This is a genomic window from Micromonospora endophytica (assembly GCF_003236305.1).
Taxonomy (GTDB): Bacteria; Actinomycetota; Actinomycetes; order Mycobacteriales; family Micromonosporaceae; genus Micromonospora; species Micromonospora endophytica.
This window is the reverse complement of record NZ_POTX01000016.1, coordinates 1-47,883: the sequence shown is the minus strand read 5'-3', so window position 1 is coordinate 47,883 and position 47,883 is coordinate 1. Positions and strand designations below refer to the sequence as shown.

General features: G+C 71.0%; 43 protein-coding genes and 5 pseudogenes. 29 read left to right on the top strand and 19 right to left on the bottom strand.

The genetic code is table 11. The features are described 5' to 3' along the window. Positions 1–1,218: glycoside hydrolase family 27 protein (locus C1I93_RS04355; RefSeq protein ID WP_258378260.1), on the bottom strand; the 1,218-nt coding region annotated here is incomplete at its 3' end. Positions 1,219–1,706: 488 nt separating this feature from the next. Here C1I93_RS04355 and C1I93_RS04350 point away from each other — a divergent pair. Next, positions 1,707–2,828: a ricin-type beta-trefoil lectin domain protein gene (locus C1I93_RS04350; protein ID WP_111241900.1), complete on the top strand. Its 1,122-nt coding sequence runs from the start codon at positions 1,707–1,709 to the stop codon at positions 2,826–2,828. 23 nt (positions 2,829–2,851) lie between these two features. On the opposite strand, the gene C1I93_RS04345 is transcribed toward C1I93_RS04350, so the two are convergent. Next, complete coding sequence (locus C1I93_RS04345) at positions 2,852–4,747, bottom strand: alkaline phosphatase family protein (protein ID WP_438819576.1); 1,896 nt, start codon at positions 4,745–4,747, stop codon at positions 2,852–2,854. Positions 4,748–4,854: 107 nt separating this feature from the next. Continuing rightward, positions 4,855–5,226: pseudogene (locus C1I93_RS33185) on the bottom strand (CDP-alcohol phosphatidyltransferase family protein); the annotation flags it as partial. Positions 5,227–5,522: 296 nt separating this feature from the next. Between C1I93_RS33185 and C1I93_RS04335 the strand changes: the two are divergent. The 7 genes from C1I93_RS04335 (at position 5,523) to C1I93_RS04305 (ending at position 11,192) form a co-directional block, all read left to right on the top strand. After that, positions 5,523–6,503 (top strand): zinc-dependent alcohol dehydrogenase, encoded by a 981-nt coding sequence (locus tag C1I93_RS04335; protein WP_111241897.1) that lies wholly within the window; start codon positions 5,523–5,525, stop codon positions 6,501–6,503. 3 nt (positions 6,504–6,506) lie between these two features. Then, positions 6,507–6,926 (top strand): 6-pyruvoyl trahydropterin synthase family protein, encoded by a 420-nt coding sequence (locus C1I93_RS04330; RefSeq protein WP_111241896.1) that lies wholly within the window; start codon positions 6,507–6,509, stop codon positions 6,924–6,926. A 1-nt stretch (position 6,927) separates the two neighbouring features. Next, positions 6,928–7,974 carry a glycosyltransferase family 4 protein gene (locus C1I93_RS04325; RefSeq protein ID WP_223256222.1) on the top strand — a complete coding sequence of 349 codons (1,047 nt, stop codon included), beginning with the start codon at positions 6,928–6,930 and terminating at the stop codon, positions 7,972–7,974. Next, the gene (locus tag C1I93_RS04320; protein ID WP_111241895.1) at positions 7,959–8,801 is read left to right on the top strand and encodes a small ribosomal subunit Rsm22 family protein; all 843 of its coding nucleotides are present in this window, start codon (positions 7,959–7,961) and stop codon (positions 8,799–8,801) included. Before C1I93_RS04325 ends, C1I93_RS04320 begins: the two co-directional genes overlap by 16 nt. Positions 8,802–8,935: 134 nt before the next feature. After that, complete coding sequence (locus tag C1I93_RS04315; protein ID WP_223256235.1) at positions 8,936–9,844, top strand: lysylphosphatidylglycerol synthase domain-containing protein; 909 nt, start codon at positions 8,936–8,938, stop codon at positions 9,842–9,844. Positions 9,845–9,861: 17 nt separating this feature from the next. Beyond that, positions 9,862–10,491 carry a GTP cyclohydrolase II gene (locus C1I93_RS04310; RefSeq protein WP_111241893.1) on the top strand — a complete coding sequence of 210 codons (630 nt, stop codon included), beginning with the start codon at positions 9,862–9,864 and terminating at the stop codon, positions 10,489–10,491. After that, on the top strand, positions 10,488–11,192 hold the full coding sequence (locus C1I93_RS04305; protein WP_111241892.1) for a RibD family protein: 705 nt from the start codon (positions 10,488–10,490) through the stop codon (positions 11,190–11,192). The genes C1I93_RS04310 and C1I93_RS04305 overlap by 4 nt, the downstream gene beginning before the upstream one ends. On the opposite strand, the gene C1I93_RS04300 is transcribed toward C1I93_RS04305, so the two are convergent. The 5 genes and pseudogenes from C1I93_RS04300 to C1I93_RS04280 all read right to left on the bottom strand — a co-directional run bounded on the left by C1I93_RS04300 (position 11,159) and on the right by C1I93_RS04280 (position 16,759). Further along, positions 11,159–11,734 (bottom strand): GNAT family N-acetyltransferase, encoded by a 576-nt coding sequence (locus C1I93_RS04300; protein WP_111241891.1) that lies wholly within the window; start codon positions 11,732–11,734, stop codon positions 11,159–11,161. The two genes, C1I93_RS04305 and C1I93_RS04300, sit on opposite strands and share 34 nt — an antisense overlap. Then, complete coding sequence (locus C1I93_RS04295; protein WP_111241890.1) at positions 11,727–13,796, bottom strand: penicillin acylase family protein; 2,070 nt, start codon at positions 13,794–13,796, stop codon at positions 11,727–11,729. Before C1I93_RS04295 ends, C1I93_RS04300 begins: the two co-directional genes overlap by 8 nt. Next, a complete protein-coding gene (locus tag C1I93_RS04290) occupies positions 13,793–14,602 on the bottom strand; it encodes an ABC transporter ATP-binding protein (protein ID WP_111241908.1) in 810 nt (269 codons plus the stop codon). Before C1I93_RS04290 ends, C1I93_RS04295 begins: the two co-directional genes overlap by 4 nt. Positions 14,603–14,652: 50 nt before the next feature. After that, complete coding sequence (locus tag C1I93_RS04285; protein WP_111241889.1) at positions 14,653–15,675, bottom strand: FecCD family ABC transporter permease; 1,023 nt, start codon at positions 15,673–15,675, stop codon at positions 14,653–14,655. After that, positions 15,672–16,759: pseudogene (locus tag C1I93_RS04280) on the bottom strand (FecCD family ABC transporter permease). The gene C1I93_RS04285 and the pseudogene C1I93_RS04280 overlap by 4 nt, the downstream one beginning before the upstream one ends. Positions 16,760–16,828: 69 nt before the next feature. Here C1I93_RS04280 and C1I93_RS04275 point away from each other — a divergent pair. The 5 genes from C1I93_RS04275 to C1I93_RS04255 all read left to right on the top strand — a co-directional run bounded on the left by C1I93_RS04275 (position 16,829) and on the right by C1I93_RS04255 (position 23,259). After that, positions 16,829–17,860: an ABC transporter substrate-binding protein gene (locus tag C1I93_RS04275; protein ID WP_111241887.1), complete on the top strand. Its 1,032-nt coding sequence runs from the start codon at positions 16,829–16,831 to the stop codon at positions 17,858–17,860. 137 nt (positions 17,861–17,997) lie between these two features. Then, a complete protein-coding gene (locus C1I93_RS04270; protein ID WP_111241886.1) occupies positions 17,998–19,530 on the top strand; it encodes a pyridoxal phosphate-dependent decarboxylase family protein in 1,533 nt (510 codons plus the stop codon). A 36-nt stretch (positions 19,531–19,566) separates the two neighbouring features. After that, a complete protein-coding gene (locus tag C1I93_RS04265) occupies positions 19,567–20,847 on the top strand; it encodes a lysine N(6)-hydroxylase/L-ornithine N(5)-oxygenase family protein (protein WP_111241885.1) in 1,281 nt (426 codons plus the stop codon). Continuing rightward, positions 20,844–21,470: a GNAT family N-acetyltransferase gene (locus tag C1I93_RS04260; RefSeq protein ID WP_111241884.1), complete on the top strand. Its 627-nt coding sequence runs from the start codon at positions 20,844–20,846 to the stop codon at positions 21,468–21,470. Before C1I93_RS04265 ends, C1I93_RS04260 begins: the two co-directional genes overlap by 4 nt. After that, the gene (locus C1I93_RS04255) at positions 21,463–23,259 is read left to right on the top strand and encodes an IucA/IucC family protein (protein WP_420811704.1); all 1,797 of its coding nucleotides are present in this window, start codon (positions 21,463–21,465) and stop codon (positions 23,257–23,259) included. The genes C1I93_RS04260 and C1I93_RS04255 overlap by 8 nt, the downstream gene beginning before the upstream one ends. An 85-nt stretch (positions 23,260–23,344) precedes the next feature. On the opposite strand, the gene C1I93_RS04250 is transcribed toward C1I93_RS04255, so the two are convergent. Continuing rightward, positions 23,345–24,349 (bottom strand): phosphotransferase family protein, encoded by a 1,005-nt coding sequence (locus C1I93_RS04250; protein ID WP_111241882.1) that lies wholly within the window; start codon positions 24,347–24,349, stop codon positions 23,345–23,347. Between the two features lie 132 nt (positions 24,350–24,481). On the opposite strand from C1I93_RS04250, the gene C1I93_RS04245 reads away from it, so the two are divergent. Then, positions 24,482–25,132 (top strand): Atu4866 domain-containing protein, encoded by a 651-nt coding sequence (locus C1I93_RS04245; RefSeq protein WP_258378258.1) that lies wholly within the window; start codon positions 24,482–24,484, stop codon positions 25,130–25,132. Positions 25,133–25,166: 34 nt separating this feature from the next. Here the strand turns inward: C1I93_RS04245 and C1I93_RS04240 are convergent, their stop codons facing one another. Beyond that, positions 25,167–26,189, bottom strand: a complete 1,023-nt coding sequence (locus C1I93_RS04240) for a LacI family DNA-binding transcriptional regulator (protein WP_111241881.1) — start codon at positions 26,187–26,189, stop codon at positions 25,167–25,169. A 362-nt stretch (positions 26,190–26,551) separates the two neighbouring features. On the opposite strand from C1I93_RS04240, the gene C1I93_RS04235 reads away from it, so the two are divergent. The 4 genes from C1I93_RS04235 to C1I93_RS04220 all read left to right on the top strand — a co-directional run bounded on the left by C1I93_RS04235 (position 26,552) and on the right by C1I93_RS04220 (position 30,481). Next, positions 26,552–27,703, top strand: a complete 1,152-nt coding sequence (locus C1I93_RS04235) for a Gfo/Idh/MocA family protein (protein WP_111241880.1) — start codon at positions 26,552–26,554, stop codon at positions 27,701–27,703. Beyond that, positions 27,700–28,854 (top strand): dihydrodipicolinate synthase family protein, encoded by a 1,155-nt coding sequence (locus C1I93_RS04230; protein WP_111241879.1) that lies wholly within the window; start codon positions 27,700–27,702, stop codon positions 28,852–28,854. Before C1I93_RS04235 ends, C1I93_RS04230 begins: the two co-directional genes overlap by 4 nt. Then, positions 28,851–29,663, top strand: a complete 813-nt coding sequence (locus C1I93_RS04225; protein WP_111241878.1) for a sugar phosphate isomerase/epimerase family protein — start codon at positions 28,851–28,853, stop codon at positions 29,661–29,663. Before C1I93_RS04230 ends, C1I93_RS04225 begins: the two co-directional genes overlap by 4 nt. Positions 29,664–29,803: 140 nt before the next feature. Continuing rightward, on the top strand, positions 29,804–30,481 hold the full coding sequence (locus C1I93_RS04220) for a hypothetical protein (RefSeq protein WP_223256223.1): 678 nt from the start codon (positions 29,804–29,806) through the stop codon (positions 30,479–30,481). Here C1I93_RS04220 and C1I93_RS04215 read toward each other — a convergent pair. Further along, the gene (locus tag C1I93_RS04215) at positions 30,478–31,377 is read right to left on the bottom strand and encodes a 5'-3' exonuclease (protein ID WP_111241877.1); all 900 of its coding nucleotides are present in this window, start codon (positions 31,375–31,377) and stop codon (positions 30,478–30,480) included. The two genes, C1I93_RS04220 and C1I93_RS04215, sit on opposite strands and share 4 nt — an antisense overlap. An 82-nt stretch (positions 31,378–31,459) precedes the next feature. Between C1I93_RS04215 and C1I93_RS04210 the strand changes: the two genes are divergently transcribed. Further along, the gene (locus C1I93_RS04210) at positions 31,460–31,840 is read left to right on the top strand and encodes a VOC family protein (protein ID WP_111241905.1); all 381 of its coding nucleotides are present in this window, start codon (positions 31,460–31,462) and stop codon (positions 31,838–31,840) included. 318 nt (positions 31,841–32,158) lie between these two features. Here the strand turns inward: C1I93_RS04210 and C1I93_RS04205 are convergent. The 3 genes and pseudogenes from C1I93_RS04205 to C1I93_RS32245 form a co-directional block, all read right to left on the bottom strand. Then, a pseudogene (locus tag C1I93_RS04205) lies at positions 32,159–32,761 on the bottom strand (DUF4291 domain-containing protein). A 243-nt stretch (positions 32,762–33,004) separates the two neighbouring features. Next, positions 33,005–33,149 (bottom strand): annotated as a pseudogene (locus C1I93_RS04200) (cell division protein DivIVA); the annotation flags it as partial. 441 nt (positions 33,150–33,590) lie between these two features. Next, positions 33,591–33,893, bottom strand: coding sequence for a S1 domain-containing protein (locus C1I93_RS32245; protein ID WP_223256225.1), 303 nt, complete (start codon positions 33,891–33,893; stop codon positions 33,591–33,593). Between the two features lie 809 nt (positions 33,894–34,702). On the opposite strand from C1I93_RS32245, the gene C1I93_RS04190 reads away from it, so the two are divergent. Continuing rightward, positions 34,703–35,095, top strand: a complete 393-nt coding sequence (locus C1I93_RS04190) for an HflX GTPase family protein (protein WP_212808471.1) — start codon at positions 34,703–34,705, stop codon at positions 35,093–35,095. 126 nt (positions 35,096–35,221) lie between these two features. Beyond that, complete coding sequence (locus tag C1I93_RS04185) at positions 35,222–35,977, top strand: hypothetical protein (RefSeq protein WP_223256226.1); 756 nt, start codon at positions 35,222–35,224, stop codon at positions 35,975–35,977. A 162-nt stretch (positions 35,978–36,139) separates the two neighbouring features. Here C1I93_RS04185 and C1I93_RS04180 read toward each other — a convergent pair whose 3' ends face one another. Beyond that, positions 36,140–36,328, bottom strand: coding sequence for a DUF397 domain-containing protein (locus C1I93_RS04180; protein ID WP_111241875.1), 189 nt, complete (start codon positions 36,326–36,328; stop codon positions 36,140–36,142). Continuing rightward, positions 36,318–37,166, bottom strand: a complete 849-nt coding sequence (locus C1I93_RS04175; RefSeq protein WP_146603424.1) for a helix-turn-helix domain-containing protein — start codon at positions 37,164–37,166, stop codon at positions 36,318–36,320. The genes C1I93_RS04180 and C1I93_RS04175 overlap by 11 nt, the downstream gene beginning before the upstream one ends. 176 nt (positions 37,167–37,342) lie before the next feature. Between C1I93_RS04175 and C1I93_RS31365 the strand changes: the two genes are divergently transcribed. From C1I93_RS31365 to C1I93_RS04165, 3 genes and pseudogenes are all read left to right on the top strand, one after another. Beyond that, a complete protein-coding gene (locus tag C1I93_RS31365) occupies positions 37,343–37,501 on the top strand; it encodes a hypothetical protein (protein ID WP_181445007.1) in 159 nt (52 codons plus the stop codon). Beyond that, positions 37,498–37,659 (top strand): annotated as a pseudogene (locus C1I93_RS33180) (helix-turn-helix domain-containing protein); the annotation flags it as partial. The gene C1I93_RS31365 and the pseudogene C1I93_RS33180, both read left to right, overlap by 4 nt. A gap of 1,016 nt (positions 37,660–38,675) precedes the next feature. Then, positions 38,676–39,764: a hypothetical protein gene (locus C1I93_RS04165; protein ID WP_111241902.1), complete on the top strand. Its 1,089-nt coding sequence runs from the start codon at positions 38,676–38,678 to the stop codon at positions 39,762–39,764. Between the two features lie 76 nt (positions 39,765–39,840). On the opposite strand, the gene C1I93_RS04160 is transcribed toward C1I93_RS04165, so the two are convergent. Next, on the bottom strand, positions 39,841–40,056 hold the full coding sequence (locus tag C1I93_RS04160) for a hypothetical protein (RefSeq protein WP_111241901.1): 216 nt from the start codon (positions 40,054–40,056) through the stop codon (positions 39,841–39,843). 268 nt (positions 40,057–40,324) lie between these two features. On the opposite strand from C1I93_RS04160, the gene C1I93_RS04155 reads away from it, so the two are divergent. The 4 genes from C1I93_RS04155 (at position 40,325) to C1I93_RS04140 (ending at position 45,410) form a co-directional block, all read left to right on the top strand. After that, complete coding sequence (locus C1I93_RS04155; RefSeq protein WP_111241872.1) at positions 40,325–41,467, top strand: acyl-CoA dehydrogenase family protein; 1,143 nt, start codon at positions 40,325–40,327, stop codon at positions 41,465–41,467. Positions 41,468–41,553: 86 nt separating this feature from the next. Then, positions 41,554–42,048: an Lrp/AsnC family transcriptional regulator gene (locus C1I93_RS04150; protein WP_111241871.1), complete on the top strand. Its 495-nt coding sequence runs from the start codon at positions 41,554–41,556 to the stop codon at positions 42,046–42,048. 228 nt (positions 42,049–42,276) lie between these two features. Continuing rightward, the gene (locus C1I93_RS04145) at positions 42,277–43,731 is read left to right on the top strand and encodes a polysaccharide pyruvyl transferase family protein (protein WP_111241870.1); all 1,455 of its coding nucleotides are present in this window, start codon (positions 42,277–42,279) and stop codon (positions 43,729–43,731) included. Further along, entirely contained in the window at positions 43,728–45,410 is a 1,683-nt protein-coding gene (locus C1I93_RS04140) for a CDP-glycerol glycerophosphotransferase family protein (RefSeq protein WP_111241869.1), read from the top strand. Before C1I93_RS04145 ends, C1I93_RS04140 begins: the two co-directional genes overlap by 4 nt. 118 nt (positions 45,411–45,528) lie before the next feature. Here C1I93_RS04140 and C1I93_RS04135 read toward each other — a convergent pair whose 3' ends face one another. Beyond that, positions 45,529–46,113: a histidine phosphatase family protein gene (locus tag C1I93_RS04135; protein WP_111241868.1), complete on the bottom strand. Its 585-nt coding sequence runs from the start codon at positions 46,111–46,113 to the stop codon at positions 45,529–45,531. Between the two features lie 168 nt (positions 46,114–46,281). Here C1I93_RS04135 and C1I93_RS04130 point away from each other — a divergent pair, with 168 nt between their 5' ends. Further along, positions 46,282–46,476 carry a CsbD family protein gene (locus tag C1I93_RS04130; RefSeq protein WP_111241867.1) on the top strand — a complete coding sequence of 65 codons (195 nt, stop codon included), beginning with the start codon at positions 46,282–46,284 and terminating at the stop codon, positions 46,474–46,476. A gap of 63 nt (positions 46,477–46,539) precedes the next feature. Here the strand turns inward: C1I93_RS04130 and C1I93_RS04125 are convergent. After that, positions 46,540–47,883 (bottom strand): KamA family radical SAM protein (locus tag C1I93_RS04125; protein ID WP_111241866.1); only part of this gene is annotated, 1,344 nt, incomplete at its 5' end.

Below are 47,883 nucleotides of genomic sequence, written 5' to 3'. Positions count from 1 at the left end.
CGTCGGGGTGGCGGTGGGACTCGTGGACGAGCCGCTGACCCGGTACACGACGGTGCCGTGGGCGGGGACGCTGGCGGAGATCGCGCCGGTGGTGGTGGAGGTCGCGTTCGTCCAGGCGTCGCGGAGGGTGAACGAGCTTCCGGACTTGCCGATCGCGGCGGCGGTGGTGGAGATCGTGGTGGTGGAACCGCCCTGGTTGAACAGGGCGACCGCGACGTCGCCGTTGGCGAGCGGTTTGGCGAGAATCCGGCGGGTGCCGTCGAAGGAGACCTGGGTGGCTTGCCGGCCGAGGGTGTCCTGGTTGATCGCGATGAGATTCTGGTTCTTCAGGATGGTCTGGGTGGCCGCGTCCATGTTGCGGATGTCGTTACCGGCGATCAACGGCGATGCCATGATCGCCCACATCGCGAAGTGGCTGCGCATCTCGGTGTCGTTCATGCCGCCCCGGCCGACTTCCATCATGTCCGGGTCGTTGAAGGAGCCCGGCGCGGCGTAGCCGGCCAGCGGCACGTTGACGTTGATGATGTTCTGGATGCCCATCGGGTAGCCGTTGGTCTGGCCGGTGTTCCAGGCGTTGGTGATGTCCTCGGTGGTGCGCCAGATGTTGGCGACATCGCCCCAGTTGCGCTGCGGCCCGGTCTTGGCGTGGATGCTGTTGGAGTTGATGCTGTAGACGATGGGCCGGCCGGTGGCGGCGAGGGCGTCGCGCATGATGGCGAACCGGGCCACCTGGTCGTTGATGGTGCCGCTGGGGGAGCACCAGTCGTACTTCAGGTAGTCGACGCCCCAGGCGGCGAACTGGCGGGCATCCTGCACCTCGTGCCCCTGCGCGCCGGTGGCGCCCGGGTAGCTGCCGAAGTACTGGGCGCAGGTGCGGTCCAGGGGCGCCTGGTAGATGCCGAAGAGCAGGCCGCGGGCGTGCAGGTAGTCGCCGAGCGCCTTCATGCCGCTGGGAAACCGGCTGGGGTTGGCCTGCAGGTTGCCCTGGGCGTCGCGGGTGGAGTTCATCCAGCAGTCGTCGACGACGACGTACTTGTAGCCGAGGTCACGCATGCCACTGTTGACGATGGCGTCGGCCATCTGCCGGATCAGTGTCTCGTTGATGTTGCAGCCGAAGGTGTTCCAGCTGTTCCAGCCCATCGGCGGGGTGCGGGCCACACCGTTGTTGAGCGCCTGCGCGGGGGAGACCGGCAGCACGATGGCGGCACCCGCCGCCATCAGCAGTCCGGCCGCCAGCGCGGCTGCCGATCGGCGACCGCGAGCGAAACATCTCATGGAGTTGCCGTCCTTTTCTCAAGGAGGGCCCCGGGGAAGCCGAGCGAGACGGCTTTGGTCAGGGCCGGGGCCAGAGTCGTACGAACTGGGGTGGCCGCCGCCGGTGCCCAGCGGGAGCGAGTCCCGCTTCCGGCGCATCACCATCGGGCCCGACTCCGAGATGGATCGCCAATCGTCGATGACTTTAGCGTTCACACAGAAGTCGGTCAATGTCCGGTCGCTGCCGTGGTGGCCGCTGTCTCCAGCCGGCCGCCAGTGGGTCGCGGCGCAGGGGTTGGCGACGGTGCAGGGTGGAGGTTGACGGGCGTTAGCCTGGCGATAACAATCGATAAACTTCTCTGTTAACGCTCACGCGACCCGCCGCGTTCGTCCGGCAGCACCCGCATGCCGGGCTGGCCGAAGCGGGGGACCCGGCTGGTAGGAGTGGATTTATGCGGACGAGAGCACGCTGGCTCACGTTGGTCGCCGCACTCGGTCTCGGCGCCGCCGCGGTGCTGGCGCCGGCCGGCACCGCCAGTGCGGAGTCCAACGGTGGGGTACGGGTGATGCCGCTGGGTGACTCGATCACCGAGGGCACCCAGATTCCGGGCGGCTACCGGATCGGTCTCTGGCAGCGCCTGGTCAACGGCAGATACACTGTGGACTTCGTCGGGTCGCAGTTCAACGGCCCGACCAGCCTCGGTGACCGCGACCATCAGGGGCATCCCGGCTGGCGTATCGACCAGATCGACGCCAACATCGTCGGCTGGTTGAACACCCAGCGACCCAAGACCGTCCTGCTGCACATCGGCACCAACGACATCTTGCAGAACTACAACGTCAGCACCGCGCCGAACCGGCTCTCCAGCCTGATCGACCGGATCACCACCACCGCGCCCGACGCGGAGGTGTTCGTCGCGCAGATCATCACGCTGACGAACACCAACCAGGCGGCGGCCGTACGCACCTTCAACGCGGCGATCCCCGGCATCGTGCAGAGCAAGGTCAACGCCGGCAAGCGGGTGCACCTGGTGAACATGCACAGCGCGCTGACCACCGCCGACCTGATCGACGGCATCCACCCGACCGCCGCCGGCTACGACAAGATGGCCGCGGTCTGGTACAGCGCGTTGCAGTCGGTGCCCGGCAGCATCGGCACCCCGGGCAACCCTGGTACCCCAGGCCAGACCACCACGATCGTCGGCGTCGGATCGGGCCGGTGCGTCGACGTGCCGGGCTTCAGCACCACCAACGGCACCCAGCTCCAGTTGTGGGACTGCCACGGCGGCACCAACCAGCAGTGGACCTACACCTCCGGCCGGACCCTGTCCGGGCAGGGCAGCAACAAGTGCCTCGACGCCGAGGGGTACGGCACCTCGCCGGGCACCCGGGTCCAGATCTACGACTGCCACGGCGGGTCCAACCAGCAGTGGCAGCTGAACGCCGACGGCACCATCACCGGCGTGCAGTCGGGCCTCTGCCTGGACGCCAACGCCGCGGGCACCGCCAACGGCACCAGACTCGTCCTCTGGAGCTGCAACGGCCAGGCCAACCAGCGGTGGAACCGGCAGTAGCCGAAGCTACCGCCGGTCGACCGTCAGCGGCCCTGGCCCTGGGCCTGGGGCCGCTCGGGGGTGGATCCGAAGGCGGTGAGGAACCGGTCCCGGAAGGAGTCCATCGGCCAGACCGGGGCGTTGGCGTCGGGGGTCAGACCCTCCTGCCAGTTCCAGTCGGCGATCTGGTCCAACACGGCCGGGTCCTTGGCGAGCAGGTGGATCGGCACGTCGGGGCTGGCGTTGTCGCCGGTGACCACCGGTGCGGGCTGGTGGTCACCGACCACGACCAGCACCGTGTCCTCGTCGCCGTACGTTTCCACGTAGGAGATCAGGGTACGCAGCGTGTAGTTGATCGAATGCCGGTAACCGGTGCGGGCCTGCGCCGTCGGGGTGCCGATGATGCCCTGCCGAAACACTTCCCCGTCGTCGATGTCGTCCCAGTCGACGACCGAGGGCACCTTGGTCCACGGTGAGTGGCTGGAGACCAGCGCCAACTCGGCCATCACCGGCCGGTCCCGCGGCCCGACGAGTTCGCGCTCGTGGAACTGGTGGATGGCGAACTGGTCGGGCATCGGCGCGAAGGCGAACTTCGGCCCCCGGTAGCCCAGGTCGGGTCCGCTGTAGAACTGTTCGTAGCCGTAGAACTCCCCCTCCGGCCACGCCTGGTTGACCGCCGGCATCACCCCGACCGTGCGCCATTCGGCGCGACTGAAGGCGTCACCGAGGGTGAACCGGTCGCTGGCGAGCAGGCTCTTGTGGCGTTGGTTGTTGTCGATCCACAGGCCGGAGAGCAGGGTGGCGTGGGCCAGCCAGCTGCCGCCACCGATGGTCGGCGAGGTGAGGAACCCGCTGCGGCTGGCGAAGCCGGCGGCGGCCAGCCGCTGGCTGCCCTCGTCGAGCACCCGCTGCACCGAGGCGAACTCGGGGTCGGAGACGGCGTCGCGGCCGTAGCTCTCCACGAAGGCGATCAGCACGTTCTTGCCGCGCAACCCGGTGAGCAACTGGTCAGCGGGCACGTCGCGGAACGGATCGGTGCCGACCTCGGTGGCGAACGCCTTCCGGTCGGCCAGCCGTTCCCGCACCTCGGACGCGTGTTCGTAGACAAGCGTGCTGGCGTTGCTGTCGGCCACCAGCACGCCGGTCACGATCCGGGCCTGGAAGGTGGCGAGCAGCGCCCAGACCACCACCAGCGAGGCGACCACCCGGGTGGTGGCCGTGCGGTGCCGCACCAGCACCCCGGACAGCCGCACCGTGGAGAGCGCGGTCAGCACCGGTACGGCCAGCAGCACCAGCCCGAGGCCGACCGCGATGGCGATCGCGCCGGGGCGGCCGATCGACTCGGCCACGAAGTCGAAGGCCGGGCCGAGCAGCGACCAGTCCAGCACCAGGTCGAACGGTCGACCCAGCGAGGAGTAGAAACCGATGTCACCGACCTTCACCACGGCCACCAGGCCGACCAGCAGCCCGGAGACCGCGGCCACCACGCGACGGGGTCGGCCGGGCAGGGCGAGCAGCAGCGCGACCACCAGCAGCGCTTCCAGCGGGATGCGCAGGAAGGTGCCGGGTTCGAGCTGCCAGGGCCGGTTGGGCAGGGTGAGCGCGCCGAGCACCAGGGCGGCGGCCAGCACGGTGACCACCCGGGTCAGCACCGCCCGCCGTCGGCGCGGCGCCGGATCCGGGAGGTGATCACCCGACGGCTCCGGGCCGGAGTTGCTCTCGGCCGGTGCGTCGGGCGGTTCGGCGATGGTGGTGGTCTGGTCGGTGCCCGCCACGATCGACGGGTCGGAGGTCGACAACAGGTTCTCCCGGTTCAGCGCAGCGACAGGACGGGCGCGGTCGACAGGTCGATCTCCTCGGGCCGGTCGATGTTCCGGACCGGGATCGGCACCATCGGCACGACGAGCGCCGGCGCGGGCCGGGTGACGCGGTGTCGCCACAACCAGATCACGTCCCGCCCGAACGACTCGACGAGCATGCCGAGCGCCACCACCAGCACCAGGGTCGTCAGCACCCCGGGCAGCACCTGGGACGCGGCGACCACGAGCATGATCCCCTGGACCGCGGCGACCACCTTACGCCAGTACCGTGGCGGCAGTTGCGCGTCCATCCACGGCAGCAGCCAGCCGGCCACGAGGAACGCGTACCGCATCAGGCCGATGGCGAGCACCCAGGCCCCGACCGACGGGGCGACGTAGAGGCTCAGCATCAGCACCAGGAACGAGTCGACCTCCATGTCGAACCGGGCGCCGAGGGCGCTCGTCGTCCCGGTGCGCCGGGCCACCTTGCCGTCGACGGCGTCCAGCGTCAGGGCCACCGCCGTCATGGTGACCAGCACCGCGACCGGCGCGGCCCGGCCGGTGATCAACGTCTCGGCGATCAGCGCGGTGACCGCGCCGACCAGCAGCCCACGGCCCATGGTGACCCAGTCGGCCGGGCCGAGCCGGGCCGAGCCGGCCCGCCGCAGCCCCCGCACGAGCGCCAGGCAGGTCACCGCACCGTACGCCAGCCCGGCCAGCCAGCCCACGATGCCGAGACCGACCGTCGCCGCGAGCCCCGCCAGGAGCACGACCTGGACCAGTAGCCCGAGTTGCGGACCGGTTCGAACTGTGGACACCGTGCCTCCGTGTTTATGATCGACGACCCCTGCCAGGGGGGAGTACGGGATATACGACGGATCGGTTCGATCCGGACGCAGGTAAGGGAGAAATACCGGTGACCCGAACGGCCCGCGCGTTTTGGCTCAGCGTGCCCGGTGCAGGTGAGATCCGCCCGGTGACGCTGCCCGAGCCGCGCGCCGACCAGGTCCTGGTCCGCACCCGCTACTCGGGGGTCAGCCGGGGCACCGAGACGCTTGTCTTCGCCGGTCGCGTGCCCCCCAGCCAGTACGCGGCGATGCGCGCACCGTTCCAGGATGGCGACTTTCCCGCCCCGGTCAAATACGGCTACCTCAGTGTCGGCGAGGTCGAGCAGGGTCCGGAGCACCTGCGCGGACGGACGGTGTTCTGCCTGTACCCGCACCAGAGCGCGTACGTGGTGCCGGCCGACGCGGTGACCGTCGTACCGGATCAGGTGCCGGCGGCCCGCGCGGTGCTGGCCGGCACGGTGGAGACCGCGGTGAACGCACTCTGGGACGCCCCGCCGCTGGTCGGCGACCGGGTCAGCGTGATCGGCGCGGGCATGGTCGGATGCGCGGTGGCGGCCCTGCTGGCCCGCTTCCCGGGGGTCCGGGTGGAGCTCGTCGACACCGACCCGGCCCGGGCCGAGATCGCCGCCGCGCTCGGCGTCGACTTCGCCGCGCCGGAGGCGGCCAGCGGCGGGCGCGACCTCGTGGTGCACGCCAGCGCCAGCGCCGCCGGCCTGCAACGCGGCCTGGACCTGCTGGCGCCCGAGGGCACCGTGCTGGAGCTGAGCTGGTACGGCGACCGTCAGGTGCAGTTGTCCCTCGGCGCGGCGTTCCACTCCGGCCGGCTGACCATCCGCAGCAGCCAGGTCGGTCGGGTCGCCCCCGCGCGTCGGGACCGCCGCGACTACGCCGACCGGTTGGCGCTCGCCCTGGACCTGCTCGCCGACCCGGTGTTCGACGCTCTGATCACCGGTCGGTCGCCCTTCGCCGAGCTGCCCGACGTGCTCAGCCGACTGAGCGCGGGTGACCTGCCCGCGCTGTGCCACCTCATCACCTACGACGGGGAGTGATCCGTGTTCAGCGTTACCGTCCGTGACCACATCATGATCGCCCACAGCTTCCGCGGCGCGGTCTTCGGCCCGGCCCAGCGGCTGCACGGCGCGACGTTCGTCGTCGACGCCAGCTTCCGCCGCCCCGATCTCGACGAGGACGGCATCGTGGTCGACATCGGGCTGGCCACCGAGCAGCTCAAGGCGGTGCTCGGTGAGCTGAACTACCGCAACCTCGACGACGAGCCCGCCTTCGCCGGCACCAACACCACCACCGAGGTGCTGGCCCGGACCATCGCCGACCGGCTCGCCGACCGGGTGCACGCCGGTGACCTCGGTCCCGGTGCCCGGGGCCTGACCGGGATCACGGTCACCCTGCACGAGTCGCACGTGGCCTGGGCCAGCTACGAACGGACGCTCGGCGCCGGCGGGGACGCCGCCTGACGTGCCGGTCCTGCACGTGATCCTGCCGGGTGACATCGACGATCCGGCGTCACCCAGCGGCGGCAACGGCTACGACCGGCGGATCTGCGTGGGGCTCGTCGAGGCCGGTTGGTCGGTGCGGGAGCATGCCGTGCCGGGTGCCTGGCCGCAGCCGTCCCCGGCGGAGCAGGCCGCGCTGGCCGAGGTGTTCGCCGGCCTGCCCGACGACGCGCTGGTGCTCGTCGACGGGCTGGTCGCCTCGGTGGTGCCGGAGGTGCTCGCCGGGTACGCCCGGCGGCTGCGGCTGGTCGCCCTGGTGCACCTGCCCCGCGACGACGACACCGAGGCCCGGGCGCTGGCGTCGGTCCGGACCGTCGTGGCTACCAGCGACTGGACCCGCGAGCAGCTGCTGCGGCGGTATCCGCTGCCCCCGGAGCGGGTGCACGTGGCCGCGCCGGGGGTGGATCCGGCGCCGCCCGCGCCGGGTTCGGCGACCGGTTCGGCGTTGCTCTGTGTCGCGGCGGTCGCCGCGCACAAGGGCCACGACGTGCTGGTCGAGGCCCTCGCCGGGATCACCGACCGGACCTGGACGCTCACCTGCGTCGGCTCGCTGCACCGCGAACCGGCGTTCGTGGACCGGCTGCGCGCACGGCTGGCCGGGCACCGGCTCGACCCCCGGGTCCGGCTGACCGGGCCGCTGACCGGCGACCGGCTCGCCGCCGCGTACGCCGCCGCTGATCTGCTGATCCACCCCTCGCGGGGGGAGACGTACGGGATGGTGGTGACCGAGGCGCTGGCGCGCGGCATTCCGGTGCTCGCCACCGCCGTCGGCGGTGTGCCCGACACCCTCGGGCACACCGCGACCGGTGTGCGCCCCGGTCTGCTGGTGCCGCCCGAGGACCCGGCGGCACTGGCCACGGCGCTGCGGCACTGGCTCGACGACCCGACGTTGCGGGCCCGGCTGCGGCGCGCCGCCGCGCAGCGCCGCACCGCTCTCGAGGACTGGACCGGCACCACCAGCCGGATCGACACGGCGCTGAAGGAGACGATGGCATGGTCAGCGAGGTAGGGGTAGGCATCGAGCTACCGCCGGATTTCGCGCAGTGGCTCGCGCTGCGGGAACCGGCCGACGTGGCGGCCCGGTCGACCGAGCTGGTCGACGCGGTCCGCGCCACGTTGACCGGGGACGGGCCGTTCGTGGTGCACGACCTCGGCGCCGGCACCGGGTCGCTGGGGCGGTGGCTGGCGCCGCTGCTGCCCGGCCCACAGCACTGGACCCTCTACGACCAGGATCCGGACCTGTTGGCCCGGGCCGCCGCCGGGCGACCCGCAAGCGCCGCCGACGGCACGCCGGTCACGGTGCGTACGCGTCGGGTGGACCTGACCCGGCTGACCGCCGCCGACTTCCGCGGCGCCCATCTCGTCACCGCCTCGGCGCTGCTTGACATGCTCACCGCCGACGAACTCGCGCACCTGGTCGCGGTCTGTGCCGAGGCCGGTTGCCCGACGCTGTTCCTGATCTCGGTGACCGGCGAGGTGCGGCTGACCCCGGCCGACCCGCTGGACGCCGAGGTCGCCGCGGCGTTCAACGCCCACCAACGCCGTACCCACGCCGGGCGGCGGCTGCTCGGCCCGGACGCCCCGGCCGCCTGCGCCGCCGCGTTCGCTCGGCACGGTGTGACAGTGCACACGCGGCCCAGCCCGTGGCGGCTCGGGCCGGAGCAGGGCGCCCTGGCGGCGCAGTGGTTCACCGGCTGGCTCGACGCGGCCCGCGAGCAGTGCCCGGAACTGGCCGACCGCACCCGCGAGTACGCACGACGTCGGCTGGCGGAGGCTGAAACCGGCCGGCTCTGGGTACAGGTGGACCACGCTGACCTGCTCGCCGTACCCCGTTGAACCGACGGCTCGCAGCTTTCGTGCGTACAGTCAGGAAAGATCGTCATGTTCGGGAGGCCGCGTTGGGGGAGCAAGCTGGTGCTGTCGCGTCCGCGACCGCACCCGCACCCGCGACCGCACCGACCCGCCGGTCGCTGTGGGGCTGGGCCCGGCTCGGGCTGGGCCTCGCCGTGCTGGCGGGGTTGGTCTACTGGCTGGGCACCGACCCGTTCCTGGCCGGCCTGCGCCTGATCGACGCGCCCGCGCTGGTGGCGGCCCTGGCCCTCGGCGTGCTCACCACGGTCTGCGTCGCCTGGCGGTGGCGTCTGGTCGCCGAAGGAATCGGGGTACGGCTGCCGCTGGCGCAGGCGGTGGCGCACTGCTACCGGGCGGTGTTCCTCAACGCCACCCTGCCCGGCGGCATCCTCGGCGACGTGCACCGGGCGGTGCGCCACGGCCGCGAGGCCGGTGACGTCGGCCGCGGCATCCGGGCCGTGGTCTGGGAGCGGGTCGCCGGGCAGGTCGTGCTGATCGCCATCGGGGTGGTGCTGCTGTTCGCCTTCCCGTCGCCGGTGCGCCCCTACCTGCCGGTGGCGACCGCGGTGGCGGTGGCGGTGCTGGCCGCCGTGCTGCTGGCCGCCTGGCTGCTTCCGGAATCAGGTGCCTCGCGGTGGACCCGCGCGCTGGTCACCGCCGTCTCCGACGTGCGCGCCGGGCTGCTGGGCCGGCGTACCTGGGCGGGCGTGCTGGTGGCCTCCGCGCTCGCGGTCGCCGGGCACCTCGCGACGTTCCTGCTGGCGGCGCGGACGGCGGGCTCCACCGCCCCGCTGACCCTGCTGCTGCCGCTGACCCTGTTGGCCCTGCTCGCGATGGGGGTGCCGGCGAACGTCGCCGGGTTCGGCCCCCGCGAGGGGGTGGCCGCGTGGGCGTTCGCCGCCGCCGGCCTGACCGCCGCCGAGGGGGTGGCCACCGCGACGGTGTACGGCGCTCTGGTGCTCGTCGCGAGCCTGCCCGGAGCCGCCGTGCTGCTGGCCCGACGTGTCCGTGTACCCGCCACCGTCTGAGTCTGACGAGGAGACCCATGTCCGAATCACTGCCTGTCGCCACCATCCGGACGCAGGTCACTGTGCCGCTGCGGTTTCCCGACGGCTACGCCACCACCGCCCGGCTGTTCACCTTCGACGGGTTGGTCGACGGCCGGGAACATCTCGCGTTCGCCCTCGGCGAGCCCGACAGCGGGACCGCGCCGCTGGTCCGCCCGCACAGCGAGTGCCTCACCGGTGACGTGTTCGGCAGCCAGCGCTGCGACTGCGGCCCGCAGCTGCGGGAGGCCGTGCAGCGGATCGCCGAGGTCGGCGGCTACCTGCTCTACCTGCGGCAGGAGGGCCGGGGCATCGGCCTGTACGCCAAGCTCGACGCGTACGCGTTGCAGGACGCCGGGCTGGACACCTTCGAGGCCAACGTCGCGCTCGGTCACGCCGAGGACGAGCGCGACTACACCGTCGCCGTGCAGATGCTCGCCGCCCTCGGGGTCGGGCCGATCGCGGTGCTCACCAACAACCCGGAGAAGGTCGAGCAGCTCGGCCGCCTCGGCGTGACCGTGACCGAGCAGGTGCCGACCGGCGTCTTCCTCTCCCCGGCCAACGCCGACTATCTCGCGGCCAAGGCCAGCCGCGCCGCCCGTACCGTCGACCTTCCGTTCGTCCGGTGACCAGTCCGCCGGCGGCACGGCCGTACGTGCTGCTCAGCTGCGCGACGTCGATCGACGGCTACATCGACGACGCCACCGACGAGCGGCTGATGCTCTCCAACGACGCGGACCTCGACCGGGTGGACGCGGTCCGGGCCGACTGCGACGCCATCCTGGTGGGCGCCGGCACCGTCCGCCGCGACGATCCCCGGCTGCTGGTGCGGGGCGCGCACCGCCGGGCCGACCGGATCGCCCGTGGCCTGCCGGAGTCACCGGTCCGGGTGACCGTTACCGGCTGCGGTGACCTGGACCCGACGGCCCGGTTCTTCACCGTCGGCGCGACCGACCGGATCGTCTACTGCGCCAGCGGGTCGGTGGAGAAGACCCGGCACCGGCTCGGTGAGCGGGCCACGGTGGTCGACGTCGGTGACCCGGTGGACCTGGCCCGCGCCCTGGCCGACCTGGCCGACCGGGGGGTGCGCCGGCTGCTGGTGGAGGGCGGCGCACGGATGCACGGGCAGTTCCTCACCGCCGGGCTCGCCGACGAACTGCACCTGGTGGTGGCGCCCTTCTTCGTAGGCGACGGGCGGGCGCCACGGTTCGTCGGGGAAGGGCGTTTCCCCTGGCATCCGGGCCGACGCGCCCGGGTGCTGGAGGCCCGCCAGATCGGTGACGTGGTGCTGACCCGCTACGCCCTGTCGGAGCGCTGCGAGGCCGGGTGAGCGGGGCGGTCGAGGAACATCAGCCGGGCCCGCTTGTGCGGTAGGTCGATCAGCGGGCCGTCGACGAAACCGGCCCGCCGCAGCCGCGTGATCGCCTTGTCGTTGCGGGCATCCGGCTCCATCACCAACCGCAGCCGGTCCGGGTCGGCGAAGACGAACGCGACGAACTCGCCGAGCAGCGTGCCGGTGAATCCCGGCTCGGGCCGCACCGGCGTGCCGATCAGCAGGTGGCCGCCGTGGTCGCCGGGGCGGACCGGGTAGCACTCGCCGACCGGGTCGTGTTCCGGTTGGTAGGTCTGGAACAGCGCCACCGGCACCCCGTCGCGCAGCGTCAGGAACGCGTGGTGGGTGGGCAGCGAGTCGACGTACCGGTAGATCTCGGCGACCCGGTCCCGGTCGGCGTCGCGCATCCCCCAGAACCGGGCCCGTTCCTGGCTGACCCAGGAGTGGATGACGTCGGCGTCGGTGTCCGGGTCGACCGGCCGGAACGTGACGAGACCGAAGTCGGGTACGTGCCGTTCGTGGTGCTGTCGTTCACTCATCGCGTTCCTCGGTCAGCAGGTTCCAGTCGCAGACCACCTCGATCAGCTCGCCGCGCAGCCAGTGCGGCAACTGGTCGGCGCGGTGCGGGCCGGCGCCGGTGGCGCCCAGCGGCACCACCCAGCGGCTGCGCTCCCGCCGGCCGAGGTCCCACACGTAGCGGGCGGCCGGGCCACGCAGGCACAGGTCGGTGACCCCGGGAACGCTCGCGGTGGCCAGCACGCAGTCGTGGTCGCCGGCGAGTTGCGGTCCGGGTGGTGCGGCCGGGTCGGGCAGCGCCCGCCACGGCACAAGCCGGTGCCGCTCACCCCAGCTGCGGGTGTCGCCCGCGGCGGCGACCTCCTCGAGCGCCGCCCGCAGCAGCGCGTCCCGGTCCAGGCCGGGCAGGTCGGCGTGGAGCAGGGCCGGCAGCGCGTACCCGATCCGGGGCGGCAGGGCCAGCCAGGGCCGGAACACTTCCGGGTAGTCGGGTTGTTCGGCCAGGGCGGCAAGTGTCGGGTCAGCGGCGAGCCGGCGGACGAGCGCCGCCCGCAGGTCGGCGAAGGCCGCCGCGTCGAGGCTGTCGGCGGCCATCCGACGGTCCCAGCGCAGCAGACGCTCGCGCAGCGCGGCAGCGTCGGCGGTGAGCCCGTCCAGCCCGGTGAGCAGATCCAGCACCGGACCGGCCGAGCCGAGGTGGGTGTCGGTGTGCACGCCGGCCAGTTGGTCGGCCCGCCAGGCGGTGCCGGCGGTGAGCAGCTCGCGGATCCGCTCGGCGCGGTACGGCGGGGCGAAGTCGACGCCGAGTCCGGCGGAGATGCCCCGATCGTTTGCCATCACCGCCACCTGCGTGACCGGGGCCTTCGGCATCGGTTGCCAGCCCTGCCAGGTGTGCTGCGCGTCCCAGGCCGGCACCACCCGCAGCCCGTTGTCCGGGTGGCGGCGCGGCACCCGGCCGGCGACCCGGTGCAGCAGCGCACCTGTGGTGTCGGCGGCAAGCACCACGTTCACCGGCTCCACCCAGCCGTCCAGGGCGGTGTCGAGGTCCGCGACGGTGCGGGCGCGCAGCAGCGCCGGCAGCACGGCGAAGCCCAGCTCGCCGGTGACCCGGGGCGGATGGCGCAGGCTCACCGTCACCGCTGGATCGTCGTCGGGTCCACCGGAGACCACCGGCCCGCGTTCGGTCTCGATCACCTCGACGTCGACCGGGTCCGCCCCGGCCACCTCGATCGACTCCAGGTGCCGGTGCGCAGGCCGCCACCCGTCCGGCCCGTACGCCTCGACCCGGTCACCCTGGCGGCGCAGTCGTTCGGCGTACCCGTCCTGGTAGTCGGCCATGGCGTTGGTGATGGCCCAGGCAACCGGCCCGGCGTGGCCGAAGTGGGCGATGCCCGGCACCCCGGGCACGGCGAAGCCGAGCACGTCGTACTCCGGGCAGGCGAGCCGGATCTGCTGGTAGATGCCGGGCGCCTCGATGATCCGGTGCGGGTCACCGGAGATCAGCGCCGCGCCGTCGGCGGTGCGGTCGGCGGCGAGCAACCAGCCGTTGCTGCCCGAGGTGAGGTGACCGTCGGCGGCGAACAGCCGGACGGCGTCGGGGCCGAGCCGCCGCGTCACGTGGGTGCGCCACAGCTTGGTGCCGAAGCCGGCGAAGAGCAGGTGGTGGCCGAGCCAGACGGCAAGTGGTGTCCACGGCTGCCAGCGACCGGCGGTCAGGCCGGCGGCGGCGAACTCGGGTGCCCGGGCGGCGCCCGCGGCCAGCCCGGCGTTGACGCCGTCGACGTAGCGGCCCACCCAGGCGGCGGTGGCCGGGTCGAGGGCGGCGTGGCAGCGCCGCGCGGTGTCGTCCAGCCGGGCCCGGCGGGCGAGGACGTCCCAGTCGACCGCTTCTGGGCCGAGGAAGGAGGCGCTGGTGCCCTGGGACCGGTGTCGCTCCACCTCGATCTGCCAGGCCCGGTCGTGGGCGGTGACCCGCCCCTGGGCGAAGGCCAGCGCGTCGTGGTCGGCGGCGCGCAGATGCGGGACGCCGTAGCCGTCCCGGTACCGCGCACTGGGCTGATGGTTCGCTGGCTGGCGCTCGCTCACGAAAGCACCGTACCGGTGCGGGCGCGGGCGGCGGGAACCACGAGCGGGGTGCCGGTCTCCGGGTCGTCGATGACCCGGCAGGGCAGACCGAAGACCTCCCGGACCAGTTCGGCGGTGACGATTTCGCGCGGTTCACCGGCGGCGACGACCCGCCCACCGCGCATGGCGATCAGGTGGGTGGCGTAGCGGGCGGCGTGGTTGAGGTCGTGCAGCACCGCGACCAGGGTGCGGCCCTGCTCCTCGTGCAGCCGCGCACAGAGGTCGAGCAGATCGATCTGATGGGCGATGTCGAGGTAGGTGGTCGGCTCGTCCAGCAGCAGCAGCGGGGTCTGCTGGGCCAGCGCCATGGCCAGCCAGACCCGCTGTCGCTGGCCGCCGGAGAGTTCGTCGACGAGCCGGTCGGCGAGGTCGGCGACGCCGGTGGCGGCCATCGACTCGGCCACGATCCGCTCGTCCTCACGCGACCACTGGCGTAGCAGGCCCTGGTGCGGGTAGCGGCCCCGGGCCACCAGCTCGGCCACGCCGATGCCGTCCGGCGCGGTCGGCGACTGCGGCAGCAACCCGAGCGTACGAGCCACCGCGCGGGCCGGCTGCCGGTGGATGTCCGCACCGTCGAGCAGCACCGCCCCGGCGGCTGGTTTCAGCAGCCGGGACAGGGCCCGCAGCAGGGTGGACTTGCCGCAGGCGTTCGGGCCGATGATGACCGTGAAGGATGCGTCCGGTACGGCGACGGTCAGCTCGTCGGCGACGACACGCCTGTCGTAGGCGAGCCGTAGCCCGGTCCCACCCAGCCGGGAGGTCGACATGGTTGCTCCGTTCTCATCGGTGGTCTTCGCCGGTCCGCCGGCCGGGCCGGTCACAGTCGACCGGCCCGGCGTTCGGTGGCCAGCAGCCAGACCAGGTAGCCGCCGCCCAGCACCCCGGTCACCACGCCGACCGGCAGTTGGCTGGGGAAGACGCGCAGCGCCACCTGGTCGGCGGTGACGACGATCAGCGCGCCGACGATCGCGGCCGGCAGCAGGTTGGTGCCGGGCGCGCGGGTCAGCCGCCGGGCCAGGTGCGGGGCGGTGAGCGCGACGAACGACACCGGACCGGCGGCGGCCGCCGCGAGGGAGACCAGCAGCACCGCCGCGGCGAGCAGGAGCAGGCGCAGCCGTGGCACGGACACGCCGAGCGCACTCGCCGCGTCGTCGCCCAGTTCGGTCATCCGCAGCGCCGGACCGGCCGCGAGCAGCACCGGCACCGTCACCGCGAGGGCGGCCAGCAACGGACCGGCGTGCGACCAGTCCCGGCCGTCGAGGCTGCCGGTGAGCCAGAGCACGGCCCGCGCCGCTTCCATCAGCGGCGCGCGGGTCAGCAGGTAGCCGTTGACGCCGCTGAGGATGGCCCACATGCCGATGCCGACGAGCACCAGCCGGTAGCCGTGCACCCCGCGCCGCCAGGCGATCAGGTAGATCAGCAGACCGGTGCCGATGCCGCCGAGCGCGGCGGCGCCGGCCAGCGTGGCGCTGCTGCCGCCGAGGACCACCACGACCAGCGCGCCGGTCGCCGCGCCCTGGGTGAAACCGAGCACGTCGGGGCTGCCCAGCGGGTTGCGGACCAGGGCCTGGAACACCGCGCCGGCCAGGCCGAGCGCGGCGCCGACGGCCAGCCCGGTGACCAGCCGGGGCAGCCGCAGCTCGGTGACGATGAACTCCTCGGCGGGACTGCCGCCGCCGGTCAGGGTGCGCAGCACGTCGGCCGGCGACATCGGGTAGTCGCCGTGACCGACAGCGAGCACGCCCACCGCGAGGGCGAGCAGCGCGGCGGTCGCCCCGACGACGAGGGAGCGGGGACGCAACCGGAGCGACACACCACCGGGGGTACGGATGACGATCATGGGCGGTTCGTCCTCGTCCGGGTCACCAACCAGAGGAACAGCGGGCCGCCGAGCACGGCGGTGAGCAGGCCCACCTGCAACTCGCCCGGCCGGCCCAGCACCCGGCCGAGCACATCGGCGCCGAGCAGCAGCACCGGGGCGAGCAGCGCGCAGTACGGCAGCAGCCAGCGCAGGTCCGGCCCGGTGAGGGTACGCACCAGGTGTGGCACCAGCAGCCCGACGAAGACGATCGGCCCGCAGGCGGCGGTGGCCGCGCCGCAGAGCAGGGTGATGGCGACGATCACTCCCGCCCGGATCAGCGCGGGACGGGCACCCAGCGCCTGGGCGGTGTCGTCACCGAGGGCCAGCGCGTTGAGTGGGCGGGCGGCGAGCAGCGCGGCCAGCAGCCCGACCAGGATGAACGGCAGCACCCGTCGCACCGTCGCGTCGTCGGCGCTGGCCAGCGAGCCGACGGTCCAGAACCGCAGCCGCTCCAGGCTGGCCGAGTCGAGCAGCATCACCGCGCTGACGTAGGAGTAGAGGGCCGCGTTGAGCGCCGCGCCGGCCAGCGCCAGCCGGGCCGGGGTGGCGGTGCGTCCGCCGCCGACGGCGTACACCGCGACCGTCACCAGCGCCGCGCCGGCCAGCGCGAACCAGACCTGGCCGGTGCCGCCGCCGACGCCGAACAGCAGCGCGGCGGTGGCGATCGCGGCGGCGGCGCCCGCGTTGATGCCGAGCAGCCCGGGGTCGGCGAGCGGGTTGCGGGTCAGTGCCTGCATCGCCGCGCCGGCCACCCCGAGTGCGGTGCCGGCGAGTAGGCCGAGCAGCGTCCGGGGCAGCCGCATCTCGTGCACCACGGCGTATTCGGCGGCGTCGCGGTCGGTGAGCGCCTGCCACACCTGCGGCAGCGGGATCGCCTTGGCGCCCACGGCGATGCTGAGCACCGCGACGGCGATCAGGGCCAGGGCGGCGAGGGCGAGACCGGCGCCACGGTACGCGGCGCGTTGTCGACGAGGGGACCGGGTCGGCGTATCGGCCGGTGGTGACTCGATGACGGACAGTGTGAACTCCAATGTGGTGCGAAACGCCGAGCGGGACTTGACAGGAGGTTAGGTTAGGTTAGCCTAACCGCGACTGTCCATGGCCCCCGGATCCTTGATCGAAAGACGACACCATGATTGATCCCGTTCCCGTACGCCGCCTCTCCCGCCGGGGGCTGCTCGCTGCCGGCGGTGCCGCTGCCCTCGCCGCCGTGCTCGCCGGCTGCGGCCGGGACGACACCGCGGAACCCGGCTCCAGCAACGAATCCGGTCCCTGGTCGTTTACCGACGACCGCCCCGAGACGGTCACCGCCGACGCCCGCCCAGCCCGGGTGGTGGCGTTCACCGGTGCGGCTGCCGCACTTGTCGATTACGGACTCGGTCCGGAGCTGGTGGGCGTCTTCGGGGAGACCACAAAGGCCGACGGCAGCGCCGAGGCGCAGGCCGGTGACCTGGACGTGAAGCGCGTCGAGATCCTCGGCAACGTCTGGGGCGAGTTCAGCGTCGAGAAGTACGCCGCGCTGCGTCCGGAACTGCTCGTCACCCACATGTACGACCCGGGTGCCTACTGGTACGTGCCGGACGAGAGCAAGGACAAGATCCTGCCGCTCGCGCCGGTGGTCACCATCACCACCGCCCGGGTGCCGATGACCACGCCCATCGCGCGGTACGCCGAACTCGCCGCGTCCCTCGGCGCCGACCTGTCGGCGGCCAAGGTCACCGACGCCAAGGCCCGCTTCGAGGCCGCCGCGGAGGCGGTGCGCCAAGCGGTCAAGGCCAACCCGGGCATCAAGGTGCTGGCCGCCTCCGGCAGCCCGGACCTGTTCTACGTCTCCAACCCGAAGGTCAGCACCGACCTGATGTTCTTCGCCGAACTCGGCGTCGACATCGTGGTGCCCACCAAGCTGGAGGCCGGCGACTACTTCGAGGCCCTGAGCTGGGAGAACGCCGACAGGTTCCCGGCCGACCTGATCCTGCTCGACAACCGCAGCACGGCCCTGCAACCGCCCGACCTGGCCGCCAAACCCACCTGGAAGCAACTGCCCGCCGTGCAGGCCGGTCAGGTCACGCCGTGGGACGCCGTGCCCCGCTTCTCCTACGCCGGCGCCGCCCCGCTGCTGGAGAACCTTGCCAAGGCCATCCAGGGCGCCCGGAAACTGACCTGACCCGCACGGGCGGCCGGCGCGCCCAGCCCGCCGGCCGCCGCCCCGTCATCCGTACCGACCGCAGCAGCCGCCTCGTGCCGTGCCGGCTGCCGGTTCCGGCTGCCCGAAAACCGATCCGCCGAGCGTGGAGGACACGCATGACCCTGCCGGTGCACACCACTTCACCGACCCGGCCGACAACCGCCCGGAGCCACCTGTTCAACGAGGGCACAGTTGACGACTACCGCGCCGCGGTGGCGGCCGGCGTCGACCGGGTGGCCCGGCGGGTGACCGAGGTGACCGGCCCGTTCACCGGCGTACGTCCGGACCAGGTGGCCCCGCTCGTGGACGCGGTCGACCTGGACCGGCCGCTGCCCGACACCGCCGCCGCCCTCGACGAACTGGAGCAGGTCTACCTGCGCGACGCGGTCTACTTCCACCACCCGCGTTACCTGGCCCACCTCAACTGCCCGGTGGTCATCCCCGCACTGGTCGGCGAGGCGGTGCTCAGCGCGGTCAACTCCTCTCTGGACACCTGGGACCAGAGCGCCGGCGGCACCCTCATCGAACGGCGTCTGATCGACTGGACCGCCGCCCGGATCGGCCTCGGCCCCGCCGCCGACGGCGTGTTCACCAGCGGCGGCACCCAGTCCAACCTGCACGCCCTGCTGCTGGCCCGGGAGGAGGCGCTGGCCGGAGCGACCCCGACCGACCGGCGGATCCTGCTGCCCCGGCTGCGGATCGTCACCTCGGCCGCCGGTCACTTCAGCGTGCAGAAGGCAGCCAAGCTGCTCGGCCTGGCCCCGGACGCGGTGGTGGTGGTGCAGACCGGCCCGGACCGGCGGATGCGTGCCGGCGCGGTCCGCCACGAACTCGCCCGCTGCCGCCGCGACGGGCTGCCGGTGCTGGCGGTGGTGGCCACCGCCGGCACCACCGACTTCGGCACCATAGACCCGCTCGACGAGATCGCCGAGGTGTGCGCCACCGCCGGGACGTGGCTGCACGTGGACGCCGCGTACGGCTGCGGGTTGCTCGTCTCACCGACCCGCCGGCACCTGCTCGACGGCATCGAGCGGGCCGACTCGGTGACAGTCGACTACCACAAGTCCTTCTTCCAGCCGGTCAGCTCCAGTGCCGTGCTGGTCCGCGACCGGCGTACGCTGCGGCACGCCACCTGGCACGCCGACTACCTCAACCCGGCCCGGATGGTGGCCGCGCGCATCCCCAACCAGGTCGACAAGAGCCTGCAGACCACCCGCCGCTTCGACGCGCTCAAGCTCTGGCTGACCCTGCGGGTGATGGGCCCGGACGCGGTGGGCGAACTCTTCGACGAGGTCTGCGACCGGGCCGCGCAGGCGTGGGAACTGGCTGCCGCCGATCCCCGCTTCGAGGTGCTCACCCGCTCGCCGCTGAGCACCGTGGTGTTCCGCTGGCGGCCCGCCGGCACCCCGGCGGAGCTGGCCGACGCGGCGAACCTGCACGCCCGGGAGGCGCTGGCCGCCTCCGGCCTGGCCGTGGTCGCCGGCACCCGGGTCGACGGCCGGCAACACCTCAAGTTCACAGTGCTCAACCCGGCCACCACCGTCGAGGACGTGGCAGGTGTGCTCGACCTGATCGCCGAGCACGCCGGCCGGTACGCGCACACCCACGCCGCCGCGCGCTCCGCCGAGCTGACCTGCCCGGTGGGCTGAGCGGTGTCGCCGACGAACCCGAGCCTGGAGGGCCGGATGGACAGCCACGACTTCATCGGGATCGGCCTGGGCCCGTACAACCTCGGCCTGGCCTGCCTGACCGCACCGCTCGCCGAACTCGACGGGCTGTTCCTGGAGGCCCGCGACGACGTCTCCTGGCATCCCGGCATGCTGCTGGAGTCGTCCCGGTTGCAGACCCCGTTCCTGGCCGACCTGGTCACCCTGGCCGATCCCACCTCGCCGTACTCCTTCCTCGCCTACCTCAAGGAGATCGGCCGGCTCTACCCCTTCTACATCCGGGAGAGCTTCTTCCCGCTGCGCGCCGAGTACGACGCGTACTGCCGCTGGGCCGCCGCGAAGCTGCCCCACCTGCGCTTCGGCCACCAGGTGACAGCCGTCGAGTACGACCCGGCCGACGATCTTTACGTTGTCACCGCCACCGCCGGCGGCACCACCGTCACCCACCGGGCCCGGCACCTGGTGCTCGGCACCGGCACCCCGCCGCACCTGCCCGCCGCCTGCGCCGGGCTGGACTCCGACGCCGTGCACAACTCGCGTTACCTGGAACACCGCGCGGCGCTCAAGGCCAAGCGGAGCATCACCGTGCTCGGCAGCGGGCAGAGCGCCGCCGAGATCTACCACGACCTGCTCACCGACATCGACGCGCACGGCTACCAGCTGAACTGGGTGACCCGCTCGCCGCGCTTCTTCCCGCTGGAATACACCAAACTGACCCTGGAGATGACCTCACCGGACTACGTGGACTACTTCCACGCCCTGCCCGAGCCCACCCGCTACCGGCTCGAAGCCGAGCAGAAAGGGCTGTTCAAGGGCATCTCCGCCGACCTGGTCAACGACATCTACGACCTGCTCTACGCCCGCAGCATCGACGGCCCGGCACCCACCCGCCTGCTCACCAACACCGAACTGACCGCCGTCACGTACGACGAGGCCACCGGCGTGCACACCCTGGGGTTGCGCCACGTCGAGCAGGAACGCGACTTCACCCTGGACACCGAAGGGCTGGTGCTGGCCACCGGCTACCGTTACCGGCTGCCGAGCTTCCTCGACCCGATCCGGGATCGGCTGCGCTTCGACGGTCACGGCCGGCTCGACGTGGCCCGCAACTACAGCGTCGACGTGAGCGGGCGCGGCATCTTCCTCCAGAACGGCGGCACCCACACGCACAGCATCACCTCACCCGACCTCGGCATGGGCCCGTACCGCAACGCCTGGATCATCCGGGAACTGCTCGGCCGGGAGGCGTACCCGATCGAGAAGTCGATCACCTTCCAGGAGTTCGGGGTGCCGGCGTGACGTCGCTCGTGCACACCCGGGTCGACCCCCGACTCGGCGAGTTCGCCCTGCGTACGCTCGATCCGGTCGCCGACGCGCCGCTGCTGCACCGCTGGGTGACCCACCCCAGGTCGGCGTTCTGGCTGATGCAGGAGGCCGACCTGGACGGGGTCGTCGAGGAGTACCGGCGGATCGCCGCGCACCCGCACCACGACGCCTTCCTCGGCCTGTGGCGCGACGCGCCGGCCTTCCTCGCCGAACGGTACGACCCGGCCCACGTCGAGCTGGTCGGACTCTACGAGGCGCGCCCCGGCGACGTGGGCATGCACTTCCTCTGCGCCCCGCCGGAGGTCCCGGTGCACGGCTTCACCCGCGCCGTGATCACCACGGTGCTGTCGTGGCTCTTCGCCGACCCCCGCACCGAGCGGGTGGTGGTCGAGCCGGACATCCGCAACACCGCGGTGCAGGCGCTCAACGCGGCGGTCGGCTTCGAGGTGATCGGTCCGATCACCAAGCCGGAGAAGATGGCTCTGCTGAGCATCTGCACCCGGCCGCGGTTCCTCGCCGCCACCGCCACCGGCGGCACCGCCACGGGCACCACCGCCGCCACCGTCGTCAAGGAGAATCACCGTGAGCATGCCTGACCTGGTCGCCCACCTGCGGCCGGAAACCTGGGCGCGGGCCAACCGGGCGTTGGTGCGCAAGGCCCTGGCCGAGTTCGCGCACGAGCGGCTGCTCACCCCAGAACCGGACGGGCCGGCCGCCGATGCCGCCGGCCGACTGTGGTACGCGGTGACAAGCGACTCCGGCGACGTGCGATACCGCTTCGCCGCCCGGGTGCTGACCCTGGAGCACTGGGACATCGACCCGACCAGCATCACCCGTCACCGGGGCGACGAGGCGCTGCCCCTGGACGCCGTCGACCTCTGCCTCGACCTGCGCACCACGCTCGGCCTCACCGACCGGATCCTGCCGGTCTACCTGGAGGAGATCACCTCCACTCTGGCCGGCATCGCGTACAAGCTGGATCGTCCGTTGCCGAGCGCGGCGAAGCTGGTCGAGGCCGACTTCCAGACCATCGAGACGTCGATGACCGAGGGGCATCCCTGCTTCGTGGCCAACAACGGCCGCCTCGGCTTCGGCGTCGACGAGTACCACCGCCACGCCCCGGAAGCCGCCCGACCGGTACGCCTGATCTGGCTCGCCGCGCACCGCGACCACGCGACCTTCACCTGCTCCGCCGACCTCGACTACGACGGTCTGCTCCGGGCCGAGCTGGACGAGGCGACCCTGGCCCGGTTCGCCGCGACCATGGCCGCACTCGACCTGGACCTGGCCGATCACCTGCTCATCCCGGTGCACCCCTGGCAGTGGTGGAACAAGCTGGCCGTCACCTTCGCCGGTGAGCTGGCCACCCGCAGGCTGGTCTGCCTCGGCGAAGGGCCCGACGAGTACCTCGCCCAGCAGTCCATCCGCACCTTCTTCAACGTCGACGCGCCGCAGCGGCACTACGTCAAGACCGCGCTGTCGGTGCTGAACATGGGCTTCATGCGGGGGCTCTCCGCGGCGTACATGGAAGCCACCCCGGCCATCAACGACTGGCTCGCCGAGCTGATCGCCGGCGACGAGGTGTTCCAGGCCACCGGGCTGACCATCATCCGGGAGCGGGCCGCCGTCGGTTACCGGCACCGGCAGTACGAGGCGGCCACCGACCGCTACTCGCCGTACCGGAAGATGCTCGCCGCGCTGTGGCGGGAGAGCCCGGTGCCCGGCCTGGCCCCCGGCGAGCGGCTGGCCACCATGGCGTCGCTGCTGCACGTCGACGCCGACGGCCGGGCCTTCGTCGCCGAGCTGATCGCCGCCTCCGGGCTGGCGCCGGCGCAGTGGCTGCGCCGCTACCTGCACGCCTACCTCACTCCGCTGCTGCACGCTTTCTACGCCTACGACCTGGCGTTCATGCCGCACGGCGAGAACGTCATCCTGGTGCTGCGGGACGGGGCCGTGCAGCGGGTGATCTTCAAGGACATCGCCGAGGAGATCGTGGTGATGGACGCCGACGCGCCGCTGCCGCCGGCCGTCGCGCGGATCCGGGCCGAGGTGCCGGAGGAGATGAAGCTGCTCTCCATCTTCACCGACGTCTTCGACTGCTTCTTCCGCTTCCTCGGCCCGCTCCTGGTCGCCCACGGCGTCGCCGACGAGGAGACCTTCTGGCGCGCGGTCGCCGACTGCGCCACCGAGTACGCCGCCCAGGTGCCCCACCTGGCCGACCGGCTGGCCCGCTACGACCTGTTCGCCCCCGAGTTCGCGCTCTCCTGCCTCAACCGGCTGCAACTGCGCGACAACCAGCAGATGGTCGACCTGGCCGACCCCTCCGCCGCGCTGCAACTCGTCGGTGCCCTGGCCAACCCGATCGCCCGCTTCGCACCGTCCTGACCCGACCCGGGCTGGCCGCCGGTCGCCTGCCCGGCGAGCGACGGCCGCCCGCCCGGAGGGCCTGGCCCGGGGTGCGGGTGGCCGGTCAGCCCGCGGCGAGGTCGGCGAGGTCGCGCTCCAGCAACTCGGCCAGCCGGGCGTGCCGGCCGGGGTCGTTGGCCGGGGTGATGCCCCGGCTGGGCATCTCCACCGTCATCAGCAGGTGCAGGTGCATCCGGTACAGCGCCAACCGTCGGCGTACCCCCTCGTCGAAGACCAGCGGCGTGCCGACGGCGTCGGCGTAGCCGCGCAGGAACGGATGCTCCGGCTCCTCCTCCGCGCGGCGGAACAGCAGCGGGGAGACCAGGTCCAGCAGCGGGTCGCCGTAGAGGAACCGTTCGCCGTCGACCAGCCCGCACATCCGGTACGCCCCGGTGCCGTCGGGCGCGGCCAGCACGTTGCCGTCCCAGCCGTCGAAGTGCAGCAGGGCCGGCCGGCGTATCTCGTCGAGCAGATCGGCGTGCCGGGCCACCAGCGCCCGGAACCGCTGCGGCGGCGCGGGAAGGGTGATGTCCCAGTCGGCGGCGTCGGCGAGCAGGTCCTCGATGATCGCCGCGAACGCGGTCGACCAGGTGGCGCCGCCGGTACGTCCGGCGTCGTAGCCGAACCGGTCGCCGGTGATCCGGTGCAGGGTGGCCATCGCGGCGCCGAAGTCGTAGCGGGCGAGGTCGTCGGCGTCGTCCAGGTCGGGCAGGGCCCGGCCGGGCAGCCGGCCGGTGACCAGCCATTCGCCGAGGCGCGGATCGCGGCCGTGATGCAGCACGGGCGGCACCGGCACCTGCGGCGCGTGCGCGGCGACCAGCCGGAAGTAGCGGGCCTCGGCGGCGAGCAGATCCGTCTCGTAGCGCAGCAGCCGCGCCGTGGGCGGTGGCGCGACCTTGAGGACCACCTGCCGACCGTTGTCGAGGCGCGCCCACCACACGGCGGCGAAACCACCGCCGCCCAGCGCAGCGCAGTCGGCCACCCGGCGGTCGCGGCCGAACGAGGCACGCAGATATTCCGCCGTGTCGTCGGGGGAGAGGGCCCGCTGGGTGGGGCTGATCGACGCCATCCGGTCACGGTACGCAACGCGCCCTTCGGCCGTCCGACCCTGTTCCGGGCCGATTGGTGCTGGCAGGGCGCGGCTATCCCAGGAGTACCGCGACCTGGCTGCGCCCCGACGGGCGGCCCTAGCGTTTTCGGCATGGCGATTTCGAGACGGAACAGATTACCCGTGCGGCCCTATCTCGGTTCGATGCTCAGCGGGGCGTGCCTCGTCGTGCTTCTCGGCGCATGCTCCGGTGGGCCGGGCGGCGAGAACCCCGCCGCTGACGGCACGGGGCAGGACGGCCGACGGCCCTCGCCGCCCGCCACCGCCCTGCACATCCCGACGTCACCGGCGCCGACCGCTGACGTGTCGCCTCATCCGTACGTCGGGATGTGGGTGACGGCCGATGGCCACATCCGGCAGATGCTGCTGCCCAACGGCCGCTACGACGAGGCCCGTGGCGAGCGCGAAAGCGCCTACACGGGCTCCTACCGAATCACCGGGACCCGGATCGAGTACGACGACGACACCGGCTTCAGCGCCGACGGCACCTTCGACGGGGACATCCTGCACCACGGGGGATACCTCTTCTACCGGGAGGGCAGCGACGCGCACCGGGAAGCGAGAGCTGACGGCGCCATCGCGCCCATCCGTTTCGAGGGCGACCCGACGGCGATCGGCGGCGTCCGCCACCACAACGAGTACTGCTGGGTCAGGCAGTTGGAGAGTGGCAAGGTGGTGCGCTGCTACACCCTCCTGGACATGGTCGCCGGAGGGGAGCTGATCGACCGCATCGAACTGCCCTGACCATCTCGTCTTCGTGCCGCGGGAGCGGACCGATTCACCTGGCCGCCGGAGCGGGACCGGAGCTGTCGCGGCGGACCAGTTCGGCGGCGAGCGGCTCCACCCGGGGACGGGCCGCCCCCGGGTCCAGCGCCAGTGCCATCGCCCGGGCACCCATCTCGACCAGGGGCAGCCGGACGGTGGTCAGTGCGGGAGTGACGTCGCGGGCCACCGGCATGTCGTCGAAACCGAAGACGCTGAGCTGGTCGGGCACGGGGATTCCGCGTGCTCGCAGCAGGGACAGCGCGCCGATGGCCATCGAGTCGTTCAACGCCGCGATCGCGGTCAGCTCGGGCTCCCCGTCGAGCAGGGCGGCGGTGGCGGTGGCGCCGCTGTCACGGTCGAACTCCGCGTACCGGATGCGGTGTTCCGGCAGGTCCCGGCCGTGCGCGGCGAACGCCTCCCGCAACCCGGTGAGCCGGTCCGTGGTGGTGGTCAACACCCGTGGCCCGGCCACCACAGCGATCCGTTCGTGCCCGAGCCGGCAGATCTCCTCCCCGAGCAGCCGGGCGCCGGCGCGATTGTCGGGCATCACCGCGTCGCCGGAGTGTTCGTGGCGGCCGATCACCGCCACCCGCCCGCCGGTGGCCTCGTACGCGGTCAGCTTGCCGTTGAGCAGCCGGGTGAACTCGGCGTCGTGGTAGCCGGAGCCGGCCAGGATGATCGCCGCGACCTGGTGGCCGCGCAGCAGCTCGACGTACTCCAGCTCCCGTTCCGGGTCGCGGTAGCTGTTGCAGATCATCAACAGTCGGCCCTCGTCGGTGGCGACCCGTTGCAGGCCCCGGGTGATCTCGGAGAAGTACGGGTCGGAGACGTCGTGCACGATGACGCCGACGGCGCCGCGATGCGAGCGGGCCAGCAGTTGGGCGTGGGCGTTGGGCACGTACTGCAACTCGGCGACGGCCTGGAGCACCCGTTCGCGCAGTTCGTCGGTGACCGGCTTGCTGCTGCCGTTGATCACGCGGGATGCCGTGGCGGGGGAGACCCCTGCCCGCCGGGCCACATCGGACAGCGTCGCCACTCCCGCCCCCTCCCGTGCCGCGCCGGCCGCACGCACGACGGCCAGCGTCACCGTACCGCAGTGAGCGCCTCTGCCTGATCCGTGGTACGCGCCGCACAACACCGCAGGTCGAGTGCCTCTCGGCGGCTCACCCGTCATCGCCGATCGTGCGATTTCTATCGCACAAGAAGCGCAAAAGTTACATATGCCCAACGCAAGCACAAGGTCGCTGCGAGCTGCGAGCTAGGTGTTAAGAGGGGGCCCTTCCTATGCACGAGGCGTTAGCAGGGGGCCCCTCCTTCGGTCTTGCTCGGCGGTGGGTGGGCGGCTTAGGCTGGCCAGGAAAGCGCTTACCTGAGCGTGTGCGACGGGAAGGACCCCCCATGACCCGCAGGTCGATAGGCATCATCGTGAACGGCGTCACCGGCCGGATGGGCTACCGGCAACATCTGGTGCGCTCCCTGCTGGCCATCCGGGAATCCGGCGGAGTGCCGCTGGCCGACGGCACCACCGCATGGCCGCACCTGGTCCTGGTCGGGCGCAGCGAGGCCAAGCTGCGCGAGATCGCCGAACGGCACGGCCTGGACGACTGGACCACCGACCTGAGCGCCGCGCTGGCCCGCGACGACGTCGAGATCTACTTCGACGCGCAGGTCACCCAGCAGCGGGAGAAGGCGATCCGGCAGGCCATCGAGGCAGGCAAGCACATCTACACCGAGAAGCCCCTCGCCGAGGACACCGCCGCCGCCCTGGATCTGGCGCGGGCCGCCCGCGCCGCTGGCGTACGCACCGGCGTGGTGCAGGACAAGCTCTTCCTGCCCGGCTTGCGCAAGCTCAAGCGGCTGCTCGACGGCGGTTTCTTCGGTCAGGTGCTGTCGGTGCGTGGCGAGTTCGGCTACTGGGTCTTCGAGGGTGACTGGCAGCCCGCCCAGCGTCCGTCGTGGAACTACCGTGCCGAGGACGGCGGCGGCATCGTGGTGGACATGTTCCCGCACTGGCACTACGTGCTGGCGGAACTCTTCGGCGAGGTGCGGACGGTCTCCGCGACCATCGCCACGCACATCCCGCGTCGGGTCGACGAGGCCGGCCGGCCCTACCAGGCCACCGCCGACGACGCCGCGTACGGGGTCTTCGAGCTGGCCGGAGGCGTCATCGCCCAGCTCAACTCCTCCTGGGCGGTGCGGGTGTTCCGCGACGAACTCGTCGAGTTCCAGGTCGACGGCACCGAGGGCAGCGCGGTGGCCGGGCTACGCCGCTGCCGGGTGCAGCACCGGGCGGTCACCCCGAAGCCGGTGTGGAACCCGGACCTGCCGGTGACGGAGGACTTCCGTTCGCAGTGGACCGAGGTGCCGGACAACGAGGACTTCGACAACGGTTTCAAGGTGCAGTGGGAGGCGTTCCTGCGGCACGTCGCGACCGGCGAGGAGTTCCGGTGGGACTTCCTGGCCGGTGCCCGCGGCGTGCAGCTGGCCGAGCTGGGTCTGGTCTCGGCCCGCGAGGGCCGCCGCGTCGAGGTGCCGGAGCTGGCGCTGTGACCGGCACCGAGGTGACCCTGCCCGACGGTCGTCGGCTTCGGCTGACCGGCGGCGCTGGATATCCCCGCCCCGACGGTCCGCCGCGCAGCCGCATCGCGTACGCGGCCGCGCACGTGGTGGCCGACCCGCAGGCCGACAACACCCCGGGCACCCCGGCCACCCTCGACTGGGACCGCACCCTCGCCTTCCGCCACCACCTGTGGTCGTACGGCCTCGGGGTGGCCGAGGCGATGGACACCGCGCAGCGCGGCATGGGTCTGGACTACTCGGCCACCCGGGAGCTGATCCGGCGCAGCGCCGCGGAGGCGCGGGCGGCCGGCGGCCGGATCGTCGCCGGCGTCACCACCGACCAGCTCCCGGCCGGTCCGGCCAGCCTCCCCGAGGTCACCGCCGCCTACCGGGAGCAGCTCGACGACGTGCAGGCCGCCGGGGCGGTGCCGGTGCTGATGTGCAGCCGCCACCTGGCGGCCGCCGCCCGCGTCCCCGAGGACTACCTGCGGGTGTACGACGAACTGCTGACCGCCGCCGACCGGCCGGTGGTGCTGCACTGGCTCGGGCCGATGTTCGACCCGGCGCTCACCGGCTACTGGGGCAGCACCGACCTGGACCTGGCCGCCGACACCGTGGTCGAGCTGATCAAGAACCACGCGTCCCGGGTGGACGGCATCAAGATGTCGCTGCTCGACGCCGGGCGGGAGGTGGCGTTGCGCCGCCGACTGCCGGCCGACGTACGCCTCTACACCGGCGACGACTTCAACTATCCGGAGCTGATCCGGGGTGACGAGCAGGGTCACTCCGACGCGCTGCTGGGGGTCTTCGCCGCCATCGCGCCGGCCGCCTCGGCGGCGCTGGCCGCCCTGGACCGGGACGACCTGGCCGCCTACGACGAGATCTTCGCGCCCACCGTGCCGCTGGCCCGGCACCTGTTCGCCGCCCCCACCTGGTACTACAAGACCGGCATCGTCTTCCTCGCCTGGCTCGCCGGCCACCAGGACCACTTCACCATGGTGGGCGGCCTGCAGTCCGGCCGGTCACCGGCGCACCTGGCCACCCTGCTCACCCTGGCCGACGCGGCCGGTCTGCTGCCCGACGCCGAGCTGGCGGCGGCCCGGGCCCGGGCGTTCTTCACCGTCGCGGGGGTGACCCAGTGACCGGCCAGGCGCTACACCGGTTCTCCTTCAACCAGGCCACCGCACAGCACTGGCCGTTGCCCGACGTGGTGGCCGGTTGCGTCGCCGTCGGCGTGCCGGGCATCGGCCTGTGGCGGGAACCGGTCGCCGAGTACGGTCTGACCCGCGCGGCCAAGCTGGTGCGTGACGCCGGGCTGGCGGTGACCACCCTGTGCCGGGGCGGCTTCTTCACCGCCGACGACTGGCGGGACCAGAACCTGCGGGCCATCGACGAGGCCGCCACCCTCGGCGCGCCGGTGCTGGTGCTGGTCTCCGGCGGACTGCCGGCCGGCAGCAAGGACATCGACGGTGCCCGGGCCCGGGTCGCCGACGCCATCGCCGAGTTGGCACCGCACGCCGAAGCCGCCGGGGTGACCCTGGCGATCGAACCGCTGCACCCGATGTTCAGCGCCGACCGGTGCGTCATCGCCACCCTCGGTCAGGCCCTCGACATCGCCGAACGCTTCGATCCCAGCGTGGTCGGTGTGGTGGTGGACGCCTACCACGTGTGGTGGGACGACACCGTGTACGCCCAGATCGCCCGCGCGGGGGAGTGGATCGCCTCGTTCCAGGTCTGCGACTGGATCACGCCGCTGCCGGAGGGCGTGCTGCTCGGTCGGGCACTGCCCGGCGAGGGCTGCATCGAGTTGCGTCGGCTGCGCGAGGCGGTGGACGCGGCCGGCTACACCGGCCCGATCGAGGTGGAGGTCTTCAACGCCGACGTCTGGGCCCGCCCCGGCGCAGAGGTGCTCGCCGCCTCCATCGACGGCTACCTCCGCGAAGTCGCATGAAAGGAGGGGCCCCCTATTAACGCCTCGTGTAGTAAAGGGGCCCCCTGCTAACGCCGCGCCCCGCGCCCACCTGACAACGCCGTTCCGTATATGGAACGATGGCGTCAGGTGGGCGCGGCGGGTACGGGGAGGCGAGCCGGTTGACGGGGCAGACGATCGAGGCGGAGGGCGTCGAGGCGGGCAGCCCGCCCGGGGTGCGCGTCGACTGGCGGATCCCGCAGCCGCGGCCGGGGCTCGCCGGCGCGGTGGACCGGTTCTTCGGGCCTGGGCGCAGCCGGCGGGAGAACCTGACCGAAACCGCGGCACATCTGCTGGTGCTGGCGCTGCTGGCGGCGTACGTGATCCGGCAGGCCGGTGGCGAGAACTGGTCGGTTGTCGAGGTCGTCGTGACCGCGGTGATCGCCGTGGACCTCGTCGGGGGAGTGCTGACAAACGCAACGAACCCGGCCAAGCGGTGGTACCACCGGCCCGGCCGGCGCAACCCACGGCTCGGTTTCGTTGCGGCGCACCTGGCGTACCCGGTGGTGGTGGCGCTGCTCCCGGCGGCCGGAGCCGACCTCGCCTGGCTGGTGGCGAACGCGGCGTTACTGGTGGCGGCGGCGGTCGTGATCGAGTTCGCAGCGGTCGAGGTGAAGCGGCTGCTCGCGGTGGCGCTCTATCTGGCCGCGGTGCTGATCAACCTGACCTGGCTGCCGGTGGCTGCGGCGTACGCCTGGTTTCCGCTGTTCTTCTACCTCAAGCTGCTGGTCTGTTTCCTCGTCCCGGAGGCGCCGCTGGTGCGGGCGAACCTCACCGGCTCAGCCCGCGAGCAGCGCTAGCCGCGGGTGGCGAGGGCGTCGACCAGGCGGCGGGTGGAGCCGGCCAGGTTCCACCGCTCGGCCAGGTCGAGGAGCCGATCCGGGTCGGCCGGCGCCACCGGCAGCTCGGTGGGCAGCGCCGGCAGCGGCACGTCCAGCGCGACCCGGACCACCTTCGGCGCCACCGCGAGATAGTCGCGGGCGGCGGCGATTTTGGTACGCAGCCCGGGCGCGAAACCGGAGCCGGGGTCGTCCAGGGCGGCCAGGATGCCGGCGATGTCGCCGTACCTGTCGACCAGTCGGGCGGCGGTCTTCTCCCCGACGCCGGCCACCCCCGGCAACCCGTCGCTGGGGTCGCCACGCAGCGCGGCGAACTCGGCGTACCGGTCGGCCGGCACGCCGTAGCGGGCCCGGACCGCGGCGTCGTCGCAGTCCTCCAGCTTGGCCACGCCCCGTCCCACGTAGAGCAGCCGCACCCCGCGAGCGTCGTCGATCAACTGGAACAGGTCGCGGTCGCCGGAGACCACCTCCACCGGGCCGGGCTGGGTGACCGAGAGGGTGCCGAGCACGTCGTCGGCCTCGTAGCCGGCCGCGCCGACCACGGTGACGCCCACCGCGTCGAGCACGTCGAGCAGCATCGGCACCTGCGGGGTGAGGGTGTCCGGCACCACCTCGCCGCCCTCCGGCGCCACCCGGTGCGCCTTGTACGACGGCAGCAACGCGACCCGCCAGTCCGGCCGCCAGTCGTGGTCCATCGCGCACACCATCCGGCCCGGCCGCCGGGTGCGGACCAGGTGGGCGAGCATGTCGAGGAAGCCGCGTACGGCGTTGACCGGCTGGCCGTCGGCGGTCTTCGCGGCCGACTCGGGGATGCCGAAGTAGGCCCGGAAGTAGAGACTGGGCGCGTCGATGAGCATGATCGGGGTCTGCGGTGCCACGCCCGACAGCCTGGCACACCCCACCGACGTTCGGCGCGCCCGCCACGACCAGGAGGATGTGATGACCCCGCCCACCGGCCTGAAGCTGACCCAGGTCAACCTGGACACCCCGGACCCGGCCGCGCTGGCCCGCTTCTACCGCCGGCTGCTCGGCTGGGAGATCGAGGTCGAGCAGCCCGACGACGTCATCCTGCGCAATGCCGACGGCGGGGTGGGGCTGTCCTTCCAGCGGGAGCGGGCGTACGTCCGACCGACCTGGCCGGCCGAGCCCGGCCGGCAGCAGATGTCGATGCACCTGGAGATCGGCGTCGAGGACCTGTCCGCCGCCGTCGACCACGCGCTGGCCTGTGGCGCCACCCTGGCCGATTACCAACCGCAGGACGACGTACGGGTCTGCCTCGACCCGGACGGCCACCCGTTCTGCCTCTGGCTGATCGATTGATCGACTCCGTTTCGGCGCGATGGCGGTCCGGGTGGGTGGGATACCGCCATCGCGCCGAAACGGTGCTCGGGGTGGGGCTTATGGCGGTGTGGCGTTCGGTCCGCTGTGGCAGGTGTGTCTGGGGGTGTGTGGACGCTGTCGAGCTGATGGCGCAGACGGATCAGGGTCCGGGTTCCCAGGCGGCGGGCGGCGGGGCGGGTGGCTGCGTGATAGCGCAAACGGTTCAGCTCGACAGGGCCCGGCACCCCAACCATGGGCCACCTGCCGGCCGTGCGCGGGATCTGCCGCTACCAGGACGTGTCGGCCTGCGAGCGGCCGTCACTGTCCGTGTGATTGCTCGGGCGCTTTGCCGTGGGCGAGGTCGGGGCTGGCGTTGAGGCCGGTACCGATCTGATCCGGCAGCGGGTAGACGTGCTCGACAGGAAGTTGAGCTGTTGTCGCCTGTTCGTTGTCGCCTCGCAGGAGTTCTCGGACCTGCTGCACCATGGGGGTGATGTCGGTGATGGTGACAACCCAGTCGTCGACGTACCGGTCCACAGCCTCGCGGGACAACCCGACCTGCAGTGACCGGTACGGCAACGCCGTCAGATGCAGGGACCGTTCCGGATCCCACTGCACTCGGACCGGGCTGCTCTTAAGATGCCGTGACCAGGTCGCCTTGTCGCCGTGCAGGTCTCGGTCGTAGTGGCTCAGGCAGCCTCGCGCCAGCGACCACTCAAATCCCTCCCGCGTGATGTCGATGGACAGGACGCGTTCCTGTCCCGGCTGAAGGGGGCTACGAAGCGGCCGGCTGCCACCGCCGGCAATGCGATTTGCGGGGGATACGCCCTGGTACACGGTGATGGTGTCGGACGAGTAGCGGGCGCGGATCTGACGGGCGGGAACAGGCCGGCACTCGACCGTTCCACCGAGATTTCGCATCCACGCGAGCGCCAAGCCGAACTACACGTACGGCGGGATTCGCATTTGCCGCGAAGCGCTTGTCACCGAAGGTGGCGTAGGCGCCGCTCGTCGATCCTGACGATGGGGGTCTGACCGTGGCTCCGCTTCTTCAGACGTGAGGGCGCGAACCATCGTCAGGTGACGGTGTCCCGGTGAACGGCGCCGGAGAGAGATCCTGGCGAGCGCCGGTAATCCCGGCTGCCTGGTCGTGTGCCCGGTTCAGGATCGCGTCCGCTTCCCGCCGGGCGGCGGTTAGGATCCCGTCGGCTTCGCGTCGGGCGGTGGTGCGGTGGTCATTGGCCTGCTCCTCGGCGAGCTTGAGGATTTGTTCCACCCGAGTGCCCATGCCGCTGAGGGTGGGCCGTTGCCGGTTGCGCCGTCGTGGTTCCGCGACGTCCGCTGTTCCTACGTTCGTCGGGTCGCCGGCGATCCGGGAGTCCTCATCGCGGTCGTCCAGGCCGTCCCCAACGAGATTGGATTCCCTCGTACCCACTACCGAGAACGCGACGCCGATCGCGGCGACCACTATGCCGGACCAGAGGGCGACCGGCCCGAGGGACGGACTGACCGCAGCGCCGATGCCCAGCCCGGCCACGAAGGGGACGGCGGCTCTCGTAGCCGCATTGCGCATGAGTCCTCCGCGAGTGCAATCCGGCTCCCGGATCCAGCGTGACACCCGAGTCAACCCCCAGTCCGATCAGCGACGAGACATGGGAACAAAAGGATGCCCATCAATCGAGCACGAGGTCCAGCCGACCATCCGGATCTGCCGTGTAGCGGGCGAACCTGCACCCCTGGCGTCGGCGCTTCAGTCCTGGTCGACGAGACGTAGTCTGATCTGGTGGTTGTGCGGAGTGTGACCGATCACGGTTCCGCGCACCACGGTACCCACGAGGGGAAGCGGGACGCCGTGCGGCATCGCCGTAATCTCCGCCAAGCCCACTACGTCCGGCACGCCAGCAATCTCTACGAATACGCCGAAAGGTTGGCGGCCGATGACGTGGCCGGTCACCGTACTACCCTCGGGCAACGCGGTGACCGTGATCGTCCATCGAGCAGATGCCCGTTCGGCAAGTCGCTCGCCATCCACTGGCCATGAGTATTCATTCATGAACAGAAGTATGGGCGACACGTGGCCTGCGCAGCCGGACAGGAGGACGAAGTTCAGCCGATGATGGCGGCGAGAGTTGGGTTCGCAGCTCGCGTCGTAGCCGACGGCTGCGGCGAGCAGCCTGGCGGTTGCTGAAAGGCTGGGACTGCAGTTTCACCTGCCAGTTCGTCGAGAGCCGGGTCGCCGACCGCTACCCGCAGATCCAGGACTGCGGGGTCGGGTCGGCTGATCAGCCGGTCCGTCGACGACACCGGGGCTGGAGAACGACACCGAAGGCGCTGCAGGACGGGAAGACTTCGGTGGCGGCCATTGCGACGACGCGATCTGGGCCCCGGTGACCGGCAGGGTGGGCGAGATCTGGTCGAGCAAGCGCTGCGCCAGGGTGGCGTCGATCTCGAGGTCTGCGCTGATGCGAACATCGGCCGCGGTCGCCAAGTCCACGACGTCGTCGCTGGTGAAGGCATCAGCTCCGAGAGTACTCAGCCGTCGCGCGAACTCCTGGACATTGATCATTTGCAGCCTCACCGTCGGATTGTTGATTATCCACCGTAACCCCCGCTTCGGTCGGCGGATCCTGCGCCCGCCGTGCGGCCGACAGTCAGCGCCGACAACTGCGACCGCTGCGCGGCAGTGTCCGCAACTCTTCGGTGAGCTAATCGCGCGTGGGGCCGGCAGGGTCGTCATGCTCTGTGTTACCCATGCTGTCCCGCGACGCCCGGAAATGCCGCTGTCCGCGCCTTGGCCCGGCCGGACACTGCGCTGTCGTGCCGACAAACGGCTGCCCGTATGGCATCTGACACCATGGCCCCGTGCGGCGATCTCCGACCGAGCCACCGACCTCCGTGCTGGCGGGCACCGACGTGGCGCTCGTGGGCCTGTTCTCGGCCAAGGACAAGAAGTTCGGCGCAAAGCTTGACGTGCTGGCGGCCTCTGTGGAGGCCCATGGCGGGCGGGTAGTGAGCCGGCACGTCCAGCGGCGGGGTGTCTCCCACGGCGGTGCGGCCAAATTGGCTGTGCCGTTCTCGCGGCGGACACTGCTCAGCCCGGGCAAAGCGCGCGAGATCGCGCAGGCGTGCCGGGACGCAGACGTCGGTGTTGCGGTGTTCGTAAACCCGCTCACGGAACACCAACGAGCTGTTCTCGGCGACATGTTCGGGTGCTTCGTGACCAGCGGCGAGGGCCTCTTCTCCGCCGATCATTGAGTGCCCGCACATGCCGCCGTGCGCGCGCCCGTCAGCGTCTGGTCGGGCCGATGAGCAGATGGCGTATGGTTGCCGCGCCGTAGAGTCGTAGAAGCGTCGTGCGCGTGGCACCAGGAAGGCGTGGCCATGGCGTGGTTGGAAGGTTCAAGTCGCTCACCGTCGGCGACCGGGCCGTTCGATCCGTGGCTGATGCCCCGGTTGGAGATGTCATGGCGGCCCAGCCTCGCCCCGATCGACGATCCGGTCGCCAAGCTCGGTGGGCTGCCGGTCTGGATAGATGAGCCGTTCTGGCCGGTATCCGCTCAATTCGGGTCACCGATGACCTTCATCGGGCAGTTCCCGCTGCCGGGCCCCAGCCTCCGGATGAGTTACCTGTTCATGACTCAAGACGAAGAGTCACTGGCGGGGACGTTTGAAGCCGAGGGTGGTGAGAACGCGCTGCTCATTCAGCCCGGCGGGCGGGTGCCGTCGTTCGTCACCGGCCTCGCCACGGGCACCGGACCGACGTTGTGGCGCCGCGGCAGTCAATGGACCGAGCGGGTGCCTGTCGAACTCCACATCGATGTGCATCTGCCAGACGAAGCAACCGCGTCCTTCTTCGAGCGGGAGGTCGCCTACCAGGACGCTGCACGCCGTGGTGTTCACTTCGACGGCGACAACGACCACGGACGAGTCGACTGCCGCAGTTATGTCGGCGGCCAGCCTTTGCTCTGGCAGCCGTGGACGACCGACCTCGACGCCTCGTGGCGCTTCTTCTTTCAACTGGACGACGCCGAGGGGTGGGGCGACGACGAGTACGCACTCAACTTCGGCGGCGGTTCCGGATACGCCTTCCTCAGTGAGGACCAGCGGGAAGGCCGCTTCTTCTGGGACTGCGTCTGAACGTCCGCTCATGCCGCGATCCGCGCGCCTGCAACCAGGGCACGGTACGGCGAGTGGCCTTCGGATCACCGGGCTGCCTTCGCCCTGACAGTCAACCGGCGCTTCGGTCCCGACACCATCCCGACCACCGTGCTGCAGCTCCATTGGCGTGCGTGGCGAAGCTCAGGGGCGGCTGGCGTCGGTTCTGATGCCGCTGACGAAGGCGGTCCAGGAGACGGGGTCGAAGCTCAGGGTTCCGGCGGCGGGTGCCTTGGAGTCGCGTACGTCGATCGCACTGCCTCGATCGCGGACCTCGACGCACTGGCCGTTGCTGCCGGAACGGCTCGACGTGCGCCAGACGTTACGCTCCATGCTCGCTCAGCTCCTTGATGAACTTGATCGACTCGGCCGGCGACCTCGCCAGCATCCTCAGATTGTCGTACGCCGCTGACAGCCGCGCCAGGTCGCGGCTGGACTCGAGGAACAGCTCACCGGCCAACGTCTCGATGTAGCCCAACGGCGGCTCGTCCTGCTCGAAGCTGAGCAGGGCGAAGCCGCTGCTGTCCGCCAGGTGCGCGCCGGCTTCGAAGCGGAGCACCTGGATCGTGATGTTGGGCAGTCGACTCACCTTGACCAGGTGGTGAAGCTGCTCGCTCAGCACCTCCGGGCCGCCGACCTCGGTTCGCAGGGACGCCTCGGAGAGGATGGCGTGCATTCGCAGCGGGGTCGGCTGGCGGTGCAACACCTCCTGACGGGTCATCCGGGCTGCGACGCGCTGGTCGACGGTTTCCGGGTCGGTCTCACGGCCGATGATGTTGACTTCGCGGGCGTACCGCTCGGTTTGGAGTAGACCGGGCACGAGCATCGGCTCGAAGTTCTTGAGTTCGACGGCTTCGGTCTCGTAGGCGATGTATGTGGCGTACTTGCCGCCGATGCGCTGCCACCAGCCCTCTTCGCGCAGGTCACGGGCCAGCTCCAACAGCGACGTGCCGGGCTCTTCGTCGATCCGGATGCCGTAGGTGACCAGTAGTTCCATGACGTCACCGGGCCGGAGCTTGATCTCGCCGGACTCGATCCGGCTGATCCGGGATGTCGAGCAGCGGACGAGCTTCGCGGTCTCCTCGCCGGTCAGTTCCTTGGCTTCGCGGAGCTTGCGCAGCTCCCGGCCGAGTCGACGGGATCGTGGCGTCGCTGGCGTAAATCGAGGCATGTAGTGATTCTGCACCAATCCCGACTACTCGTCTGCATCGACTCACATGCAGATTTTCATTGATCATGGATTGATGCTTGCCTTGCATCATGTGATGCGCAAGCCTGGTTACGGTACGCAACGGATGTGGTCGAGGGGTGTACGGTGCCGCCCCGGCTTCGCGGTCTCGCTTGGAGGTGAGAGGACTCGTGCTTGTCGAGTTGGTGATGATGGTGCTCAGTGGGGTGCTGCTGGGCTTCGTGGCCGGGCTGTTCGCGTTCAAGGTGAAGTCGCGGTGGTGTCCGCGCTGTGGTACATACACCCACACCATGCCGCCAGCGGCGGGCATCCGATGAACCATCCTCACCGCCGCGACCACAACTCCGTACCCCTCGGACGACGGGTGGCTGAGCTGCGCGTCAACCGGGGCATGAGCCAGCAGGCCTTCGCCGATCGGCTCGGCAAGTCAAAAAGCTGGGTCGACAAGGTGGAGCGCGGCGTACGCAAACTCGACACCACACGTGGGACGCGGAGCCTGCTGGTGTCCACGTACCGAATCACCGCCGCGGTGCTGATCAAACTCGACCACGCCGAACTCGCCTGGCTCGCCGCTGACCGGGCCGTCACCGCCGCCGCCGAAGGCCCCACCCTCACCGCCGCCGCCACCATCGGCATCACCCAAGCCCTACGCGCCCTCGACCACCACCACCTCGCCGTCACCGCCGCGATCACCGCCGCCGACACCGCAGACGACGACAACGTACGCGCAACCCTCTACCTCCAGGCCGCACTCGCCACCGCCAGCTACGGCGACCGCCGCAACACCCACGACCTACTCGACTACGCCGCCAGCCTGGCCGGTCGACGGGCCAACGACACCGACCCGCAGCACACCGGGTTCGGGTCGGGTGCCGTCGAATCGGCTCGATTCCTCGCCGCCCACTGCCTCGGCGACACCGCCGAAGCCCTTCACCGCCACGAACACGCCATCCGCAGCCACGGTTGGCGGCGGCTGCCGCCCGAGCATCGCGGCGCCCACCTCATCGACGCCGCTCGTGCGTACCTCGACACCGGCGACCCGGCCCAGGCCGGGCAGGCGCTCCTCGACGCCGACCGGATCGCGCCCGCCGAAGTCCGCAACCGGTCGGTCGCCCGTACTCTCCTCGCCGAGATCATCCACCGCGGACCAGCAGCGGCCGACGTCGCGCGACTGGCCACCATCCTCGGCCTCACCCGATGACGGCGAGCAGTCGGCCATTGCCGCGAACCCGGCCAACTGGGCCATCAAGGCCTGGATCGTCGCCGACTAGGGCACTGGTCCGATCAAAGTATCGCCCCACGCACCCCATCGCTGTCCGCGATGAAGCCACCGGACACAGCGCTTCAGTAAAAGAGTCGCTGTGGCCGACTTTGATACATGCCAGAGGTGGTTGTCACCCCACATCGGAACATCAGCGATTTCCTTTGTAACCAAGCCATTACAACCCGCACGCTCCTGTGTGTCATCTTCCGGTTCGAATGGAGGAACACATGCGTCTCCGATCGTTCGTCAGCGCAGCGCTGGCTGCTGTTCTGGCCGCCGCCGGCGCACTCATGCCAGCGGCACCTGCCGCAGCGGCCACCGCTGACCGCTGGGGGTTCGCCTACGTCAAGGACCCCACCGTGCCGGTCTGGACCGTGCTTGACACCACCCGGCAGTGGGGAAGCTGGAAGACGGCATTCCCGGCCGCCTGGGCCGACGGCATCAAGCTCGCACCCGGCCGATTCCAGGTCCGCTTCCCGCAGGTAGGCGCCGGCTCGCGGGGCGTGCCGCACGTGACCCCGGTGAACCGGAGCGGGCACTACTGCGAGGTGGTTCGCTGGGGCCAGTCCGGCGCCGACCAGATCGTCGACGTGCAGTGCCACAGGCCCGGCGGCACGCGCGAGGACACCCCGTTCACCGTGCTCTGGACGACCAGCTCGGGCGTGCTGCCGGCCGGCAACTCCTACGCGTACGTGCAGTGGGCTGGCGGCGCGATGACGCAGTCGTACAACTCCACGGGCATGGTGAACGCGGTCGGGGCGTTCGGCGTCGGGCAGTACGCGGTGCGGCTGCCCGGGGTGGGGCTACCCGATTTGCTCGCCGGCAACGTGCAGGTCACCGCCGTGCAACCGAACGCCGCTCCCCGCCGATGCAAGGTCAACTCCTGGGGCCCGCTCAGCACCTACGTGCAGGTGGAGGTCTTCTGCTACGACCAGGCCGGCGCGTTCACCAACACCGACTTCGTCCTCTCGTACCACCGCCGGCGGTCGGTGATCGGCTCCTTCGGCCCGCCGACGTACATCGGATACGTGGGCACCGCCGTCGGCGGGCCGACCAACGACAACTCGATGGTCGGTGTCGGTGCCAACACGGTGGTGCCGCTGGCCCCCGCCGGCCGATTCCTGGCGACTTTTCCGCAGATCGGCGTCAGGGAGACGCATGCCCAGGTCGTGGCGCAGGGCCCTGGCAGCAACTACTGCCATCTCACCCAACCCTGGTCGTACACCACTGATGTCGAGGTCGACGTGATCTGCTTCGACAACGCCGGCGTGATCACCCCCCACCGCTTCCTGGCCACCTTCACCTCCCGGGTATGACGCCGGTCAGCGTCGGCGGCGGGCCTCCTCCGGCCGCCGCCGACGCTGCGGCGAGCGGGCAGGAGCATCGAAGACCTCACCGAAGTGAAGTTCCCCGCCGCCTGCGGGCGTACGGCAGGACGAACAGGTACAGACCGGTGAGCAGAAGCAGGGCCAGCGGGAGCAACGGCAGATAGAACACCCACTCGACGGGATCGGCCTGCGCGACGGCGACGAAGGCGACGGCCATGGTCACGGCGAACGTGACGGACGTCCAGCGATGGGTTTGTCGGACAGCGTTGTTCCAGTTCATGGCGACCTCCATGGAGTGTGAGCCCGGCGTGACCCAGCCGGCGGGATGTCCTGGGGCAAGCTTGCTGCGGCCCGGCGGCGGGGCGCTTCTCGATTCCTGACCGCTCTGCCGGTGCGCGCCGGCGATTCGACCGCCGGCGTGTTCGCCGGGCCGACCAGCGGCGTCCGTCAGCTGCCCAACCCGAACGAACGTTAAGCTGAGAGGGTGGCGTCTGCACCACAGGCGGCATGCACCAGATCAACACCCACCCCGGGGAGCTCACCGCGCCATGACTGTCGACCGGATCCTGCCCACCGACGAGGCCCACGACCTGCTGGAACTGGCCACCGAACTCGCCGACCGGGAACTCGCCCCGAAGGCCGTCGAGTACGAGTCTCGCGCCGAGTTCCCCCGCGAGGTGCTGCGTACCCTGGGCCGGGCCGGCCTGCTCGGCCTGCCGTACGCCGAGGAGCACGGCGGCGCCGCCCAGCCGTACGAGGTCTACCTCCAGGTGCTGGAGATCCTGGCCAGCCGCTGGCTCGCCGTCGCCGAGGCGGTCAGCGTGCACACCCTGTCCTGCTACCCGGTCGCCGCATTCGGCACCGAGGAGCAGCGCAAACTGCTGCCCGACATGATCGGTGGCGAGCTGCTGGGCGCGTACTGCCTCTCCGAGCCGCAGGGCGGGTCGGATGCCGCGGCGCTGACCACGAAGGCGGTCCGCGACGGCGACGCCTACGTGGTGACCGGCACCAAGGCGTGGATCACCCACGCCCAGGTGGCCGACTTCTACAACGTCTTCTGCCGTACCGGCGGCCCCGGCGCGCGCGGCATCTCCTGCCTGCTCGCCGACCGGGCCACGCCCGGCATCCACCCGCAGGCCGCCGAACGCACCATGGGTCTGCGCTCCTCGCCGGTGGCGCAACTCGCCTTCGACGACGCCCGGGTGCCGGCGGACCGACTGATCGGCGGCGAGGGCAACGGCTTCACCATCGCGATGTCCGCCCTGGATGCCGGCCGGCTCGGCATCGCCGCCTGCGCGGTGGGGCTGGCCCAGGCGGCGTTGGACTACGCGGTGGACTACGCCCGGCAGCGCCAGCAGTTCGGCCGCTCGATCATCGACTTCCAGGGTCTCGGCTTCACCCTGGCCGACCTGGCCACCCAGATCTCCGCGGCCCGCGCGTTGATGCTGGCCGCGGCGCGGCTGCGGGACGCCGGCCGGCCGTACTCGATCGAGGCGGCCAAGGCGAAACTGTTCGCCACCGACATGGCGATGCGGGTGACCACGGACGCGGTGCAGGTGCTCGGCGGCGCCGGCTACGTGGCCGACCACCCGGTGGAGCGGTACATGCGGGAGGCGAAGGTGCTCCAGATCGTCGAGGGCACCAACCAGATCCAGCGTCTGGTGATCTCCCGGGCGTTGGCGAAGGGCTGACCGAACGGGGTCGCCCGCCCGCCGACGGTGACGCTCGGCGGGCGGGTCGTCGCGCCGACGGCCCGTACTCGGTAGGGTTGCACGCCGTGGAGGAGATCGACCAGGCCATCGTCGTCGCGCTGACCACCGACGGACGGCTGTCGTACACAGACCTCGCGGAGAAGGTCGGGCTGTCGGTCTCCGCGGTCCATCAGCGGGTACGCCGGCTGGAGCAACGCGGTGTGATCAAGGGGTACGCCGCGCGGGTCTCCTTCGAGGCGCTCGACCTGCCGCTCACCGCGTTCGTGGCGATCCGCCCGTTTGATCCGTCCCAGCCCGACGACGCCCCGGAGCGGTTGGCCCACCTGCCGGAGATCGACTCGTGCTACTCGGTGGCGGGGGAGGACTTCTATCTGCTGCTGGTCCGGGTCGCCGGTCCGGCGGACCTGGAACGGGTGCTCCAGGAGATCCGTACCTCGGCAAATGTCACCACCCGGACCACTGTCGTGCTCTCCACTCCGTACGAGCACCGACCGCCCAAGGTAGGTCCCGATGTGCCGACGCACCGGCACCGCGGCGGTACGACCGAGCCACCGGGTTAATCGACACCCGGTTACCCCCGGTGCGGTCGACGGGCCGCCGACGGAGCTAGGATCCAAGCCGAATTCCGCGTGAGCACGACCTGAACGTGCAGTCGACGCCGGACCAACCGCCGGCGTCGACTCCTGTTGCCGAAGACACCCGGGTTGCCTCGCGTGCCTTCAAGGGGAGGATGAGATGTACCGATCGACGCGATTGCCGTTCACCCGTACGGTGTCCGGGGTCCGCTCATGACACGGATCCTCATCCGCGCCGGCAAGAGCCCACTGACTGTGCTGTCGCACGAGCAGAGCCTCGCCTCGTCGCGGCTCGGCATCTTCGGGTCGAACTCCGGCAACATGCTCTTCTACAGCGCGGTCTTCCGGGTGCTCAGCGTGCCCGACGCCGAGGTGGTCGCCAACTCGTACGTGCACGAGCGTCCGGTGCACCTGGGCCGCTACATCCAGCGCACGAACGAGGAGTTCGACCGGTTCGTGCTGCCGATGGCGAACTCCTACCGGGACACCTTCCTGCCGCACCTGGAGCGGCTCGCGAAGGTCATCGAGAAGCTGACGATCCCGGTCACCGTGGTCGGCATCGGGGCGCAGCTGCCGTACGGCACCGACTTCGACACGCTGCCCGACGAGTACAAGCGGATCGTGACGCGGTTCACCAAGGCGGTGCTGGACCGGTCGGCCTCGATCGGGGTGCGCGGCGAGTACACCGCCCGCATGCTCAAATACCTGGGCTTCGGTGACGAGCACGTGCGGGTGATCGGCTGCCCGTCCATGTTCGGCAACGGTCCCCTCGGGCCGCTGGTGCGCAAGGTCGACCGGCTGACCTGGGACAGCCCGTTGGCCATCTCCTACACCCCGAAAGTCAAGGGGGTCGACCGGCTGATCGAGGCCAACACCACCCGCTACCCGAACAGCGTCATCGTGCCCCAGCAGCATCACCGGCTCGCACTGATGCTGTGGGGGGAGAACCCGGCCAAGGTCGGCAACCCGCGGATGCCGGTGCACACCGATCACCCGCTGTACGAGAACGACCGGATGCGGTTCTTCGTGGACGCCTCCACCTGGGTCGACTTCATGGCCGAGCAGCACTTCGCGTTCGGCACCCGGATCCACGGCAACGTCGCCGGCGTGCTGGCCGGTACGCCCTCGGTGGTGCTGGCGCACGACTCGCGTACCGTCGAGCTGGCCGAGTACCACGGCATCCCGTACCGCCTCTACGCCGACCTGCCGCCGGACGTCGACGCGCAGCGGCTCTACGAGGAGGCCGACTTCGACGGGTTCCTGCCCCGGCAGGCGGAGACCTTCGCGACCTACGTGAAGTTCCTCGAGCACAACAATCTCGAGCACGTCTTCCAGCCGGGCAAGGCCAACCCGGCCTATGACGCGGCACTGGCCGCCGCCAAGTTCCCCGGACCGGTGCACACCCTGATGGCGTCGGACGTAGTCGGCCGTCGCCAGGTGATGTCGCGGCTGCGTTGGCTGCGGCAGGGGCACGACGGTGATCTGGAGCGGCCGGCGTACGCATTTGAACCACCGTTCCGCGAGCCACGCGGAAAGGAGTCACTCGAGGAGCGGGTGACCCGATTGGAGCAGGAGCTGAAGGTGCAGCAGAACTTCCTGGCGAGCTGGCGCGGCCGGGTGGGCAGGGTGTTGCGGATCAACCCGTCGTCAGCGGGGGTCCGGCGGTGAAGCGTTCCGGGGTCGGCGGCTGGTTGGCCGGCCGACTGCCCATTCTGGCCGCTGAGGCGGCGGCCGTGCTCGCGCTGCTGCTCGCGGCGGTGGGCAACTCTCCCCTCTGGGCACTGCCGCCGGCGCTGATCGCGGTCGGTCTGCTGGGCTGGGTGTGGCGGGGCGCGTTCCGGGGCGGAAAGGCCCGCTCCGAAGCGACAGTGGTGGTGCGGCTGTTGCTGCTGGCCACCGCCTATCTGCTCGGCGCGGTGCACGGCGGGCTCGATCCCTTCCTGGCGGTGGGCGTCGGTCTCGCGGCCGTGGCGGTTCTCGGCGAGGCGCCGGTGATGGCGGTGTCCCGTGCCGTCTACCCGGTCGCGGCCAACCTGCCCGGCAGCGGCCTGCGGCCTGCCCTGCGGCCCAACACGAGCCGCGCGGTGCTGGTCAACGGCGTCGCGGTGGTCACGGCCCTGATCTGCGGGTTCACCGGCCTGACCGGGCTGGTGACGGTGGCGGTGTCGGCGGCGGCCCTGGGTCTGGTCGGCTTCACCGGTTGGCAGGCGACGACCCGGGTGCAGGCCCGGCACCGCAGCGAGGAGCGGTTGACCGCCGCGCTCACCGCGTACGAGCCGGCTTTCGTGCTGCACTGGGAGGCGCCCTCCGCCACCGGCTACCAGATCGCGATGTGGCTGCCCTACCTGGAGCGGCTCGGCAAGAAGTACTTCGTCCTGGTGCGCAGCGAGGCCAACTTCAACGAGGTGCTGCGACTGACCACCGCACCTGTGGTGTTCCGGGCCGGGTTGACCGAACTCGACGCGGTCATCGTCCCGTCGTTGAGGGCCGCCTTCTACGTCAACACCGCCACGAAGAACTGCCACCTGATCCGCTACACCAGGCTCAAGCACATCCAGCTCAACCACGGTGACAGCGACAAGGTGCCGAGCCACAACCCGGTGTTCCGGATGTACGACAGGAACTTCGTCGCCGGCCAGGCGGCGATCGACAGGTTCGCCGCCAACGGGGTGAGCATGCCGGCGGAGATGTTCACCATTGTGGGACGTCCGCAGGTGGAGAACGTCGCCATCGCCGCACAGCCGATCGCCTCGATCGCGAACCCGCGGGTGCTCTACGCGCCGACGTGGGCCGGTTTCTACGCCGACTCGAACTACTCGTCGCTGCTTGTCGGCTACGACATCATCAAGGCGCTGCTGGCGCGCGGGTGCAGTGTGGTCTTCCGGCCGCACCCGTACTCGCAGCGGTCGGCGGAGTTGACCGCGGAGTGTGCCCGCATCCGGGCGCTGTTGGCCGAGGACAGCCAGGCGAACGGTCGGCCGCACGTCTTCGGTCCCGAGGCCGAGATGAAGATGTCGGTGGTGGACTGTTTCAACGCCTCGGACGTGATGGTCTCTGACGTGTCGAGTGTGGTGGCCGACTACCTGTACTCGGAGAAGCCGTTCGCGATGGTCGCGGTCTCGGCGCCGCCGGACCGGTTCACCGACGCGTTCCCGCTGGCCCGCGCGGCCTATGTGATCGACGCGCACGAGGGCCGGGTACGTGGGCTCGACCCGGTGCTGGACGACATGCTCGGCAGCGATCCGCTGGCGTCCACTCGTCACGACCTGAAGAAGTACTACCTCGGCGACATTCCCGCCGAGGGGTACGCGCAGCACTTCCTCGACGAGGCCGGTCGCTACCTCTGAGTTCCACCTGACGGCTCCGGTCCGACGTACCACGTCGGACCGGAGCCGTCGGCGTTCCGGTGTGGTGCGTGATCAGTCCGCGGTGGTGTTTGCGCTGAGGCCGCTGGGCCGCGCCTGGTCAGGCCGGCGCGGTGGGCGCGGGCTGGTTCCAGCGCAGGATGACCCGGCGGCCGTGCTCGTGGCCGAGCAGGCTGAGGGTGGCGGTGTCCAGCCGGAGCAGCGCCCCGGCCGAGGGCGGTAGGCCGACCCATCGGGCACCCAGCACGCGCAGCGTGTGGGCGTGTCCGACCAGCGCCACGGACCCCTGGTCGAGCAGCGGATGCAGGCGGCTGAGCATCCGGTCGACGCGCTCACCGACCTCGCTCGGAGATTCCCCGCCCGGACAGCCGTCGGACCAGACGCTCCAGCCGGGCTGGTCTTCCTGGATCTCAGCGGTGGTGAGGCCCTCGTACTCGCCGTAGTTCCATTCGGTCAGGTCCTCGTCGGTGCCGGTGACGGTCAGCCCGGCCAGCTGCGCGGTGCGCAGGGCGCGGATGCGCGGGCTGGTCAGCACGGCGGCGAACCGCTGTGCGGCGAGGGCGGCACCGAGTGCGCGGGCCTGCCGCGCACCGTCGGGTGTGAGTTCCAGATCCGTGTACGACGTGTGTCGACGGCTGGCGCTCCAGGTGGTCTCACCGTGCCGGATCAGCATGATCTGCCCCATGCGCCCAGTTAACCACCGCGCCGCTGCCGTCGCCGGTGCGGCTCGGACGGCACCTAGTGTCCTAGGATGCCTTACGCGATGTGATCCCTCACCGGGGTTTCCACGCAGCAGCTGAGGGGACACAGAACAAGAAGGTCGGACTTACCGCCAGAGCAGAGGAGGCCCGACATGAGCTTCACCGACAAGGCGAAGAACAAGGTCGAGCAGATGAGCGGTGCCGCCAAGGAGCGCATCGGAGACATGACCGACAACGAGCGCATGCGTGCCGAGGGCGCCAGCGAGCAGAGCGAGGCGCGGGCGCGTGAGGCGGGAGAGAACGTGAAGGACGCCGGGCGTAACGCCAAGGACGCCTTCAACCGGTGACCATACCGACGAGCAGGGCCGCCAGATGATCTGGCGGCCCTGCTCGTCGGCGGTGCGGCGGGGTCAGTCGTCGCGGTGGGTGTGCCACCATCGCTGGCCGGCCTCGGGCAGCGTGTCAATCGGGTCGTAGTAGGCGTAACGCTTGCTGAGCGCGGCCAGTTCGGCGGACTCGATCGAGGTGCGGTAGTTCTTGGTCCAGTAGGAGATGCCGCGTTCCCGGTCGTACTCGGTGACCATGTGCACCCAGCGCTTGCCGACGAAGGGCACGTCGCAGACGATCCGCGGGGTGGCGTAGCCGGGCAGGTAGCCCATGATGTCGTGCTGGAGCTGCTGGGCGTGCCAGACCGGAACCCGCCAGTGTTCGGCGTTGGGGATCATGTCGCACATGTAGAAGTAGTAGGGCAGGATGCCGGCTTCGCCTTGCAGGGCGAAGCAGAGGTCGAGCAGGTCGGTGCTGGTGGCGTTCACGCCGCGCATCAGCACGCCCTGGTTGCGTACGTCGCGGACGCCGACGTCGAGGGCGGTCTGGGCGGCTCGGGCGACAAGTGGGGTGAGCGACTGGGCGTGGTTGACGTGGGTGTGGATGGCCAGGTTGACGCCGCGTCGGGCGGCGGTGCGGGCGACCCGTTCCAGGCCCTCGACGACGTCGGGCTGGAGCCAGTGCTGGGGCAGCCCCATGAGGGCCTTGGTGGCCAGCCGGATGTCGCGGATGGTCTCGATCTCCAGTAGCCGCATCAGGTACGACTCAAGGTTGCGCCAGGGCACGTTCGCCACGTCGCCGCCGGAGACGACCACGTCGCGCACGCCGGGGTGGGCCTTGAGGTAGGTGATGTGGGCGTCGTAGCGGTCCACCGGCTTGAGGGTGAGTTTGAGCTTGTCGACCATGGGGGTGGAGTTGCCGACCAGGTCCATGCGGGTGCAGTGTCCGCAGTACTGCGGACAGGTGGAGAGCAGTTCGGCGAGGACCTTCGTGGGGTAGCGGTGGGTGAGGCCCTCGGCGACCCACATGTCGTGTTCGTGCAGCGAGTCGCGACTGGCGTACGGGTGTGAGGGCCAGTCGGTGCGGCGGTCGGAGGCGACCGGGATCATGTAGCGCCGGATGGGGTCGGCCAGGAGCGCCTCGGTGGTGGGCGTGCTGGTCGGCACCATCGTGTTGATCATCTGTGGTGGCACCAGCATCGACATGGTCGCCAGGGCACGCTGGTCGGCTTCCAGGTCGGCGTAGAAGGTCTCGTCGACGGTGTCGCCGAGGACGGTGCGTAGCTGCTTGATGTTCTTGACGCAGTTGACGCGCTGCCACTGGGCGTTTTCCCACTGGTCGCGGGTGACGTGGCGCCAGCCGGGGAAGCGGGTCCAGTCGGGTTCGACGAGGGGGGTGCGGCGGTATTCGTACGGTTGGCCGGTGGT

Excerpts from the sequence above, each read along its gene's own strand:
- C1I93_RS04180 (WP_111241875.1), bottom strand. The coding sequence starts at position 36,328 with ATGGAGCGTAACGTCTGGCGCACGTCGAGCCGTTCCGGCAGCAACGGC.
- C1I93_RS04285 (WP_111241889.1), bottom strand. The coding sequence starts at position 15,675 with ATGATCGTCATCCGTACCCCCGGTGGTGTGTCGCTCCGGTTGCGTCCC.
- C1I93_RS04270 (WP_111241886.1), top strand. The coding sequence starts at position 17,998 with ATGACCCTGCCGGTGCACACCACTTCACCGACCCGGCCGACAACCGCC.
- C1I93_RS04245 (WP_258378258.1), top strand. The coding sequence starts at position 24,482 with ATGGCGATTTCGAGACGGAACAGATTACCCGTGCGGCCCTATCTCGGT.
- C1I93_RS04130 (WP_111241867.1), top strand. The coding sequence starts at position 46,282 with ATGAGCTTCACCGACAAGGCGAAGAACAAGGTCGAGCAGATGAGCGGT.
- C1I93_RS32245 (WP_223256225.1), bottom strand. The coding sequence starts at position 33,893 with ATGAATGAATACTCATGGCCAGTGGATGGCGAGCGACTTGCCGAACGG.
- C1I93_RS04145 (WP_111241870.1), top strand. The coding sequence starts at position 42,277 with ATGACACGGATCCTCATCCGCGCCGGCAAGAGCCCACTGACTGTGCTG.
- C1I93_RS04215 (WP_111241877.1), bottom strand. The coding sequence starts at position 31,377 with ATGCTCATCGACGCGCCCAGTCTCTACTTCCGGGCCTACTTCGGCATC.
- C1I93_RS04310 (WP_111241893.1), top strand. The coding sequence starts at position 9,862 with ATGTCCGAATCACTGCCTGTCGCCACCATCCGGACGCAGGTCACTGTG.
- C1I93_RS04255 (WP_420811704.1), top strand. The coding sequence starts at position 21,463 with ATGCCTGACCTGGTCGCCCACCTGCGGCCGGAAACCTGGGCGCGGGCC.
- C1I93_RS04250 (WP_111241882.1), bottom strand. The coding sequence starts at position 24,349 with ATGGCGTCGATCAGCCCCACCCAGCGGGCCCTCTCCCCCGACGACACG.
- C1I93_RS04265 (WP_111241885.1), top strand. The coding sequence starts at position 19,567 with ATGGACAGCCACGACTTCATCGGGATCGGCCTGGGCCCGTACAACCTC.
- C1I93_RS04275 (WP_111241887.1), top strand. The coding sequence starts at position 16,829 with ATGATTGATCCCGTTCCCGTACGCCGCCTCTCCCGCCGGGGGCTGCTC.
- C1I93_RS04135 (WP_111241868.1), bottom strand. The coding sequence starts at position 46,113 with ATGGGGCAGATCATGCTGATCCGGCACGGTGAGACCACCTGGAGCGCC.
- C1I93_RS04290 (WP_111241908.1), bottom strand. The coding sequence starts at position 14,602 with ATGTCGACCTCCCGGCTGGGTGGGACCGGGCTACGGCTCGCCTACGAC.
- C1I93_RS04175 (WP_146603424.1), bottom strand. The coding sequence starts at position 37,166 with ATGCCTCGATTTACGCCAGCGACGCCACGATCCCGTCGACTCGGCCGG.
- C1I93_RS04155 (WP_111241872.1), top strand. The coding sequence starts at position 40,325 with ATGACTGTCGACCGGATCCTGCCCACCGACGAGGCCCACGACCTGCTG.
- C1I93_RS04160 (WP_111241901.1), bottom strand. The coding sequence starts at position 40,056 with ATGAACTGGAACAACGCTGTCCGACAAACCCATCGCTGGACGTCCGTC.
- C1I93_RS04165 (WP_111241902.1), top strand. The coding sequence starts at position 38,676 with ATGCGTCTCCGATCGTTCGTCAGCGCAGCGCTGGCTGCTGTTCTGGCC.
- C1I93_RS04320 (WP_111241895.1), top strand. The coding sequence starts at position 7,959 with ATGGTCAGCGAGGTAGGGGTAGGCATCGAGCTACCGCCGGATTTCGCG.
- C1I93_RS04210 (WP_111241905.1), top strand. The coding sequence starts at position 31,460 with ATGACCCCGCCCACCGGCCTGAAGCTGACCCAGGTCAACCTGGACACC.
- C1I93_RS04300 (WP_111241891.1), bottom strand. The coding sequence starts at position 11,734 with ATGAGTGAACGACAGCACCACGAACGGCACGTACCCGACTTCGGTCTC.
- C1I93_RS04185 (WP_223256226.1), top strand. The coding sequence starts at position 35,222 with ATGGCGTGGTTGGAAGGTTCAAGTCGCTCACCGTCGGCGACCGGGCCG.
- C1I93_RS04350 (WP_111241900.1), top strand. The coding sequence starts at position 1,707 with ATGCGGACGAGAGCACGCTGGCTCACGTTGGTCGCCGCACTCGGTCTC.
- C1I93_RS04235 (WP_111241880.1), top strand. The coding sequence starts at position 26,552 with ATGACCCGCAGGTCGATAGGCATCATCGTGAACGGCGTCACCGGCCGG.